Origin of the sequence: Curtobacterium sp. Leaf154, from assembly GCF_001424595.1 — a bacterium.
GTDB lineage: Bacteria > Actinomycetota > Actinomycetes > Actinomycetales > Microbacteriaceae > Curtobacterium > Curtobacterium poinsettiae.
Genome location: NZ_LMOS01000009.1, coordinates 55,159 through 112,090, shown reverse-complemented (window position 1 = coordinate 112,090; position 56,932 = coordinate 55,159). Strand labels below are relative to the sequence as shown.

The window sequence follows — 56,932 nt, the reverse complement described above, 5'->3', positions numbered from 1 at the left end:
CCTCGACGGGTACGCGCTCGTCGTCGTCCCCGAGCTCTACCTGGTGCGCGACGAGCACGCGGCCGTCATCGCCGACCACGTCGCCGCTGGCGGGCACGCCGCCGTCAGCTGCTTCAGCGGCATCGTCGACGAGCGCGACCGGGTCCGCACCGGCGGCTACCCGGGCGCCTTCCGCGACCTGCTTGGCGTGCGGGTGGACGAGTTCCTCCCGCTCGCCGCCGACGCCACGATCGCGCTGTCCGACGGCACGACCGGCAGTGTCTGGTCCGAGCCGGTCGAGCTGCGCGGCGCGACGAGCGTCGTCGACTACGCCGAGGGCTCCCTCGCCGGGCGCCCCGCCGTGACCCGCAACGAGCACGGCGCCGGCACCGCCTGGTACACGTCCACGGTCCTCGACGCCGCAGCGCTGGGCGGGTTCGTCCACCGCGTGCTCGACGAGGCCGGGGTGCACGCCGACCCCGCCGTCCGCCCCGGGCTCGAGGTCGTCCGTCGCCGCGGCGACACCCACGAGTGGGTCTTCCTGCTGAACCACTCCGACCGCACCGTCGAGCACCACGAGGCCGGCCACGAACTCGTCGCCGACCGCCCCGTCACCGGCACCACCGCCATCGCCCCCGGCGGGACCCAGATCATCCGCACCGACAGGAACCGCTCATGACCACCACCGCACAGTCGCCCAGCGCGACCCGACGACGCCGGGGCGGCGGGTTCCGCTACCGCCGCGCGATCGCGATCTTCGTCCTGCCGTTCGCCGTCCTGTTCACGGCGTTCTACCTGGTCCCCATCCTCTACGCCGTGTGGGAGTCGCTGCAGAAGATCGAGCGGCAGGGCACGTTCGGCGCCCCGACGCAGGTCTTCGGCGGCCTGAGCCAGTACGCCCTGGTGTTCCAGGACGGCGAGTTCTGGAGCTCGGTGCTCCGCGTGCTGCTGTTCGGTGTCGTGCAGGTGCCGGTGATGCTCGGGCTCGCGCTCCTGTTCGCCCTGCTGCTCGACTCCCCGCTGCTGCGCGGCAAGCGGTTCTTCCGCCTGGCGTTCTTCGCGCCGTACGCGGTGCCCGGCGTCATCGCCGCGATCATGTGGGGCTACCTCTACGCCCCCGACCTGTCGCCGTTCTCCGCGGTGACCTCGCGGGTCGACCTGCTCGGCGGCAGCACCGTGCTGTGGGCGGTCGCCAACGTCGTGACCTGGGTCTACGTCGGCTACAACATGCTCATCATCTACTCGTCGCTCCTCGCGATCCCCGCCGAGGTGTACGAGGCGGCGAAGCTCGACGGTGCGTCCCAGCTCCGGATCGCCCTGTCGATCAAGATCCCGCTCGTGGTGCCGGCCATCGTGCTCACCGCGGTGTTCTCCGTCATCGGCACCCTGCAGCTGCTGACCGAGCCGACCGTCTTCCGGCAGTTCACCTCGACCATCTCGTCGACGTTCACGCCGAACATGCTCGTCTACTCGACGTCCTCGGTGCCGAACTTCAACCTCGCCGCGGCGTTCTCGGTCGTCCTCGCCGTCGCCACGTTCGTCCTGTCGATCGGGTTCCTCCGACTGACCCAGCGGAAGGCCGCCCAGTGACCGTCAACGCCCCGTCCCCAGGTGACCTCGTCCGCGACGTCGGCCGACCGCTCGAGCCGAACCGGGCCTCCCGTCCGCGCCAGCGCGGAGCGCGCGGTCCCCGTGAGAGCGTCATCTCGCGCAGCGCCGCGATGATCGTGATGGGGGTCTTCACCCTCTACTTCCTGCTGCCGATCTTCTGGCTGCTGGTCTCGTCCACCAAGACCGCCGCGAACTTCAACTCGACGTTCTCGCTGTGGTTCAGCGCCACCTCGGTGCAGGACTTCTTCGGCAACCTCGTCGAGCTGTTCACGCGGCAGGACGGCATCTACCTGCGCTGGCTGCTGAACAGCATCGCCTACGCCGGGGTCGCCGGGCTGCTCGGCACCGTGCTCTCCGCGATGTGCGGGTACGCCCTGGCGAAGTACCGGTTCCGTGGCCGCGAGGTCCTGTTCAACGTGTTCCTCGGCGGCGTGCTCGTGCCGGCGACCGCCCTGGCCCTGCCGCTGTTCCTCATCTTCAGCCAGGTCGACCTGACCGACACGTTCTGGTCGGTGTTCCTGCCGAGCATCGTCAGCCCGTTCGGCGTCTACCTGTCACGGTTGTTCGCGGCGTCGAGCGTGCCCGACGAGATCATCGAGGCCGCCCGCATCGACGGTTCCGGCGAGGTCCGCACGTTCTTCACCGTGGCCGTGCGGCTCATGTCGCCCGCGCTCGTGACGATCTTCCTGTTCCAGTTCGTCGCCGTCTGGAACAACTTCTTCCTGCCGCTCGTGATGCTCCGCGACTCGTCGCTGTTCCCCGTCACCCTCGGTCTCTACACGTGGAACTCGAGCGTGAACCAGTACCCGGACCTGCGCACCCTCGTGCTCATCGGGTCGTTCGTCTCGATCATCCCGCTGCTCGTCGCCTTCCTGAGCCTGCAGCGCTTCTGGCGCTCCGGCCTGGGCTCCGGCGGCCTGAAGTAGCCCCCCCGACCCGCACCCCTTCCCGCACCAGCTCTCCCCACACCACATCCGAACGGAAACAGCATGAAGACAACGAAGTTCCTCAGCGTCGCCGCGATCGCCGTGGCCGCCACCGTGGCCCTCGCCGGCTGCAGCACCGGCGGCAGCAGCAACGGCGGCGGGTCCGGCACCGCGGCCGCCAGCTGCAAGCCCTCGGGCGGCAAGGTCACCCTCGACTTCACGACCTGGGTGCCGAACATGGACAAGGTCGTCGCGATCTGGAACAAGGCCAACCCGGACATCCAGGTCAAGGTCTCGATCGTCGCGAACGGCAACAGCGGCACCTACCAGAACTTCTTCAACCAGCTGAAGGCCAAGCAGGCGCCGGACATCGGGCAGGTCGAGTACGACACCCTGCCGGCGTTCCGCGTGCAGGGCGGCCTGGAGGACATCGGCGCGTGCTCCGGCATCAGCGACGCGAAGAAGGACTTCTCCGACGGCCTGTGGAACCAGGTCACCTTCGGCGAGGGGAAGTCGGTCTACGCCGTGCCGCAGGACTCCGGTCCGATGGCGCTGTACTACCGCAAGGACCTGTTCGAGAAGGCCGGCCTCGACGCCCCGAAGACGTGGGAGGAGTACGCCGAGGACGCCGTGAAGATCAAGAAGCTCGGCGGCAACATCACCAACTTCGCCAAGGGTGACGTCAACCAGTTCGCCGGGCTCGTCTCGCAGGCCGGTGGCCAGTGGTTCGAGAACTCGGGCCAGGACTGGAAGGTCAACCTGGACGACGCCGCGTCGAAGAAGGTCGCCGACTACTGGCAGGACCTGATCGACAAGAAGCTCGTGAACACCCTGCCGAGCTTCACCGACCAGTGGAACAACGCCTACGACAGCGGCAAGGACTGGACCTGGGTCTCCGCGGTCTGGGGTGCGAACACCATCTCGAGCGGTGCCCCGTCGACCTCGGGCAAGTGGGCCGTCGCCCCGATGCCGCAGTGGAAGTCCGGCGAGACCAAGTCGGCCGCCTGGGGCGGTTCGTCGAACGTCGTCTTCGCGGGCAGCAAGCACCCGGCCGAGGCGTCGAAGTTCCTGGTCTGGCTGAACACCTCGACCGAGGCGCTCTCCGCGCTGAACAAGGAGGCCAACCTGTACCCGGCCTCGACCACCGGTGCCGAGCTGCCGGCCCTGACCCAGGGGCTCGACTTCTACGGTGGCCAGAAGATCTACGAGGAGTTCGCCACCGCTGCGAAGGACATCCAGCCCTTCACCTGGGGTCCGACGATGACGCAGACCTACTCGGACGTCTCCGACGGCTTCGGGCAGGCCGCGTCCGGCTCGGGCACGCTGAGCGAGGCGCTCGAGTCCGGGCAGTCCAAGACCATCGCGGCACTCAAGGCGCAGTCGATCCCGGTCAAGGGCTGACGCACGGCGGCTGACGTCGCGCGGTCCACGCGCTGACAGCGGACAGGAGGCCCGTGGCGGGATCGCCACGGGCCTCCTGTTGCGTCTCGGGGTCGTGTTCCGGACCCCGTCGCTTGTTCGCTCGTCCGCTTGTTCGCTCGTCGCTACGCGACCGCGATCTCGTTGGGCACGCCCGGCAGCTCGTCGCTCGAGGCGATCACCTTGCCGGTGGTCAGGTCGACCGCGTGGATCCTCTGCTCGGCGGGTTCGGTGACGTAGGCGACGTCACCGGCGACCTTCAGGGCGGGGTGGGCGTCCTGCCACTCGGCCGGGCCGTCCCACGCGTCGATCACCGGGTACGACTCGAGCGGCTCGCCGGTCGTCTCGTCGAAGGTGTGCAGGGCACCGTCGTCGCCGAGCACGACGGCCTCGTCGCCGGGGCCGCGGGCCAGGTCGCGGAAGGTGAAGCCGACGCCGTCGGGCATGTCCGCGACGGTGTACTTCCCCGAGGCCGCGTCGATCAGGGCGATCTGGTCGAGCAGGTAGCCCTCGCTGTCGGGGTCGTCGTTGTAGTCGCCGACGGCGACGGACGAGTCCTCGGTGGTGAACAGGTTGCCGGTGCGGCCGTACTCGGTCGGGGCGTCGATCTTCTCGAACGTGCCGTCGTCGTAGACCAGGGCGCCGTCGGTGCAGCCGAACACCGCGACCTCACCCTTGACGGCACCCTCACCGTGCACGTCGGGGCACTGCTCGGACCGGGCGATCTCCTCGCCGTCGGCATCCAGGGCGCGCACGCCGGAGCGGCTCTCCTCGGTGCCGATGGTGGTCAGGAGCGTGCCGTCCTCGAGCTCGATCGCGACGCCGTGGTGGGCGGCCTCGGACTTCGTCGTCTCGACCTCGGGCAGGTCGGCGCCGTCGAGCTCGGTGTGGTCGAACGTCGTCACGTCCCCGGTGCCGTCGGCGAACAGGGCGGTGCGGTCGCCGTGGACGACCGCGTGGCCGCCGGTGTCGGCGGGGAACACCGCGTCGGTCAGGGCCGGCTCGGCCTGGGTGTCGAGGACCCGGAAGCCCTCGGGCACGGTGACGAGCACGTGGCGTCCGTCACCGGCCGGGTTGACCCGGGTGAAGCCGTCGATCGGGTCGTCGGCCACCACCTGCAGGTCCTGGTCGAGGACGAGCAGTCCGCCGTCGTAGGTCAGGGTGATGCGGGTCCCGTCGGCCTTCGGGGTGTCCGTGGTGTCGGACCCGGCGTCGGTGTCCGTGGCGCACCCGGTCAGGGCCAGGGCGGCCGCACCGAGCAGGGCGGCGGGCCACACGGCCCGGAGCGTCTTCGTGTTCGTCATGTCGCTCACTGTATTGATTCTCATTCTCATTTACCAGTCGACAGGCCGTCGACGATGGCCTCGGTGTTCGAGCGCATCATGCCGAGGTAGGTGGAGGCGTCGCCGTCCTCGGTGAGGGACTCCGTCGCGAGCGGGCGGATCTCGACGTGCAGGTCGACCTCGTCCGCGAGCACCTCGGCCAGCCGTGCGGGTTGCGAGGCGTCGGCGAAGATCGTCCGGACCCCCGCCTCGTCGATGGCGTCGGCCAGGTCGCGCAGGTCGGCGGCGCTCGGGGAGGCCAGGGTGGTCCCGCTCGGGATCACCGCCCCGACGACCCGGAAGCCGTAGTGGTCGGCCAGGTACCCGAACACGTGGTGGTTCGTGACGAGCGCCCGGCGTTCCTCGGGCACGGTGCGGAACGCGGCCGTCATCGTGTCGTCCAGGTCGCGGAGCTCGTCCAGGTAGGCGTCCGTGCCGGCCGGTTCGATCCCGGCGTCGCGCAGGTCCTGGTCGAGGGCCTCGACGACGTCGACCATCCGGGCCGGGTCGGTCCAGAAGTGCGGGTCGGGGCCGCTGTCGTCCTCGGTGGTCCACTCGAGCGGGTCGAACGCGTCCCCGGCGGTGGAGACCGGCACGCCGTCCTCGGCCGCCGCCCTGACGTGCCGGGCGACCCCCTCTTCGAGCCCGAGCCCGTTCTCGACCACGAGGTCGGCGCTCCGGAGCCGTGCGGCCTGCTGCGCGGAGACCTCGAACGAGTGCGGGTCGGCGCCCGGCGGCATGAGGACCATGACGTCGGCCCGGTCCCCGACCACTTCGCTGACGACGTCGCCGAGGATGTTCGTCGTCACCGCGACGAGGGGGCGGTCGGAGCCGGTGGTGGTGCACCCCGTGGCGACGAGGGCGAGCGCTGCGGCGACGAGGCCCGCGGTCAGGGCCCTGGTGCGCGTCACAGTCCGGCCTCGGCGAAGGCGACTGGGGCGACGGGGAGCTCGATCGTGCGGGCGACCCGGGCCCCGTCTGCGAAGTCGATCTCGTGCACGGTGCCGTCCGCGGGGTCGGCCAGGTAGGCGCGCTGGGCATCGAGCTGCAGCAGCGGGGCGGCGTCGTCGGGGCTGGCGTCGACCAGTGCCTTCGTCGTGGCGACCTTCCCCGTCGAGGCGGTCACGACCACCACCCGGCCGGAGTCGTCGACGCCGACCACGTGCTCGTCCTCGTCGTCCACCGCGACCACGGCGCGCAGGGGCCGATCGGTCGGCACGAGCCGCCAGGAGCCCTCGCGCACGTCGAGCAACCAGAACCCGGTGGTGCCGGCCAGCCCGGCGACGGTGGGCCGGCCGGCGCGTGCGGCGAAGGCCGTCGGACGTTCGGCACCGTCGGGCAGGTCGACGAACGAGGGCTCGCCGGCGTCGTCCACCACGACCGCTCCGTCGGCACAGCCCACGACGGCACCGGCGCGGGTGACGATCCCGCCGGCGGGGTCGGTGCAGGTCTGCGCTGCGCCGGCGGCGTCGGTCGCCTCGCCGTCCGGGTCGAGCACGCGGACCCGGTCGCCGTCGGCCGCCACGAGCTGCTCGCCCATCGGCAGGAGGACGCGCGCGTCGATCCGTGCGGTCTCGTCGACCTCGCCCTGGCCCAGCGCCTCGCGGTCGAGCACGACGGCCTCGGCCCGGTCTGGCCAGGTGATCGTCGTCATGGTCTCGGACGAGTGCACCGCGACCCGGCCGCCGCCGTCGATCGTGCCCACCACCCGAGGCTCGGCGGCGTAGTAGTGCGTGTGGTCGCCGTGGTCGACGGTCCAGGACCCGCCGTCGACGATCGTCGTGCGGTCGGCGTCGCTGGTCACGAGGAACCGGCCGTCGGTCGCCGAGTGCTCCGGTGCGTCCACGTCGTCGAGTTCGGTGGTCTCCTCGGTGAGCAGGTCATGCAGCGCGGTCGCGCCGGTCGCCGACACGGCCAGGAGGCGCACCTGGGGTTCCTGGGACTCACTCGCGCCCGCCACGTAGCCGTGGGGACGGACGGTGCCGGTCGAGCTGTCGGCCGACGGGGTGCCCGTGGAACAGGCGGTGACGGTGAGGGCCATGCCGGTGGCGAGGCCGATGGTGGACAGGATGCGCGCGGGGGCGCGGTTGGTGGTCGAGTGCTTCATGCTCCCTCTCGAGACGGTGCGGCGGATCGTGGTGCTGCCGGCGCGGCCGCGCGCGCCGGTGTCGGGATCGGGGTGCGCCGCAGGACGACGGCGGCCAGGGCGCGCGAGACCACGACGCCGCCGACGGCGACCGCGGCGATGCTCGCGCCGGCGGCGGTGCCGGCGTGCCAGGAGACGAGGAGCCCGACGAGCACGGCGGCCGCACCGATGCCGGCGCCGAGGAGCATCGTCGAGGCCACGTGCCGGGTCCACGCGCGGGCAGCGGCGGCGGGCGCGAGCAGCAGGCCCACGACGAGCAGGGTGCCGACCGCCCGGTACGAGGCGACGACCGCCAGGGTGACGAGCCCGATGAGCACGACCTCGGCCAGGCGCGGGTGCAGGCCGAGCGTCGTGGCCTTGCGGGTGTCGAACGCCAGCGCGGTGAACGGCCGGTGGAACGCCACGGCGACGGCCAGGGCGACGGCCGCGGCGATCGCGAGGCCGCCGACGTCCGCCCGGGTGACGGCGAGGACGTCCCCGAACAGGATCGCGGTGACGTCGGTGGCGAACGACCGCGACGACGACACGATGATCACCCCGAGCGCGAGCATCCCGACGAAGAGCAGGCCGATCGAGGTGTCGTACGACAGTCGGGCGCGACGACGCAGCGCTCCGACACCGAGCACCATGACGCCCGCGCTCACCGCGGCGCCGAGCACCGGCGGGACCCCGGTCAGGGTGGCGATCGCGACGCCGGGCAGCATGCCGTGCGAGAGCGCCTCGCCCAGGAACGCCATGCCGCGCACCAGCACCCACGTGCCGACGACGGCGCACAGGACCGCCGCCAGGGAGCCGCCGACCAGGGCGCGCACCATGAAGTCGACGGAGAACGGATCGGTCAGCCAGGTCACGGTCCGAGACGCTACATGAAAACGAGTATCGATACTGATAGCGTGCTCAGGTGCCTGCGACCGAGCCGACCGACCCCGCCGATCCCCGATCTGCCGTCCACCTGGACCGGGTGACGGCCGTCCTCGGCGACCGGACCGTCCTCGACGGTGTGGACGCGGTCTTCCCCGCCGGGGTCGTCACCGCGCTCACCGGGCCGAACGGATCCGGCAAGTCGACGCTGCTCGACGTGGTCGCGGACGTCGTGCGGCCGACCGCCGGGCGGGTGACGGGCCTCCCGTCCGACGGGGTCGCCTACGTGACCCAGTCCGTCCCGCCGACCACGCTCCCGCTCACCGTCCGCGCGGCCGTCACGATGGGGCGGTGGCGGCACCGCGCGTGGTGGCGGCCGCTCGGACGCGCTGACCGAGCGGTCGTCGACGCGCAGCTCGAGCGGATGGCGATCACGGACCTTGCCGACCGGCCGGTCGAGGAGCTCTCCGGCGGGCAGCGGCAGCGGACGCTCGTCGCGCTCGGGCTGGCGCAGCGGGCGGGGGTGCTGCTGGTCGACGAACCGACCGCCGGGGTCGATGCTGAGTCGGCGGCGCTCGTGGTGGCGGCGCTCGCCGACGAGGCCGCAGCCGGTGTCGTGGTCGTGCACGCGGCCCACGACCCGGCGGCGATCGCCGCAGCCGACCGCATCGTCACGCTGACCTGACCCTGCCCGTGGGGCTTGCCGATTCCGCAAAACACCGGTGTTCACCCGTTGAACCGCTGTCTGCGCGTGTTCAGCGCGCGAACACCGGTGTCTTGCGGACGCCGGAGCAGGTGACGGTGTCGATCTCAGAATACGGGCGCCAGATTTTCTGAGATACGGCCTGATCTCAGAAAATCTGGTGCGTCGATTCTGAGATCAGGGAGCGCTCGTGCTCAGCCGTCGGGACCGGTTCCGCGCCGTCCGGCTCGCAAAACACCGGTGTTCGCCTGTCGAACCGCGGTTCTCGCGTGTTCAGAGCACGAACACCGGTGTTTTGCGGGCCCCGGAACGGCGGTCAGGGGCAGGCGACGGCCACCGGGCCGGTCGGCGTCGGCTCGGCCGCGACCGGCTCGACCACCGGCACGGCGCTCGACTTCCGCAGCCCCATCGCGACGAGCACGACGGCACCGACGACCGCGACCCCACCGGCCAGCCAGAAGTCGGCAGCGAGACCGAACGATGACACTGCGGCCCCACCGAGCACCGAACCGGCGGCGATCGCGAGCTGGATCGTCGTGACGAACAGCGCGAGCCCGGTCTCGGACCCGGCCGGAGACGCCGTCGACATCCACGTCTGCATCCCGAGCGGCAGCGCACCCCATACCAGGCCCCACACGACGAGCAGCACGAAGACCCCCACGACGGAGTGGGCGAGCAGCGGCAGCAGGACGACGGCCGCCGCGAGCACGAACTTCGACGCCCCGATGGTGCCGAGGACACTGCGGTCGAGGGTGAAGCCCGCGGCGAAGTTGCCGACGATGCCCGCGACGCCGAACACCAGCAGCGCGATCGTCACGGTGTCGGGGCCGACACCGACGAGCTGCTGCAGGTACGGAGCGATGTAGGTGTACGCGGCGAACTGGGCCGCGAAGACGAAGGCCGCGGCGATGAGCCCGACCCGGGCGCGGGGCACGAGGAGCAGCGACCCGAGCGTGGCGAACCGCACCCGCTGCTGCGCGGGGATCCGCGGCAGCATCGCCAGCTGCAGGACGAGCGCGACGAGACCGAGCGCCCCACCGATCACGAAGCCGAGGCGCCAGCTGGCGAGCGACGACACGAGGGCGCCGAGCGGCAGGCTCACGACGGTCGCGACGGAGACGCCTGCCGTGATGAGCGATGTCGCACGGATCGTCAGCTCCGGCCGGACGAGTCGCCCGGCGATCCCGGCACCGATCGCCCAGAAGCCGCCGATGCCGACACCGAGCAGCATGCGTGCGATGAGCAGCACCCAGAACGACGGCGCGATCGCGGCCAGGCCGTCGGCGACCACGAGCAGCACGGTCAGGGACACGAGCACCACCCGGCGGTCGAGTCGCGAGGTCAGGACGGTGACGACCGGTGCCGCGACGGCGCCGACGAGTCCGGTGGCGACGACCATCAGGCCGGCGGTGCCGATGCCGACGTCCAGGTCGTCGGCGATGGCGGGGAGCAGCCCGATGGGCAGGAACTCGGACAGGACGAGCACGAATGACCCGAGTGCGACGGACGTGACGCTGAGCCACCCGCGGCGCGCTGCTGACGATGTCATGGGGGCGTCAAGCGGGTTCCGACGGCCGCCATTCCCGTGTGACGGCGAGCGGGTCAGGCGTCCAGCGCGCGCCGTGCGGCGGTGACGACCTCGGCGTCGGTGACGAAGTGCGCGGAACCGTCGTCGCCGGCGCCCATCGGCACCCCGGCGTGCGTGCTGCCGGCGGCTGGGCGCTTGGCCGACAGGTGCACCGCGGCGGCTCCGGTGGCGAGCAGCGCACGGACGTCGGCGGGGGTGACGCCGGCGCCGGCCATCACCTGGACGGGCCCGGCTGCCCCGACCATGCGCGCGATCGTCTCGGCACCGGCGACCGCGGTGGGGGCGGCGCCCGAGGTCAGGACGCGGGTGAACCCGAGCGCGGCGAGCGACCCGGCGGCGGCGACGGGGTCGATCGCGTGGTCGATCGCCCGGTGCAGGGTGATCTCGGCGGTGGTGCTGACCGAGCGGGCGGCGTCCACGAAGCGGCGGAGGGCGTCCTCGTCCAGGGTCCGGTCGGGGCGCAGGGCTCCGACCACGACGCCGGCGGCCCCGGAGCGCAGGACCGTGCGGACCTCGCGCACCATGAGCTCGACCTCGTCGGGGGAGTGCACGAACCCGCCCGGGCGGCAGCGGACCAGCGCGTGCGCCGGGATCCCGGTCTCGTGGGTCGTCTCGACCAGGGCCTGGGACGGGGTGAGCCCGCCGAGCTCGAGACCGACGCAGAGTTCGACGCGGTCGGCGCCGCCGTCCCGCGCGGTGATCGCGCCGGCCGGTGAGGTGACGGCGATCTCGAGTGCGGCGGTGGTGCTCATGCAGGGGCTCCGAGCGGTTCGTTGGAGGCGGGGACGATGCGGGCGCGGAGGTCCGGTGCCGTCGGGAACACTCGATCGTAGGGGAACATCGGGCGCTCGATCCTGTGGTGCCCGAGGCGCAGCAGGTCCTGGTCGACGCCGCCCGGGGTGAGCGCGAGCATCCAGTCGGCGGACATGTCGAACAGCTCCGGCTCGAGGTACCCGATCTTCACGATGACGACGTCCGCCTGCCGCGGCGCCAGGTCGAGGTCGGTGAAGTCGTGCTCGTGGTGGTACGGCTTCCGCAGCTTCGTCAGGATCGCGAAGACGCTGCCGACCTGCAGCACGACCTCGGTCTCGGCGTCCCGGTCGCCGTGCTTGATCGCGTGCACCCGACCGGTCATCGTGATCGGACCCGCGTGCACGTGGTCGACCGTCGCACCGGCGGTCACGGTGATCGTCGCACCGACGCCGGCTTCCACCGCGGCGGCGACGGCGGCCGCGCCGGGCACGCTCGCGTAGATGACGGTGGGGCCCGACGGGTCCTGGAACTCCGGACGGGCGAGCACCTGCGTCAGCCCCCACGTCATGTCCCCGGAGCCGCCCGCCGTGGGGTTGTCGCCCGAGTCCGAGACGAAGTACGGCTTCGCGGCGCCAGGGGCGAGCGCGGCGTCGAGGCACTCCTCGAACGTGCCGGTGGGTGCGACGAAGACGAAGTCCTCGCGGGCATCCCAGAACGCCGACGCGAGCCGCTCGGCGCCGGCCGCGACGGCTGCCTCGTCCCACCCGGTGACGACGGTCACGGCCTGGTCGCGGGGCTGGTCGGCCCAGGCGTACCCGACCCAGATCGCGGCGTCGAGCACCCCCTCGGTCTGCTCGACGAGCGGGACCTGCGCGTACAGGGACTTCGCCGGCTCGAGCCGGGTCGAGGTCTGCTCGCCGGGCAGCAGGACGGGGATCGGGATCCAGGCCTTCACGGGGCGCTGCGCACCGACGGGCCGTTCGGTCAGCACGTCGACGAGGTTCCGGACGGCGCGCTCCTTCGTCTCGAGGGTGTCCTCGTGCGGGGCCATCCGGTAGCAGGTGACGAGGTCGACCTGGTGGGCGAGCTCGCGCGTGACGTTGCCGTGCAGGTCCATCGACGCGGACACGATGACGTCGGGGCCGACGACCGCGCGGATGCGACCGAGCAGGTCCGTCTCGGCGTCGTCGAGCCCCTCGACCACCATCGCGCCGTGGATGTCGTACCAGAGGCCGTCGACCGGCCCCATCGCACCCAGCCGCTCGACGATCTCGTCGGCCAGCGCCTCGTACGACGCCCGGTCGACGATCCCGCCGGGCAGGGCGTGCCCGATGAGCGCACCGCGGAAGTCCGCACGGTCGGCCATGGTCGCCAGGAACGGGTAGCGGGTGACGGCCTCGTCGCCGCGGTCCGGGTGGAACGCGGGGGCGTGGGTCCGGGTCGGGGTGAACGTCGAGGTCTCGATGGCCAGGCCGGCGATGGCGATGACCGGGCGACCGGCGCTGGCGGGGGAGGCGGGGACGGCGGGGGTGACGGGACCGGTCTCAGACACGGACGCTCCTGTTCCTGGTGGTGGACTGGGGGATGGGCGCGGAGAGCTCCTCGAGCGAGGCGGCGAGGCCCCGCTGCAGGGCGAACTGCCCGGCGCCGACGAGGCCGGCGTCGGCGCCGAGCGACACCGGCTCGATCGCCAGGTGCTGGGTCATCAGCGGGTGGCAGCTCTCGTAGAGCTGGCTCCGCACGGCGGCGATGAAGGGGTCGAGGGTCGACAGGATGCCGCCGAGGTAGACGGCGTCCGGGTTGAAGAAGTTCACGTTGGCGGCGAGCACCTCGCCCAGGTACTTGCCCGCCATCCGCACGGCGCGGGTCGCCTCGGGGTGCGCGTCCGAGGCGAGCCGCACGACGTCGGCGGTCGAGGCGACGTCGACCCCGGCGTTCGACAGGATGCGGACCAGGGCGGCGCCGGACGCCACCGTCTCGAGGCACCCGGTGTTGCCGCACGAGCACGGGGTGTCCCCGGCGGCGTCGATCCGCACGTGCGTGATGTCCCCGGCCGCACCGGTCGACCCGCGGTAGAGCCGGCCGTCGATGACGATGCCCGCGCCGATCGCCGAGCCCGCCTTGATCGTGATGGTCTGGCGTCGAGCCGGGTCCTGCACGGTCTGCTCACCCGCCGCCATGCAGTTCGCGTCGTTGTCGACGATCGCCGGCAGCCCGAACCGCTCGCTCAGCCAGGCGGCCACGGGGAACCCGTTCCACCCCGGCATCCGGCTCGGCAGGTCGACGACGCCGGCGACGACGTCGACGGGCCCGGGCAGGCTGAGCCCGACGCCCCGCAGCCCTTCGCGACCACGGTCGTCGGCGAGCCGCTCGAGCAACGCGGCCAGCCGCTGGAGCCCGGCGGTCGGACCGTCGGAGAGCGCGAACGGGACGTTCGCGACCGACTCGAGCGCGCCTCCCGGCAGCACCACGCCGATGCGCGCGTGCCCGCCGCCGACGTCCGCGGCAACCGCGTACTCGTCGACGCCGCCGATGCGGAGCACCTTGCGGGGGCGGCCGCCGGTGGAGACGTCGGTGCCCTCCTCGGCCAGGATCCCGTGTTCCAGGAGCTGGCCGACGACGTGCGAGACGGTCGACGGGGCGGCCCCGAGCACCTTCGCGATCTCGGTCCGGCTGGCGGCCTGCCCCGAAGCGACGAGCTCGAGGACGCGGGCGCTGAGATCGGCCACGACTTTCTCCAATCCGGACGGAACACCGGCGGCTGCCGGCGGAACGGGAACAGGACACGGGTGGATGCCCGGTTCTGCGGCGAGCCTACGGGGCGGATCGAGCGGTCCACCCTTTCCACCGTTCCGCAGTAACGCAGTTTTTACATCGAGATGTTTGTTTTTCCAATGGCTTTGGTCCTTGACTGTCCTCGTGCCGCTCGGCACCTCGTGCTCCACTCCCCGAAGTCCCTCGCACAAGGAGACACCGCATGTCCAAGCCCCGTCGCTGGGCGCTCCTCACCGGAGCTGCGATCGCCGTGAGCGCGCTGCTCGCCGGCTGTTCCGGAGGCGGCAACGCCTCGCCGGGATCGACCGACGAGATCGACTACGCGCTCCCCGCCAACTTCACGCCGAACTGGATCCTGCCGATCGGCACCGCCGCGCACCTCAACACGAACAACGGCTCCATCGCCCAGTCGCTGTACGAACCGCTCGTCGCGTACGACGGCTCCACCGGCAAGATCGCGTGGAACAAGGCCGGCTCCGTCGCCACCGACGCGAAGTTCGCCGACGACGGCAAGAGCGTCACGATGACCCTCGGCGACCGGCACTGGTCCGACGGTGAGGCGATCACGAGCCGCGACGTCGAGTTCTGGTTCAACCTGATCAAGGCCAACAAGGCGCAGTGGGGCGGGTACTCCAAGGGCAAGGCGCCGGACAACTGGACCTCGTTCAAGGCCGTCGACGACACGCACTTCACCATCACGTTCGACAAGGCGTACAACTCGGACTGGATGCTCGCCAACCAGCTGAGCAACATCATCCCGCTGCCGCAGCACGCCTGGGACAAGACCAGCGCGAGCGCGAAGGTCACCGACGCCGACGAGACCCCCGCCGGCGCGAAGCAGGTCTGGAAGTACCTGAACACCGCCGCCGGCAAGATCAGCGACTACGCCAGCGACCCCCTGTGGAAGACGATCTCGGGCCCCTACGGCGTCAAGACCTTCACCACGGCCGGCAACGTCACCCTCGTCGCCAACAAGAAGTACGACGGCGGTCAGAAGCCCGCCATCACCACGGTCAACCTGCTCCCCTTCACCACGGCCGACGCCGAGGTCAACGCGGTCCGCTCGGGCGAGGTCGACTACGGCTACATCAACGCCACCGACATGGACCAGAAGTCGTCCTTCACGGCGAAGGGCTACTCCGTGGAGCCCTGGACCGGCTGGGCCATCACGTACATGCCGTACAACTTCAACAACCCGACGATGGGCGCCGTCTTCAAGCAGCTGTACGCCCGGCAGGCCGTCCAGATGTCGATCGACCAGAAGTCGCTGTCGAAGGTCGTCTTCAACGGCACCGCGACCTCGACCTACGGTCCCGTCCCGCAGGCGCAGGAGTCCGACTACGTCTCCGACGTGCAGAAGTCGAACCCGTACCCGTTCAGCACCTCGAAGGCCAAGGACCTGCTCACCAGCCACGGCTGGGAGGAGCAGGGCGGCACGATGGTCTGCACCGACCCGGGCACCTCGGCCAGCCAGTGCGGCGAGGGTGTCGAGCAGGGCACGAAGTTCTCGATGCAGGTGCTGTCGCAGTCCGGATCGACCGTGACCGACAACATGATGAGCGCGATCCAGTCCTCGCTCGCGAAGACCGGCATCGACTTCACCATCAAGACCGCGCCGGTGTCGAGCGTGCTGTCGCAGACCCCCACCTGCACCTCGGACGAGGCCAGCTGCGACTGGGACCTGTCGTTCTTCGGCACCGCGGGCAGCTGGTACTTCCCGGCCTACCCGACCGGTGAGTCGCTCTTCCAGACCGGCGGTTCGGCGAACTTCGGCAGCTACTCGAACAAGCAGGTCGACGACCTGATCGACGCGACCACCACCTCGACCGACGCCACCGCCGTGCAGGACTACAGCGCCGCGGTCGCGAAGGACCTGCCGGTGATCTGGCTGCCGAGCCCCGACTACCAGATCTCGGTCGTCAAGAAGGGCCTGTCCGGGTTCGACCAGGACTCGCTCGCCAACTTCCACCCGGCCCAGTGGAAGTGGACCAAGTAGGTCGCTGACGCGACCACGGCCTGGAGGCGCGGTGCGGGCACGACCCGCACCGCGCCTCCGCCCCGGCTCAGGCAAGAACCGACCATCGGAACCCGCATGACCACAGCTCTCTACCTCACCAGGCGCGTCCTGCAGGCGCTCGCGGTGATCCTCATCGTCACCGTCGTGGTGTTCTGCCTGTTGCACGCGCTGCCCGGCGGCCCCGCCCGCGGCGTGCTCGGCGTCTCCGCGACGCCCACGCAGATCGCCCAGTTCAACCAGGCGCAGGGGCTCGACCAGCCGCTGCCCGTGCAGTACCTGCGGTTCCTCGGTCGTCTGCTCACCGGAGACCTCGGCACCTCGTACACGCTCAACGAGCCGGTCTCGCAGCTCATCGCCGAGCGCCTGCCGAAGACCCTCGTGCTCACCGGCATCTCCGCGGTGCTCGGACTCGTCGTCGCGATCCCGGTCGGCATGCTCCAGGCGGCCCGCCGCAACGGTGCGGTCGACTACGCCGCCACCGCCCTGGCGTTCGTCTTCTACTCGACGCCGGCGTTCTTCCTCGGCCTCGTCCTGATCATCGTGTTCAGCCAGCAGCTGCCGTGGCTGCCGTCCCAGGCACCGAGCGGCAACACCCTGGCCGAGGTGTTCCAGGACCCGGCCGGACTCGTGCTGCCCGTGGTGACCGGAGCGCTGGCGATGATCGCGGTGTTCAGTCGCTACATGCGCGCCTCGACGCTCGAGAACCTGCAGGAGGACTACGTCCGCACCGCCCGTGCCGGCGGCGCCTCGACCGCGACGATCCTGCGGCGGCACGTCTTCCGCAACTCGCTCACCCCGGTCGTGGCGATGCTCGGGTACTACCTGCCGGTGCTGTTCGGCGGCGCCCTGGTGACCGAGCAGCTGTTCAACTACCCCGGCATGGGGCTGCTGTTCTGGAACGCCGCGCAGTCCTCCGACTACCCGACGCTGCTCGGCTGCGTGCTCGTCATCTCCATCGCGACCGTCATCGGCACCCTGCTCGCCGACGTCGCACAGTCCCTGATCGACCCCCGAGTGAAGGCGAGCCGCGCATGACCGCCGTCCAGATGGCCCCCGAAGCCCCGGGCGCCCCCGTCACCGTCGCGGCCACCGGGTTCCGGCTCGCCGCCCGCCGGTTCCGGAGCAACACCCTCGCCGTGATCGGCCTCGCCCTGATCGTCGTCATCGTGCTGTTCTGCTTCGTCGGCCCGTTCCTGTACCCGACCGACCAGACGCACACGATGCTCGAGCAGGCCAACCAGGGTCCGAGCGCCGCGCACTGGCTCGGCACCGACGCCGTCGGCCACGACGTCCTCGGCCGCCTGATGTACGGCGGCAAGGTCTCCCTGATGGTCGGCATCGCCGCCGGGGTCCTGGCCACCGTCGTCGGCACCCTGTGGGGCTCCGTCGCCGGGTACGTCGGCGGCTGGGTCGACGCCCTGATGATGCGCGTCGTCGACGCCGGCATCGCGATCCCGGCGCTGTTCATCCTGCTCGTCATCTCGGCGATCACGAACCCCGGCGTCGGCGGCCTCATCGTCATCCTCGGTCTGGTGTCGTGGCTCGTGCCGTCCCGCCTGATCCGTGCCGAGACCCTGACGCTCAAGAACCGCGACTACGTCCTGACCCTGCGCGCGATCGGCGGCTCGCACGCCCGCGCGATCGGCAAGCACCTGCTGCCGAACTCGGTGTCGACGATCGTCGTCGCGGCGACGTTCCAGGTCGCCGACGCGATCCTGCTGGTCGCCTACGTCTCGTACCTCGGGCTCGGCGTGCAGCCGCCCGCGACGGACTGGGGCGGCATGCTCTCGGCGGGACTCACCGCCGCGTACTCCGGACACTGGTGGCTCATCGTGCCGCCGGGTCTGGCCGTGATCCTGGTCGTCTGCGCGTTCAACGCGGTGGGCGACGGACTGCGGGACGCCTTCGACGTGCGGGGCCGCTGATGACCAACGAACCGATCCTGCGGACGACCGACCTCGGCGTCTCCTTCAGCACCGAGTCCGGCACCGTCGACGCCGTGCGGGGGGTGTCCCTGTCGGTCGCCCCCGGCGAGACCCTCGCCCTGGTCGGCGAGTCCGGCTCCGGCAAGTCGACGGTCGCCCTCGCGGCGATGGGCTTGCTCTCCGGGAACGCGACGGCATCGGGCAGCGCCGTCGTCGCCGGGCACGAGGTCGTCGGGGCAGCCGAGCCCGAACTCCGGGCACTGCGCGGCTCGACGGTGTCGATGGTCTTCCAGGAGCCCGCGACCGCCCTCGACCCGCTCACCCGCGTCGGCGCCCAGATCGCCGAGGTGATCCGGAACCACCGTGACGTCTCCGCGTCCGCCGCCGCGGCCGAGGCCGTCGACCTGCTCCGCCGCGTCGGCATCCCCGACCCCGAGTCGCGCACCCGGTCGTTCCCGTTCCAGCTGTCCGGTGGGCAGCGCCAGCGCGTGGTCATCGCGATGGCGATCGCGAACGCACCGAAGCTGCTCATCGCGGACGAGCCGACCACCGCGCTCGACGTGACCGTCCAGGCCGAGATCCTCGAGCTCCTGCGCGCGCTCGCCGTCGAGACCGGCACCGGTGTGCTGCTGGTCACGCACAACATGGGCGTCGTGGCGGACTTCGCCGACCGGGTCGCGGTCATGCTCCAGGGCGAGATCGTCGAGACCGGCGGGGTCGAGGACGTCCTGCTCCGCCCGGAGCACGAGTACACCAAGCGGCTCCTCGCCGCGGTGCCGCGGCTCGAGACGCCGGCGTCGGCATCCGACGCCGCCGAGTCGGCGAGACGCCTCCAGATCCGGGGGCGTGACGCGGAGACGCCGGCGTCTTCCGAGCTGGGTGTGGCGGACGGGAGGCCCGGTGCGGCCCCGGTGGTCGACCTGCGGGACGTCTCGGTGACGTTCGGGCGCGGGGCGCGCGCCGTCCACGCGCTCGCCGGCATCGACATCACGGTGCACGCCGGTGAGACCGTCGGTCTGGTCGGCGAGTCCGGTTCGGGCAAGTCGACCGCGGCCCGGGTGGCGCTCGGTCTGATCAAGCCGACGTCCGGCACGGTGTCGCTGTTCGGGCAGGACCTGCGGACGGCCAAGGGGCGCGACCGCCGTGCCCTCCGGTCCGGCATCGGCGTGGTGCTGCAGGACCCGGTGGCGTCCCTCGACGCCCGGATGTCCGTGGCCGAGTGCATCGCGGAGCCCCTGGCCGTGCACCGTCGCGGGATGTCCTCGGCCGACCGGCGTCGCCGCATCGACGAGGTGCTCGACGCCGTCCGGCTGCCGCGGACCCTGGCATCCCGGGCCCCGCGTGAGCTCTCCGGTGGGCAGCGCCAGCGGGTCTCGCTCGCCCGGGCGCTGGTGCTCGAGCCGCGGCTGCTCGTCGCCGACGAACCGACCTCGGCGCTCGACGTCAGCGTGCAGGAGACCGTGCTCGAGGTGCTCGGCGAGCTGCAGGACGACCTCGGGTTCGCGTGCCTGTTCGTCTCGCACGACCTGGCCGTCGTGCAGCACTTCGCCGAGCGTGTCGTGGTGATGCGCCAGGGCGTCGTCGAGGAGCAGGGCACCACCGGCACCACGCTCCTGCACCCCACCACCGACTACACCCGACGCCTGCTCGCCGCGGTGCCGGTGCCCGACCCCGTGCTGCAACGACAGCGCCGGGCCGCGCGCCTCGCCTCGCTCGCGGCGGTGACCGCGTGAGCCGGGTCCTGGCCGGGGTCGACATCGGCGGGACGAACACCAAGGTCGTCCTGACCACGCACGACCTCGAGGTCATCGACCGGGTCGACCTGCCGACGCCCGCCCACGCGGGCGGGGCAGCGATCGTGACGGCCGCCCTCGGGGCGGTGACGGGTCTGCTCGAGACGCACCGGGCCTCCCTTGCGGGTGTCGGGGTGGGCGCGGCCGGTGTCGTCGACCGGGCCACGGGGACCGTGCTGGTCACCGGCAACTCGTTCACCGGCTGGGCCGGGTACGGCGTGACGCGGGCCGTCACCGACGCGCTCGGCGTGCCCGCGACCCTGGACAACGACGTGAACGCGTTCCTGCTCGGCGAGATCGCGACCGGCGCGGTGGTGGGGGAGTCCGACGTGCTCGGCATGACCCTCGGCACCGGGGTCGGCGGCGCCCTCGTGCTCGACGGACGGCTCTTCGCCGGCCCGCGCGGCGCCGCCGGCGAGATCGGCCACGTCCCCGGGTTCGGCGACGCCCGCTGCACCTGCGGGCAGACCGGGCACCTGGAGACCATCGCGGGCGCCCGCGGCATCGCCGACCGCTACGCCGAGCGCTCCGGGCGCACGCTCTCGGCACGGGACGTCGCCGTCGCAGCGCGCGGCGGCGACGCCGACGCGGCCGCCGTCTTCGCCACCGCGGGATGGGGTCTCGCCCGTGCCGCGCTGCTGACCGCGGGGATCCTCGACGTCACCACCGTCCTGATCGGCGGCGGCATCGCACGGTCGTGGGACCTGCTCCACCCCGCCATCTCGGCGGCGATCGACGCGGAACCGCCCGTCAGCGGAGCGACGATCCGGCTCGCACAGTCGACGCTCGGGGCCGATGCCGTGGCCCTCGGGGCAGCGGCGCAGGTGCGGGCCCGGGTGCTGGAGCCGGAGACCGCGTAGCGGGGGAAGGCCGGGTCAGGGCACCCAGACGACGATGCCGCGCAGGTCGTGCAGCACCGCGGCGAGGCCGGCGCGCAGCCCGCGAGCGGCACGGTCCTCGGTGAAGGTGCCGGGGTCGTAGTGGCTCGACGGACCGAGGCCCTCGCCACGGAACCCGCCGCCCGTCCAGTCCGCCGCCGTGACGTTCGACGTCGGCTCCGCGATCTCGGCACCGACGACCAGGAACTGCTGGTGGAGCGCGGTCGGTGAGACGGCCGCGAGCGGGTCGACCATGTGGTTGCCGACGGTGATGACCAGGTCGGGCTCGGCGTCGACGGCGCGCAGGACCGCGGCGATCCGGTCGTCGGCGTCCTTCGCCGAGACCGGGGTGACGGTGACGTCCTCGTCCGACGCCCACGAGTCGACGGCGTCGAGCAGGGTCCGGGTCGGGGCGTCCGCGGCGTCCCCCGCGTCGGAGAGCAGCACGACGTCGTAGCCCGCGGGAGCGTGCACGCCGGACCACGAACCCGGCTCGGGGTGGATGGTGGCCTCGGGTGCCGGCGGCTGGTCGGGATCGGAGAACCCGGTGCCCAGGACGCCGGCGGACGCGTGCGCCGAGGCGTTCGCCGTCGGGCCGGTGCCGCCGGTGGTGCCGTCCGACGCCCGGGAGCAGCCGGCCAGCAGGGTGGCGCCGGCCGCGGCGAGGGCGACGGCGGTCAACAGGGAGGTCGTCCGGGTGGCTGGGCGGATCACGGCACCATGCAAGCACGCCCGACGGCCGCTCCGGGCCGGTCGGGGGACCTGTCCAACACCCGTCCCGTTGCTGGTCACCGGTTGTTCACCTTCCGGTCGTCTGTGAGCCGGATCGTCTGCGCGTGCCCTCCGGAACCACCGCCGCGCTCCTGCGCGCCCGCCCCGTCCACTCGTCTTCCCCGACCGCGCTGACTGCGCTGGCCGCACGGGTCGCCGCCGCGCTCGTGCTGCTCGGGGTGGTCGTGATCAGCGTGCTCGGGGGAGCCGCACCGGCGTCGGCGCACGGCTTCAGCTCGGTCGTGTACGCCGACGTGACGTCCACGAAGCCGACGGTCGTGCGGGCGGAGCTCGGGCTCGAGTACGACCTGATGCTCGTCTCGGTGGCCACGAGCGAGCACGACGACGCGCTGCACGAGCAAGGGCAGCGCGCCTGGGACGACGGGGACTTCCCGGGGATGGTGACGGCCGCCGAGGCGCACACCGACGCGATCGGGGAGTACGTGTTCGACCGGTTCACGGTGACCGGAGCCGGTGGGCAGGCCTGCACGGGCACCCTCGACCCCACGGTCACGGTCGACCTGCGGGACGAGGTGCCGTACGCCCACGTCACCGCCGACTTCACCTGCCCGGAGGCGTCCGAGACGCAGTCGGGACACGTGGTGTCGTCGACGCTGTTCCCCGACGACGAGTCCTTCGTCCGCGACACCAAGACGATCGTCACGTACGACGTCGACGACCGCGCGGGATCGGCCACCCTCGACGCCTCGCAGCGCACGTTCTCCACCGAACAGTCGGCGGGGGAGCGCTTCTGGGAGTTCTTCCGCCTGGGCGCCGAACACCTGCTGACCGGCATCGACCACATCCTGTTCCTCGTCGCGCTCATCGCCGGGTCGCGTCGCCTGCGCGAGGTCGTCTACACGGCGTCCGCGTTCACGATCGCGCACTCGATCACGTTCATCCTCGCCGCGCTCGGTGTGGTCAGCCCACCCGCGATCGTCGTCGAGCCGCTCATCGCCCTGTCGATCGCCGCGGTCGCCGGCTGGTACCTGTGGCGGCTCTGGCGACGCCGGTCGCGGGCCGACGAACTGGTGGTCGGCGAACACGGACACTTCTCGCTCGACCGCGCCGGCTGGACCCGGCTGGCCGTCGTCTTCGCCTTCGGACTCATCCACGGGCTCGGGTTCGCCGGTGCCCTGGGCATCCACGAGGCGTTCTCGTGGCAGCTGCTCGTCTCGCTCCTCGTCTTCAACGTCGGCATCGAGGCCGTGCAGCTCGCGATCATCGTCATCGTGTTCCCGCCGCTCTCGCTGCTGCGGCGGAAGGCGCACCGGGTGTCGCTCTGGGTGACGGGCGCGGTGACCGCCGGGGTCTTCGTGATGGGGATGATCTGGTTCGTCGAACGGCTGGCCGCGGGCTGACCGGGCCCGTCGTCCCGGGGGCGTTCGACGTCCGTTCCTGAACAACGATGAACCGTCACTCAGCGTTTACCAAGACGTTTTGCAGGGCGTGCAGAGTCTTCCGTGCTGCACCATCCCACGTCTGAGAAACGGACCCACATGAGTCTCCTGTCCGGCGCCACTACCCGGCGCAGAACCACCACCCTCCGCGTCTGCGGAGCCGTCCTCGGGGCCGCGCTCATCGCCGGTGCCTCGATGGTCGGCACGAACGCCGCCACCGCGGCGACGAACACCCCCACCACCAACATCTCCACCGGTGGCCCGATCCACATCCTGCTCGGCGTCGGCGCGACCGAGAGCCAGCGCATCGCCTCGTGGTACTTCCCCACGAACGTCGCGCAGTCCGTCGAGATCCAGAAGACCGCGTCCATGACGGACGGGGTCTTCACCGACGCCAAGAAGACGATCGACGCCTCGGAGGCCGTGAACACCGCCGCCGACACGAGCGCGACCGACTCGAACACCAAGGGCATCGCGGGCATCGCCGCCCAGTCGGGCTACATCAACGCCCACGCGGCGATCTCGGACCTCGAGCCGAACACCTCGTACACGTACCACGTCGGTGCGGCGGACGGCTCGGCCTGGTCCGCGTCGTACACCTTCACCACGAAGAGCTCCTCTGGCGACTTCGACTTCCTGTTCTTCGGTGACCCGCAGATCGGTTCGTCCGGCTTCACCGACGACGACGGCGCCGGCTGGGCGGACACGCTCGAGTACGCCACGTCGACCGAGCCGGACGCCGAGCTCCTGGTCTCCGGTGGCGACCAGGTCGAGCACGCCAACAACGAGTACGAGTGGGGCGCGTTCGCGGACAGCAGCGACGTGCTGAAGCGCTACCCGTGGGCCTCGACCATCGGCAACCACGACGTCGGCGGCAAGGCCTACGAGCAGCACAACCAGGTGCCGAACTCCCTCAAGGTGCCGGACTTCTACCCGGGCGGCAACACGACCGCGAACTCGGGTGGCGACTACTGGTACATGTACAAGGGCGTCCTGTTCATCGACATCAACTCGAACGCCTACGCGGCCGGTTCGGACGCTGCCCACGTGAACTACGTGCGCGACGTCATCAACCGCTACGGCGACGACGCGAAGTGGACCACGCTGGTCTACCACCACTCGATCTACTCGCCGGCCGACCACGCGAACGACCGTGACAACCAGCAGCGCCGGTTCGACTTCACGCGTTCGTTCTCGGACATGGGCGTCGACCTCGTCCTGCAGGGCCACGACCACTCCTACTCGCGCAGCTACGCGATCAAGAACGGCAAGAAGGCCAACGTCAACGAGCAGCCCGCTGCTCCCGAGGTCTTCTCCGGCCCCGGCGGTGTCATCTACATGACGGCGAACTCGGCCTCCGGCTCGAAGTACTACGACCTCACCACCCCGGACGCCACCCAGGGCGGCTACGGCGCGGACCCGCTCGACCCCACCGGTCAGCGTCACTTCGCCAACTCGGTCGAGAACCAGGAACACGTCCGCACCTTCGTGAAGGTCTCGGTCACCGACGACAAGCTCGCCGTCGAGAACATCCGCGCCAGCGACTGCACCACCCGCAACTCGGCGGTGCAGCACGGCAAGGTCGACAGCTGCGGCGTGACCCTCCAGCCGACGGCCACCGCCGACCCGGCCGCGATCGGTTCGACGGTCGACAGGTTCGACCTGCACGCCACGCTGCCGACGACGACCACCACGCTCTCCGCGTCGGCCGCCGAGCAGACCTACCGCACCGCGAAGCCGGCCACGGTCACCGCGACCATCGCCGGTGGCATCGGCACCCAGCAGGGCACGGTGACGTTCAAGGACGGCAGCAAGGTCCTCGGCACCGCCCCGGTCAAGGACGGCGCGGCCAGCATGACGCTGCCGAGCACGCTCGCCATCGGGAAGCACTCGGTGACGGCCTCGTTCGTCAACGCGGACCCGGTCTACTCGGGAACGAACTCGAAGACCGCGAAGGCCATGACGGTCTCCGTCGAGAAGGCCCCGTCGCGCACCGCCGTCAAGTACAGCGCTGGCAAGGCGACCGTCCAGGTGAAGGCCACCGGCTTCAGCGTCGACGGCACCGCCCGGATCTACCAGGGCTCGAAGCGCCTCGCCACCGTCACGGTGCAGGACGGCGTGGTCACGTCGAAGCTCCCGCTGAAGAAGGGCGCGCACAACCTGCACGCCGTCTTCGCCGGGACCTCGGAGCTCACCACGAGCACCAGCCCGACCATCACGGTCGTCGTCAAGTAACACCCGGTACCAGCGAGGGCCCCGCGATCTCGATCGCGGGGCCCTTCGCCGTGTGGCACGGGGGGTGGGCGACCTGCCCAACCCGAGGACAGGCGCCGCACCGGCTGACGGGAGACCCGAACTCCCTACCCGGCCGCCGCTGGTGCGAGCGACCGGTCAACCTGTGGTGATCATGCGCTCGCGTCCCCCGATCCGGCTGGGATCCGGGCCGATTGTCAGGCTTCGACCGGATGTGCAGACATTCCTAGGTCCTGGCTGTGGAGAAGCGCATACTTCGAGTCTCCGAGAATGCGCGCTCGTCGCCGACGTCACCCCGCCTCTCCCAGCAGGAAGAGACGGCCATGCACGCTCTCCACCGCCGACGGGGCTCCCTCCTCGTCGTCTCGGCCGCGGCCGTCGCAGCGTTGATCACCCTCGGCACCGGCGGCGGAGCATCAGCCGCCACGGTCATCGACGGTCCCGTCAACCTCGGCACAGCATCGACCTACGGCGTCCTCGGCGCCAGTGCGGTCACGAACACCGGCCCCTCCGTGGTCAACGGCGACCTCGGCTTGTCGCCGGGCACGTCGATCACGGGCTTCGGCGGTGCACCGAACGGCGTCGTCAACGGCACCACGCACCAGACCGACGCCGCAGCCGCACAGGCCCAGCGCGACACCACCACCGCCTACAACGTCGCCGCGTCGCTCTCCCCGACCCAGACCGGTCTGACCGAGCTGAACGGTCTCTCGCTCTCGCCCGGTGTGTACTCCGGTGGCGCGCTCGCCCTGGCGAACAACGGCGCACTGACCCTGGCCGGCAGCGCGGACTCCGTGTGGGTGTTCCAGGCCGCGTCGACCCTGACCATCGGGTCCGCCAGCCGGATCACGATCACCGGTGGCGCCAGCTCGTGCAACGTCTTCTGGCAGGTCGGCAGCTCGGCCACCGTCGGCACCGGCGCGCAGTTCCAGGGCACCGTCCTGGCACAGCGGTCCGTGACCGCCACCACCGGCGCGACCGTGCAGGGCCGACTGCTGGCCCGCACCGGCGCGGTGACCCTCGACACCAACACGATCACCGCCTCGAACGGTTGCCCCGCCCCGGGCACCCCGTCCGAGTCGCCGACCATCACCTCGGGCACCCCGTCCGACGGCACCGTGGACGTGCCCTACTCGTCCACCGTCACCGCGACCGGCACCCCGAACCCGACCTTCACCGCCACGGGCCTGCCCGACGGCCTGACGATCAACAGCACCACGGGCGTCATCTCGGGTACCCCGACCACCCCGGGTACCTCGACCGTGACGATCACCGCGTCCAACGGGACCAGCCCGGACGACACCCAGACGGTCACCATCACGGTCCGTGCCCCGGCACCGGTGCCCACCGCGACACCCAGCCCGACCGCTCCGGCCGTGGTGCCCACCGACACCCCGACCGGCCCCGCGGGCGCCGGCGGTGGCGGCGGAACCGACCAGCCCACCGGTCAGCTCGCCTTCACCGGATCGGACCCGACCATCCCGCTGAGCATCGCCGCGGCCCTGCTCGCCGCTGGAGCCACGCTCATGGTCCTGCTGCGTCGCCGCCGCCGCACCGTCGGCCGCATCTGATCCACCCGCACCACCGACGGCCCCGCGACCCTGGTCGCGGGGCCGTCTGCGTGCCGTCACCGGACTCGCGAACGGTCCACGTGCCCGACCGCGCGGGGGCATGCCGACCGACGGCGTCGTCGACGACGTGCCACGGGCCTCCCGGCTCGTCGAGGACGACCCGGTCATCGCACCCGTGAGGACCCTCAGGTACTGAGCCGTCACGTCATCCTCCAGGACGATCCGGTGCCAACAGCTGTCTCCCTACTGTTGGCGACGGAGCGTGCGGTGGCGCATGCCCGTCGCACCAGGGGAGATCCGACGTGAACCGTTCGCCGAGACGCCGTTCCACCATCGCGCTGCAGATCGCGTGTTCGACACTCATCGCCGGGGCGCTCGCCGTCTCCGGCACGATCGCGGCACTGCCCGCGACCGCAGCACCGGGCGACGGGCCCACCGCCGCGACGGGGACGACCACGATCACGACCCCGGGCACGCCCGTCGCGCAGGGCGAGGACTGGACCGTGACGCCCACCGACGGCGGGTACACCGTCGTCCTGACCCTCGCCGAGCCCCTGCCGATCCGCGCAGCGGCACCGGTCCTGCTGGTCGACGGCACGGACATCGGCGTGGCGCAGACGAGCCTCGACCAGCGGCAGCTGACGGTCACCACGACCGACCCCACGGTCGCCGACGCCCGCAGCGTCGAACTCGGATGGTCGGGTGCGACCGACCTGCAGGGCAACCGCCAGTCGGCGACCGCACCGCAGACGGTGGCGCCGCGCGAGGCCCCGGCACCCCTGACCGACGACCCCGCTGCAGCGGGCCCGTACGCGGTCACCCGGGCCGACTACGACCTGGGCAACGAGGCCGAGACGATCAAGGGCTTCGGCCGCAAGGGCGAGATGCGTGCCGCGGTCTTCGTCCCGGAGGACGCCCCGGGCAAGCGCCCCGTCGTCGTGTTCCTGCACGGCCGCCACGAGGCCTGCGTCGGCGGCACCGAGAACCCCAGGGCGTGGCCGTGCGGGAAGGGCCAGACGGACATCCCGAGCTACCTCGGCTACAACGCCGCGGCGACCGCGCTCGCCAGCCACGGCAACGTCGTCGTGTCGATCTCCGCGAACGCGATCAACGCCCTCGACGGCAGCTACTCGGACGACGGCGGAGCGGTGGCCCGCGGCCAGCTCGTCCTCGACCACCTCAGCCTGCTCCAGCGCGCCGACGCCGGGCAGGAACCCCGCCTGTCACCGCTGCTGACCGGCAAGCTCGACCTGCAGCACGTCGGGCTGATGGGGCACTCGCGCGGCGGTGACGGCGTGGTCCGAGCGGCCCTGCTCAACATGCAGCGCACCAGCCCCTTCGGCATCCGTGCCGTCCTGCCCCTGGCGCCGACCGACTTCGGGCGCATGACCCTGCCGGACACGAACACGGCGGTGGTCCTGCCGTACTGCGACGGTGACGTGTCCGACCTGCAGGGCCAGCACTTCTACGACGACTCCCGCACGGCCTTCGGGGACGACGTGCTGCGCTCCTCGGTCCTGGTGATGGGCGCGAACCACAACTTCTTCAACACGACGTGGACCCCGGGCAAGTACGCGAAGGCGTCGTCGGACGACTGGTACGACGAGTCCGACGCGGTCTGCGGCGCGAAGGCGAAGCACACCACCCGACTGTCTTCCGACCAGCAGTACGCCGTCGGCACGAGCCTGATCAGCGGGTTCTTCCGCCTGACGCTCGACGGTGAGCAGCAGTTCCTGCCGATGTTCGACGGCACCGACCGGCAGCCCGCCGCCCTGGGCGCGGCAGACATCCGGGTGACGGCCTCGCAGCCCGGCGCGAGCCGACGCGACCTGGCCCTGTTCGACACGACGAACCCGGCGATCACCACCACCGGTGCCCTGACGGCGAAGACCTGCGCGAGCACCGACAACCTGCCCGCGAAGCAGACCCTGCCGGCGTGCGTCTCGATCACGTCGAACGCCCCGGACTACACGCCCGCGTTCCTGGCCTCCTCGGTGCCGGCGACCCCGGCCCTGCACGTCACGCCCACCAAGGCGGCGACCGGCGGACAGGTGCACGTCCCGGTGGCCCCGACGGCCGGTGACTTCACCGGGTTCCAGGCGCTGTCGCTCCGGCTCACCCCGGACGACACGGCGACGACGAACGCCGACGTCTCGATCAGCCTCCGCGACGCCACCGGTGCCGTGGCGACCCGACGCGTGTCGGACACCAGCCGTGCCGGTCAGCTGCTCCCCGGCACCCGGACAGCGCCGCGCAAGACGATCCTGCAGCAGGCACGCATCCCGCTCGACACCTTCACCGGCATCGACCTGGCGTCGGTGCGCGAGGTGACGATCGACGTCCCGCAGAAGAACAGCGGGATGCTGCTGAGCGACCTCTCGCTCCTGCCCGCAGCGACCCTCGGTACCCCGGTGGTCACGAACCGTCCCACCGCCCGCATCGCCGACCGCTTCGTCGACGAGGGGCGCACCCGCACGGTCGTCCGGGCAGCGGTCGTGCTCTCGCGGCCGGCCGAACAGGCGACGACGGTCTCCTTCGACCTCGACCAGGCGTCGGACAACCGCATCCGTCCGGCGATGCAGGCCGTCACGTTCCAGCCGGGCGAGGTCTGCCGCGCGGTCGCCGTGTCGGTGAACGGCGACCGCACCCCGTCGTTCTCGCGGACGGCGGACTACCCGATGACGCTCAGCAACACCCAGGGCGGCTCGGTGATCGGCGACTCGATCGGCACCATGCGCATCCGCGAGGACGACGGCGTGCGCGCCGTGAACGGACGCGTGACCGCATCCGCTCCGGCGGTCGGTACCCCGGGCGACGCGTGTGCCGAGGCCCAGGCGACGAGCACCCCGATCGCGGTGACGCCCGCGAGCAGCCGGAAGGGTGCCAAGGTCGCGATTTCGGCGACGGGCTTCCGCGCCGGCGAGTCGGTCACCGTCAGCATCGACGGCGGCCGGGCCACCCGCACGACGGCCAACGCCGCCGGCAAGGTCCGCCTGAAGGTCACGAAGACCGTGGCGGCGCTGGCACCGGGCACGCACGTGGTGCACGCCCGTGGCTACGGCTCGGACCAGCGGGCTCGGGGCACCTTCACGACGACGAAGTAGCCGTGCACGGTCCGGCACCGGTCATCGCGCGCGCCACCACGGCTGACGCGCGCGAGATCGGTGCGTTCCAGGCGCGCTGCTGGGAGCAGACGTACCGCGGGGTGGTGCCGGACGCCTTCCTCGACGGAACGGCTGGTGCCGACCGCGCCGCGCGCTGGGCGGAGCGGATCCGGACACGCACCCGCGGGGTGCTCACCGCGCGGGCCGACGACGGGACCCTGCTCGGCGTCGCGAGCACCGAGCGCCGAGCGGACCCGGCCGGCGGGCTCCCCGAGCTCCAACTCGTCACCCTGTACGTCGACCGGGGTGCGCACGGCACCGGTGTCGCCGCCCTGCTCCTCGACGCGGCCATCGGCGACGAGGACGCACACCTGCTCGTCTTCGCGGCGAACACCCGTGCGCGCCGGTTCTACGCCAAGCACGGCTTCGTGCCAGAGGGTCCGCGACTGACCGACCCCGGGACGGGGCTCGACGAGGAACGGTGGGTCCGGAGGCGGCCCGTGTGAACCCTCAGGGCGCTCAGGACGCTCCGGCGGCCACGAGGTCGGCGAGCGGGACGTCGTCGCGTGCCACGTCGTCGGCGACCTGGCTCAGGGACCGCTGGGTGGCACGTGCGTAGCGACGGATCATGCCGAACGCCTGCTCGACGTCGACCCCGGCCGCACGTGCGAGGTACCCCTTGGCCTGCTCGATGGCGACCCGGCTGTCGAGGGCACGCTGGAGCTGCTCCGCGGTGAGGGTCGCGTGCTCGAGGGTCCGTTGCTGCAACAGGCTGATCGTCGCGACGTCGGCGAGGGCCTGGGCGGCTCGGGCATCGGCTCCGTTCAGCGCCCCTTCCGTCTCGCGGAACAGGTTCAGCGACCCGACGGTGGTGTCCCGCAGCCGGAGCGGGATGGCGTGGACGCCCGCGTAGCCACGCGCCCGCGACGCCTCGGCGAACCGTGGCCAGTGCTGCCGCAGGTCGTCGGCGTTCTCCGACGTCACCAACCGGCCGGTGGTCACGGCGGTGATGCAGGGCCCCTCGCCGGCGTTGAGCTGGAGCAGGCCGATGAAGCTGCTGCGCTCGCTCGTCGAGGCGACGACCCGCAGCTCGTCGTGCTTGTCGAGCAGGTGGATGGCGCCCGCGGCGGCGTCGAACAGCTCGACGGCCCGGTCGACCAGCGTCTGCAGCACGTCGACCACGTCGTAGTCCGCCACCAGAGAGTCCGTGAGGGTCACGAACGTCTCGACCAGTCGTGCTTCGCGTACCTCGGTCATGTGGGGAACGGTCCTTCCGTCGAGCAGGCGGGACAACCGTAGTCGAGCGGCGGACACGCGGACCTGTGGCTTGCACCCGGGAGCGTGACGGCTCTAGCGTTGGACCAGCAGCCCCAGACCCCGGCCGCCGGAACGTTCTTCCATTCCGATGACGACCAGGGAACCCATGACCACGCAGCACGCCGGTACCAGCCCGCAGCGGGAGACCAGCTCGAAACCCCTCTCCAGCGGCTTCCGGAAGACCGGTTCCCCGGCCGGACCACGGACCGGTGGCACCTCGTCGTACTCCGCGCTGCTGGCGCAGGTGAAGGAAGCCGGGCTGCTCCGTCGCCGTCGGGGCTTCTACTGGGCGCTGTTCACCGCACTCGTCGTCGCCACGGCCGCGTGCTGGGTCGTCTTCGCGTTCCTGGGTGACTCGTGGTTCCAGCTGATCGTGGCCGGTGCGCTGGGGGTGCTGTTCACGCAGTTCGCGTTCCTGTCGCACGAGGCTGCGCACCGTCAGNTTCGCGTTCCTGGGTGACTCGTGGTTCCAGCTGATCGTGGCCGGTGCGCTGGGGGTGCTGTTCACGCAGTTCGCGTTCCTGTCGCACGAGGCTGCGCACCGTCAGGTGTTCGAGTCCCAGAAGTGGAACGACCGCGCGGGCCGCTGGCTCGGCACGTTCCTGGTGGGGCTGAGCTACTCGTGGTGGATGAACAAGCACACCCGGCACCACGGCAACCCGAACACCGTCGGCAAGGACCCGGACATCGCCCCCGACGNCCTGGTGGGGCTGAGCTACTCGTGGTGGATGAACAAGCACACCCGGCACCACGGCAACCCGAACACCGTCGGCAAGGACCCGGACATCGCCCCCGACGCGATCCGCTTCCTGCCCGAGGACGCAGCGGCTGTCAAGAACGGGCCGCTCCGGGTGTTCGTGCAGAACCAGGGCTGGTTGTTCTTCCCGCTGCTCACGCTCGAGGGCATCAACCTGCACCGGGCCGCCGTCATGTCGGTGCTCCGCGGGACGGGCGGGCGCAGCGACGTCCGGGGGCGCGTCCTCGAGGGCATCCTGCTGGTGGCGCGGTTCGCGATCTACCTGACGGTGGTGTTCTGGTTCCTGCCGTTCGGGATGGCGTGTGCGTTCCTCGGGGTGCAGCTGGCCGTGTTCGGCGTNCTGCTGGTGGCGCGGTTCGCGATCTACCTGACGGTGGTGTTCTGGTTCCTGCCGTTCGGGATGGCGTGTGCGTTCCTCGGGGTGCAGCTGGCCGTGTTCGGCGTGATGATGGGTGCTTCGTTCGCTCCGAACCACAAGGGSATGCCGACCATCGCCCACGACGCGAAGGTCGACTTCTTCTCCCGCCAGGTGCGGACTTCGCGCAACATCCGTGGYGGYTGGTGGGTGTCGTTCCTGATGGGTGGGCTGAACTACCAGGTCGAGCACCACCTGTTCCCGTCGATGCCGCGTCCGGCGTTGAAGCAGGCCCGCCTGCTGGTGCGGGACCACTGCGACACCCTCGACGTGCCCTACACGGAGACCACGNGCACCACCTGTTCCCGTCGATGCCGCGTCCGGCGTTGAAGCAGGCCCGCCTGCTGGTGCGGGACCACTGCGACACCCTCGACGTGCCCTACACGGAGACCACGYTGCTGCGTTCGTACGGCATCGTCGTCCGGTACCTCAACCGTGTCGGCCTCGCCGCCCGCGACCCCTTCGTCTGCCCCATGGTGACCGAGCTCCGGATCCACTGACACGGGCACCCCACCCCGCCCGACGCCCACCCCGCCGGGACCCCACCTCGCACGCACCACACCCCACCGAAGGAACCACCACCGTGAAGACCGTCATCGTCCTCGTCGTCATCTGGGCCGTCCTGTCCATCGTCGGCTTCGCCTTGAAGGGCCTGCTCTGGCTCGGCATCATCGGCATCGTCCTGCTGCTCGGCACGATCGTCTTCGGCGCCGTCCGCCGCAGCGGCAACAAGGCTCGCAACGCCGGCCGGACCAACTAGTCCGCCACTGGCGAAGCGCACCACCAGCAGGAACCCCCGCACCGACCGCATGCCGACGCCCCCGAACGAACCCGGCCCGCTGCGCGCCGCCGTGGTCGTGAACCCGACCAAGATCGACGCGGCCCGGCTCCGGGCCGTGCTCCGCACCGAGGAGCGCGCGCACGGATGGGACGAGTCGCTCTGGCTCACCACCAGCGCCGACGACGACGGACGCGCGGCCGCCAGGGCGGCGTGCGCGGCACACCCGAGCGTCGTCCTGGTCGCCGGCGGCGACGGCACGCTCCGGATCGTCGCCGAGGAGCTCCGCGGCACCGGGATCCCGGTGGCGCTCCTCCCGAGCGGCACCGGCAACCTGTTCGCGCGCAACCTCGGCCTGCCCCTCGGCGACCTCCAGCGGTCCGTTCGTGCGGGCCTCACCGGGGTCGACCGCCCGATCGACGTCGGACTGGCCGACCTGACCGACCCGGCCGGCGTCACCACGTCCCACGCGTTCCTGGTGATGACCGGCATCGGCCTCGACGCGAGCATGGCGGCGGACACGAACGCCTGGGTCAAGAAGCGCCTGGGGTGGGTGGCCTACTCGGACCCCATCGCCCGGTCCGTCATCGGCAACCGGCAGATCCCGGTGCACTACGGGATCGACGACGCCCCGCTCCGCAGCATGAGCGCGCACACGATCATCGTCGGGAACTGCGGCACGCTGACCGCCGGCATCCTGCTGCTGCCCGCGGCGCGACCGGACGACGGGGTCCTCGACGCCGTGGCGTTCCGGCCCGCCGGGTGGTTCGGGTGGACGAAGGTCGGGTACGCCCTGACGCTCAACCGGTTCTTCTCGCGCACCCGGTTCGGGCGGCTCCTGGCCCGGGTCCTGCCGACGTCACGTGCGCTCCGGTACACCCGGGCGCGGACGCTCCGGCTGACCGTCGACACCCCCGAGCGCGTGCAGCTCGACGGCGATGCGTTCGGCGAGGTGGTCGCGGTGACGCTCACCACCGACCACCACGGCCTGGTGCTGCGGACGGAGCCGGACGGGCCGCGGACCCGACGGGCCTAGCCGGTGCTGCCGAGGTCGGCGCCCCGGTGCACGACGTCCTCGGCCAGCGCGCGGAGGCTGCGGCCGGCGTCGGCCGCAGCACGTCGCAGCAGCTGGAACGCCTCGTCCATCCGGATGCCCCGCCGGTAGGCGAGCGCACCCTTCGCCTGCTCGACGAGCACCCGCGCCCCGAGGGCGTCCTCGACCCGGTCCTCGATCGTGACGGGGCCACCACGGTCCCGCTGGCGCACGAGGGCAGCCGAAGCGGCGTCGGCGAGCAGCTGGATCAGCACGACGTCCTCGTCGCTGTGGCCGCGGGTGTGGTCGGCGAAGACGCACAGCGAGCCGATCGTCCGGTCCCGCAACCGGATCGGCTCGGCGAACGTGCCCTGCAGCCCGCGGTCACGCATCGTCGTCACGAATGCCGGCCACTCCGACTCGTGCGTCGACACGTCGGCCACGTCGACGGTCGTGCCGGTCCGGTAGCAGTCGAGGCACGAGCCCTCGTCCGTCCCGAGCTGGGCTTCTTCGGCCTCGCTGCTGCGCTCACTCGTCGAGGCCAGGACCTGCAGTGTGCCGAACCGGTCCGCGATGACGATGCCTGCCTCGATCGCCGAGGTCGCCTCGACGCACGCCGCGATGACGCGGTCCACGGCGTCGAGCACGTCGAGACCCGGCTCCAAGACCCGCGCGACCCGGTCCGGGAAAGCGGTCTCGTCACTCGTCGTCATGCACCCGACGCTACGACGAGACCGTTGGCGCACCGCCCAGCCAGTTCGCGTACCGGACGACCGGTACCGGCCTGCGAGGACACGATCGACGCCCGCGTCCGTCGAAGTGCGGACTGGTGCGAACCCTGAGCAAGGGGCAAGGATGGCGCATCAGTTGCACAACGCAACTGGTAGGTGCTTCACCGACAGAGGAGTCGTCATGAAGAAGTCCATCGCAGCCGCGTTCGCCGCGGTCGCCGTCATCACCGCCGGCGTGTTCGCCGCTTCGCCCGCGTCCGCGCTGCCCGTCAGCACGAAGGTCGTCGGCGGCGAGAAGGCCCCCACCACCTCGTGGGCCGTGCAGCTCGAAGCATCCGGCGGCTCCATCCCCTCGGGGTACGTCAGCAACTGCACCGGCGAGCAGCTCAACGCCTCGTGGGTCCTCACCGCCCGGCACTGCATCGACGGGATCGGCGCGATGCGGGTCTACCACTCCAACTCCACCGTCAACCGCGGCACGGCCGTCTCGGTCGACCGCATCAGCACCTCGCCCGCCGGAGACATCGCGCTCGTGCACCTGCGGACCGCCTACCCGCTGTCCACCTACGCACCCCTCGACCTCACCGCGACCGCCAAGTCGAGCGGCACCGGCACCATCCAGGGCTACGGCCTGCGGGCCAACGCCACCCAGTCCGACGGCCTGTACCAGGCCACCGTCTCGCTCACCGGCGCGAGCACCGACGCCTTCAGCGGTCGGGCCCAGCACCTCACCGGCGTGACCGGTGCCTCGAACCACGGCGACTCGGGCGGCCCGCTGCTCGTCAACGGCAAGGTCGTCGCCGTCTGCTCCACCGGCGACAGCGCCGACCCCGGCGCCAACACCAAGGCCGGCTCCAACTACGCCCTGCTGTCGCAGGCCTCGTCCTGGATCAAGACCACGGCCGGCGTCTGAACCAGCTGACCCCACTGGAGGCGCGGTGCCAGCTGGCACCGCGCCTCCAGTGGCGTCCACACCCGTCTTCAGGGCGCGGGGTCGCCTGCGCCCGCCAGCTGCCAGCTGAGCGCCCGTCCGGGGCACGACGACGACAGTGGGGCCATGAGCCAGTACGAGAAGCGCGATCCGAACACCCTCTACCCGGCACCGCCGTACCCGAAGCAGGAACAGTCGCTGCCGGGCGCCGCGTGGAAGATGGAACCGAAGCCCGACCACGGCGAGGACAGCTACGTCGGGCTCGGCCGCCTGAAGGGGTACCGCGGCATCGTCACCGGTGCCGACTCCGGCATCGGCCGTGCCGCCGCCATCGCCCTGTCACGCGAAGGCGCGGACCTGGTGCTCTCCTACCTGCCGGATGAGCAGGAGGACGCGGAACAGGTCCGCGACCTGCTCGAGTCCGAGGGCCGTCGGGCCGTGCTGTTCCCCGGGGACATCTCCGACGAGCAGTACTGCACGGACCTGGTGCAGAAGGGCGTCGACGAGTTCGGCGGCCTCGACACCCTGGTGATGGTCGCGGGCCGCATGGAGAGCAACGACGACATCCTCACGCTCGACACCTCGATGTTCGACTCCACCTTCAAGACCAACATCTACTCGCTGTTCTGGCTGACCAAGGCCGCCGTGCCGCACCTCGAGCCCGGGTCGACCATCGTGACGACCGGTTCGATCCAGGCGTCCACGCCGTCCCCGGACAAGATCGACTACGCGGTGTCGAAGGGTGCGATCAAGCTCTTCACCGAGGCCGTCGCGCAGCAGCTCGCGCCGAAGGGCATCCGGGTCAACTCCGTCGCGCCCGGCCCGGTGTGGACGCCGCTGCAGCCGGGTTCCGACGACGCCGAGACGGTGTCGCACTTCGGCGAGAGCTCGCCGTTCGGCCGTCCCGGTCAGCCCGCCGAGCTCGGTGCCGCCTACGTGCACCTGGTCAGCCCGGAGTCGAGCTACCAGTCCGGGTCGACGATCACGATCGCCGGTGGGACGCCGGCGTTCTGAACTGGCGTTCTTGCGTTCGAGGAAGGGGACCACGTGTCCGGAGTGACGCACACCGTGCTGGTCGAGTGGGACGGGGCGGACCGTTCCGCCGAGGCCTCGGCCCTGTCGCGTGCGCACCTGCCACGGGTCGAGGGGGTCGAGTCGGTGCAGTCCGGCACCAGCGTGAGCACCGAGGGACTGGAGGGCGGGTTCCACTGGATGCTCGTCGTCCGCTTCCGTGATCGTGCCGCGCTCGCCGGGTACCTGCCGCACCCGGAGCACCGGCCGGTGGCGGACTTCATCGGGGCGGCGAACGCGCGGGTCGTCGTGTTCGACGTCGAGGACGCCGACTGATCACCGCGCCGGAAGCTGTGTAACGCTCTGGTTGCGATGGCGACCGAGGGGTTCCGTTCCCCGTGGAGGCTCGAAGTACGGTGGATCGGCCATCGCAACGGCGCGGGGGTCACCGGTCGGCGCCGCTTCGTCGCGCCCACGCCGGTCGGGTCCCCGCCTGCGGGCGGGGACCCGTTCGACGTCCACCCACGGAAGGACCAGACGATGATCGGCGACCAGACCCTGTGAACAGCACCATCCGGACCGCCGGCGTGACCCTCGGACTCCTCGCGGCGGCGACGCTGACCGCGTGTTCCGGGCCGTCCGCTCCGACGCCGACCCGGACCGTGACCGCGACGGTGACGCCGACCCCGACGGCCGACCCCGGCACCCCGACGCCCACGCCGTCCCCGACTGTGACGGGAACGGCGTTCGACCTGTCGGACCCGGCAACGTGGACCATCTCCACGAAGGAGGTCGGGCCGATCGCGCTGGGCGGCGAGGTGGAGGGGGAGATCGACGACCTGGCAGCCGCCTACACCCGGAGCACGGATGCGTGTCCGGCCAGCCCGGAGACGACGTTCTGGAACCGAGATGACGCTCCCGGCCTCATCGTCATCCCCCGCGACGGCAAGGTCGTGGGCGTGACCATCGGTGGGCTGGGGCCGGATCCGGTGACGACGAACTCGCCCGAGACCGACGCCGGGATCGGCATCGGCACGCCCCTGACCGAGGTGCGCTCCGCGTACCCGGACCTGCAGTACACCGGCACCTACGGTGAGGACCAGGGGCCGTACTCGATGTGGAGCGTGCAGGCCGACGGACGCTACATGACGTTCCAGCTCGGGACGGACGGCGCCACCGTGGGAGCGATCTGGGTGGGGTCGACCGCGATGTTGCCGTACGAGTACTGCGCCTGAGGTACCCGGGGCCCGGAGCATCGCGGCTGGCAGGATGACGTGCATGGCCAGCGCAGTCCGTCTCATCCGGTCCGACGTCCTGAGCGATGTGGCGCAGTACGCGTACGCGTCGACCGTGCCGAGCGGGACGCGGCTCGTGTTCCTCGCCGGGGCCTGCCCGCTCGCCCCTGATGGGTCGACCGTCGCGGTCGGGGACTACGCGGGCCAGGCCGCCAGGTGCATCGAGACGATGCAGCGGGCGTTGCGTGCCGCTGGTGCGTCCATCCAGGACGTCGTGAGCACCCGCGTGCTCGTGGCGTCCTCGCGACAGGCCGACCTCGTCACCGCGTGGGATGTTGTCCGCGACGCCTTCGGCGCGCACGACGTGCCGAGCACCCTGCTCGGGGTCACGGCGCTCGGCTACGACGACCAGCTGGTCGAGATCGAGGCGGTCGCGGCGGTCCCCGACGATCTGCCCGTGTGACGGTGCAGAGCGCTCCGGGGACCACCTGGACCGCCCGATCCGGTCTGTCGGTGTCCGGCCTGGTGCTCCGGCCGGCCTCAGAAGCCGGGACCGGCTTTGACCAGGGCGATGCCGACTCCGACGAGTGCGAGGACGAGGCCGGCGGCGAACGTGCGCGGGGACGGCTTCTCCCCGCGGAGCCGGGCCACGACGGGGCCGAGGAGGGCGAGCCGGACCACGAGGTACGCGATCGCGAGGATCTCGGCCACCAGCCCGGACGCGCCGGTCAGCCAGGCGTAGGCGAGGACGGCCGCCGGGACGAGACCGGAGGTGAGGACGGGCAGCGAGTCGCGCAGCTCGGCTCCGATGGTCTCCCCGGCGAGCCGTTGGTCACTCCGCACACGGCGGCCGACCAACTCGGCGAAGGTGTGCGCCAGGAAGGTCGAGAACGCGGTGGCGAGGACGTACCAGAGCCCCCGACCACTCGCGGCGGTGTCCGGGACCATCGGTGCGATCGTGCCCAGGATCACGATGTTCCCGTACACGAACGCCGTGATGCGGCTCGAGGCGTCCTCACGCGACAGACGCTTCCGTCCCGCTGATCTCGCCGCACGCCCGGTGCCCGGCGTCGTGTCCGCGTCTCCTGCCGAGACGGCGGTGCCGAGACGTCCGTGCGGGCTCAGTAGTACTCACCCTGTCGGTAGTCCCAGCTGGTGAACGTGTCGGCGAGCAGCCCCATGATCCGGTCGACGTCGAGCCCCTTGCGGATGAGCGTGGGTGCGGGAGTGATCGAGCGCTGTCCGTCCTGCACCGGGATCAGGGTTCCCGAGCTGTCGACCATCGACACCATGACGCCCTGCTCGTAGCGGGTCTCGGTGCTCTTCTCCGGCTGGATGGACGCGACGTAGTCGTCCGCCTCGACGATCACGTCGGCACGTTCGGCGATGCGCTCCCCGATGCCGTCGACGACACCGCGGTTGCCGGTGCCCGACGGGTTGGCGGAGCTCGCGAAGGCGAACTTGCCGTGCTCCGTCCAGAGCTCGCGGGCGGCGAGCTCGCCAGGGACGCCGAACTTGATGACGAAGCAGGACGTGCCGCGGGTGTCCATCATCAGGTCGTCCGAGCCGTCGGTCGGCAGCGCTGCCCGGCCCTGGTCGCTCCAGGGCAGGATGCAGCCGAGCAGGATGTCCTCGTCCCAGCACCGCTGGTACAGGGCGTCGATCTCGGGGGTGAGCTGTGCGATGCTGCGCAGCATCTCGAGCGAGCTCACGAGGACGACGCCGGGCTTGTTCCGGTTGCGCTCCTTGGCGTCGAACTTCCGCTCCAGGCCCGCGCGGTCCGAGGTCATCAGGATGTAGCCGACCTTGGTGGGGACCACCGCCAGTCCGCCGTCGTGGAGCAGCGCGTCCACTGCGCTCCGGGGCACGCCGCCGGTCCAGTGCACTCGGTTCATGCTGACCCGCGTGTCGTCGTTCATGCCCGTCCTCGTTCCGCTCTCGATACCAGACGATCGTCTGACAGCGGGAGCCTATGGACGCCGGTCGAGCCGGACAAGGGCGGTGGACGCGACCTGTGGGCCTTCTCCGAAGGGTTCAGGCGGTCTCGCAGCGAAGGGCCGAGGCCGCGCTGCCGCTCCTGCGTCGTTCCGCGAACCCGATCGTGGTGAACCTGTCGAGCGCGCTCGGCTCCTTCACCGCCACCCACGACCCGTCGAAGCCGGCGTCCACCGTGCCTGCCGTGGTCTACGGGGCGTCCAAGGCCGCCGTCTCGATGCTGACGGTGCAGTACGCGCGCGTCGTGCCCGAGGTGCACTTCGTCGCGGTCGAGCCCGGCTACACGGCCACCGAGTTCGGTGGCATGCCGAACCCGCACGGTCGCCCCGTCGAGGTCAGCGCCGCGACGATCGCGACCGCCGCGAGCGCGGGCCCGGAGGGCCCCACCGGCGTGTTCCTGGAGGACGGCCAGACGCTCGGGTGGTGACGAAGAGACGGACTGGAGGCTCGTGGCGGCGCCGCCACGAGCCTCCAGTCCGTCATCCGGTCACGTCTACAGCAGCTGGCGCGCGTTGGTGGACGCGAGGTCCAGCAGCTCGTCGCCGCGACCCGACAGCACCGTGCGGATGGCGTAGAGCGTGAAGCCCTTCGCCTGCTCGAGCGTGACCGCCGGGGGCATGGAGAGCTCCTGGCGGTTCGCGCGGACCGACACGAGCGCGGGGCCGTCGTGCGCGAGCGCGGCGGCCATCGCGTCCTCGAAGTCGTCGGACACGTCGACCTGGAAGCCCTTGATGCCGATCGCCTCGGCGACCGCGGCGAAGTCCGGGTTCTGCAGCTCGGTACCGTAGTTCACGAAGCCGGCGGCCTTCATCTCGAGCTCGACGAAGTTGAGCGACGAGTTGTCGAAGACCACGATCTTCACGGGCAGCTTGTTCTGCACGATCGTGATGAGCTCGCCGAGGAGCATCGTCAGCCCGCCGTCGCCGGCCAGCGCGATCACCTGCCGGTCCGGGAAGGCGGTCTGCGCACCGATCGCCTGCGGGACGGCGTTCGCCATCGTGCCGTGCACGAACGAGCCGATCAGCCGGCGCTTGCCGTTCATCGTGAGGTAGCGCGACGCCCACACGACGGGGGAGCCGACGTCGGGGATGAAGACGGCGTCCTCGGCGGCGAGCCGGTCGAGCACCCGGGCGACGTACTGCGGGTGCAGGGGCTTCTTCTTCCCGGCGGGGACCGCCAGGTCGTCGAGCTTCTCGCGGGTCTTCCGGTAGTGCTTCAGGGAGTCCTCGAGGTGCTTCGTCGGGTGTGAGCCGGTCAGCAGCGGGATGAGTGCGAGGGCGGTGTCCTTGACGGTGCCGACCAGGCCGATGTCGACCGGGTGCCGACGGCCGAGCTGCGAGCCGCGGATGTCGACCTGCACGTGCTTCCCCTTGGCCGGGAAGAACTGCTGGTACGGGAAGTCGGTGCCGAGCATGAGCACGACGTCGGCGTCCTCCATCGCGCGGTACCCGGAGGCGAAGCCGAGGAGCCCGGTCATCCCGACGTCGTACGGGTTGTCGTGCTCGATGTACTCCTTGCCGCGCAGTGCGTGCACGATCGGGGCCTGCAGGCGCTCGGCCAGGGCGACGACCTCGTCGTGGGCGTCCGCGACGCCGGCTCCGGCCAGGATCGTGATCCGGTCGGCACCGTTCAGCAGGTCGGCGGTGCGCTGCAGCTCGGCCTCGCTCGGCACGATCCGCGGGGTGGTCCGCTCGATGCGGGTGACGCGGTCGTCCTTCGCCTCGGCGAGCAGGACGTCGCCGGGGATCACGAGCACCGCGACGCCGCGCTTCTCGATCGCCTCGCGCATCGCGATCTCGAGCAGGCGGGGCATCTGCACCGGGTCGGCGACGTACTCGACGTAGACCGAGCACTCGCGGAAGAGCTCCTGCGGGTGGGTCTCCTGGAAGTAGCCGGAGCCGATCTCCGCGGTGGGGATGTGCGCGGCGATCGCCAGCACCGGCACCCGCGAACGGTTCGCGTCGTACAGGCCGTTGATCAGGTGCAGGTTGCCGGGCCCGCAGCTGCCGGCGCAGACGGTCAGGTCACCGGTCAGGGCGGCTTCGGCCGAGGCGGCGAACGCAGCAGCCTCCTCGTGACGGACGTGCTCCCACCGCATCGTGCCGTCCTTGCGCAGGGCGTCGGTGAAGCCGTTCAGGGAGTCCCCGGGCAGGCCGTAGACCCGGTGGATGTCGTTGGCGCGGAGGGTGGCGACGATGTTCTCGGCAACGGTTGGCATGCGTCCTGTCTACTCCCGACCGCTGCGCTGAACGCTTTCGGATGATCGTGAGGCTCGCTCGACCCCAGATGCCGAGGTCGGGCTGTCACGATGGTCTGATGACCGACGACGCGCCGCTCCTCCGTCCCCGCCGACGGGAGCCCGCCGCGTACGGGATCCTCGAGCGTTCGCCGTACCCGCTCGTCTCGGTGGCGATCGCCGTCATCGCGGTCGTCGTCATCACCATCGTCGGGTTCACCCTGGGCACGGTGGACCTCGGGCTGTCCAAGGCCCTCAACGCGTTGCACACCGGGTTCACCGGGGTGTTCACCACGGCGGTCTACCACGTGATCAGTCCGGCCCCGGCGATCGGGATCACGGTCGTCGTCGTCGCCGTGATCTGGTGGCGCACGCGCGACCTGCGCCCGGCGCTGGCGTTCGGCGGCACCATCGCGATCACGTGGGTGCCGTCCGCCGTCGTGAAGGAGATCGTGCACCGTGCCCGGCCCGACGTCGCCGTGCTGCCGCACCCGTTCCCGGTGCAGCCCGACCCCGGGTACCCGAGCGGGCACACGGTCTACATCACGGCGTTCGTCATCGCCCTGATCTGGCTGCTCCGCGAGACCCGGTGGCACCGACTGGCGTTGACGCTGGGAGTCGTGGCCATCGTGATCGTGTTCTTCGCGGTGTCGATCGACGCGGTGCACTACCCGACCGACGCCGCTGCCTCGATCCTGTGGGCGCTCGCCGTGGCGCCGGGGGTGCGGGTGGTGTGGGTCGACTGGCTCATGCCGCGGGTGCCGTTCCTGCGGCCGCGGCGGGGCTGACGCCGGGCTGGGTCAGCGGGCCGTGCTGGTCCGGCCCCGCGCCGCGAGCAGCGCCACGACGGCCACCACCGCGGCGGCGAGCATCACGATCGCCAACGGTGCCGCGGTGTCCGAGCCGCCGATGCTGACGAGCGGGGACACGAGCGCTGCGAGCCCGAACTGCAGCGCACCGAGCACGGCCGAGGCGCTGCCGGCGGCCGACGGAACCGCACCGAGGGCGAGCGCCGTGGCGTTGCCGAGCACCAGGCCGAGCGAGCCCACCGCGGTGAACAGCGGCACGGCGAGCCAGATGACCGGCGCCCCGGAGACGACGAGCAGCGCGAACGCGACGGTCGACGCGAGCACGAGCACGATGCCGAGCGACAGCACCCCCGTGACCGAACGGGTCGCGGTGAGCTTGGCGGACAGGATGCTGACGCCCATCAGCGCCAGGGCGTTCAGCCCGAAGGCCAGGCCGTAGCCGACCGTGCCGAAGCCGATCATGTCCTGGTACAGGAACGGTGATGCGGAGATGTAGGCCATCATCACGGCGAACGCGAAGCCGAACACGGCCGTGTAGCCGAGGAACGTGCGGGAGCGCAGGGCTCGGAGTGCGGAGCCCGAGCCGCGGCGTTCCGCGCGCAGGGTGTCGCGGTGTTCCTTCAGGTGGGTCTCGCGGATCACGGCGAGGACCGCGACGAGCATGACGACGGACAGGCCGAGAACGATCGAGAGCAGGCCGCGCCAGCCGATCGGGCCGGTGAGCAGGCCGCCGAGCAGCGGTGCGACGACCGGGGCGACCCCGCCGACGATCATCATGAGCGAGAACGCCCGGGCGGCGGACTTGCCCGTCGCCAGGTCGGAGATGACCGCACGGCTGATCACCATGCCGGCCGCACCGCCGAGGCCCTGCAGCAGGCGGGCGGCGATGAGCACGCCGATGTTCGGCGCGAGCACCGCGGCGATGCTGGCGAGCACGCACACGGCGGCGCCGGCGATGAGCGGCGGCACACGGCCGAACCGGTCGGACAGCGGGCCGAACACGAGCTGGCCCGCGGTCACGCCCACCAGGAACGCGGTCAGGGTGAGCTGCACGGCGGTGGCGCTCGCCCCGAGCTCGGTGGTCATCTGCGGGAACGCCGGCAGGTACAGGTCGGTGGCGAAGGGGGCGACGGCACTGAGCAGGCCGAGCACCAGGAGCAGCGCGGTCGTGATGCCCTGCTGCTTGGTCGTGGGTGTCGCGATCGTCGCGCGGATGGTTCCGGTGTCCGTGGTCATTGTTATGAAAGCATAACTCATCGCCGGAGATCGGTACAGTACGGACATGCACTCCGCCGTGTCCGACCACGTCCTCGCCGAGTTCGCGGACGTCCTGCTCCGGATCGCGCGTGACATCGATCCACACGGCTCCGAGACGCTCGACATCGTGCCGCTGACCGGCACCGAGGCGCTCGTGATGCGCTGGATCAACCGCAACCCGGGCACCTCGCCCAGCGCCACCGCCGAGGCCACCGCTCTGCAGCGCAGCAACCTCAGCGTCGCGCTCCGGTCGCTCGTGGCCAAGGGGATGGTCGACCGGCGCCAGGACCCTGCCGACGCCCGTACCGTGCAGCTGCACTCGACCGCGCTGGCGCAGGAGAGCGTCGACCGGCTCTACCGGCACTGGTCCGGCAAGCTCCGGACGGCACTCGGCGGCGACGAGCGGGGCACGGCCGAGGCCCTCGCGCTGCTGCAGCGGATCGACGACGGACTGCGCGCGAGCTAGGCGACAGCGTCCTCGGCGGCGCCGGCTGCGTCGTCCTCGATCGGCAGCAGTCGGCGTGCGCCGTGCCCCTCGTCGCCCAGGGCGTCGCCCGGGTTCACGACCGAGCAGGCACCGAGCGAGACGCAGCCGCAGCCGATGCACTGCGTCATCTCCTGCTGCAGGCGCTCGAGCTCCAGCTGGCGGGCCCGCAGTCGTGCGCGCCACCGCTCGTTCAGCCGGTTCCAGTCGCGCAGCGAGGGCATGCGGTCGGCGGGCAGCGCCTCGAACTGCTCGGCGACCTCGCTGAGCGGGATGCCGAGGCGCTTGGCCACCTGGATGATCGCGATCCGCCGTTCGACGTGCCGCGGGTACATCCGCGTGCCACCGTCGGTGCGCTCCGGGTGGATCAGCCCCTTGCGCTCGTAGAAGTGCAGGGCCGAGGCGGCCACGCCCGTGCGGCGCACGATCTCGCCGATGGGCAGCAGGTCGGTGGGACGTGGCGGCTGGATCTCGACCATGGTCGAGATCTTACGGCGGCTCGGACTGGAGGCGCGTGGCGGGCCCGCCACGGGCCTCCAGTCCGTCCGTGGGTCGCGTCTACCGCTGCTGGAACGACTCCCAGAGCAGGAACCCGGTGAACAGCACGAACGGCGTGCAGGCGACGACGTTGAGCCAGCGGTGCTCGACGATCACGGCCGCGAACTCCCGCAGGAACGCGCTCGGGACGTAGTACGCGGCCGTGCGCGCGCCGACGACCTGGGCCGGCAGGTCGAGGCGACGGGCCAGGGTCGCGGCCCGCAGCACGTGGTAGTTGTTCGTGACCACGACCATCTGGCCGTCCCGTCCGGCGGCCGTCTGCACGTCCCGCGAGAACCGCAGGTTCTCGCGGGTGTTCCGGGACGCGGTCTCCGGCACCACGTCGTCCGGGTCGGCGCCGTTCGCCACCAGGTACTCGGCCATCGCGGTGCCCTCGGGGCGGGGTTCGTCGTCGCCCTGCCCGCCGGACGGCACGAGGAGCGGCCGGCGTCCGGCGCTCCGTTCGGCCCGGTAGACGCCGAGCGCCCGGTCGAGCCGGCTCTGCAGCAGCGGTGGGACCTCGCCGTGCACAAGCCCGGAGCCGAGGACGACGATCGTGTCGGGGACGATGCCGTGCCGCGTCCGCCCGTAGACCACCGAGTACAGGGCGAAGGCGACCAGGGACAGGGCGAAGTACCCGCAGACGAACACCATCAGGACGGCGACCGCGATCTTCGTGCCGTCCCAGAGCGTGAAGCCGTCACCGCTTCCCGAGACGAGCAGGGCGATGGCGACCGCCGGCAGCACGAACACGGCCACCCCGGCGGCGAGCGACAGCAGGTTGCCGACGCTGCGGCCCTCGGCCCGGAGCATCTGCAGGCCGTTCGCGACCAGGGCGACCCCGAGCACCACCACGGCGAGCGGCACGAGCAACAGCACCACGGCGACGAGCAGGCTGAACCCGGGGACCACCGCGGTCAGCACGGACACGACCGTCGCGAGCCCGAACAGCACGGCCGCGGTCAGGAACACCCCGTTGCGGAGCATCCGCGGGTCCCGGCGTCGTCCGAGCAGGTACAGCACCAGGAACAGCAGGGCGAAGACGGGAGCGGCCCCCAGCCCGAGCACCGTCACCCGACCGCGCGGCGGATCAGCTCGGCCACCCGTGCCTCGTCGGCCTCGGAGAACTCCGGGCTGATCGCCCACGACGTCGGCCAGAACGTGCCGTCGTCGAGCGCGGCCGAGTCCTGGAACCCGAGCGTCGCGTAGCGGGCCTTGAACTTCGCGGCGTCCTGGAAGAAGAACACGGCCTTGCCGTCGCGCGCGTAGGCGGGCATGCCGTACCAGAGCTTCGGCGCGAGTTCGGGTGCGACCTCGAGCGCGAGGCGGTGGATGCGCTCCGCCAGTCCCCGGTCCGGCTGGGGCATCTCGGCGATCTTCGCCTCGACCGCAGCGGCGTCGGCTGCGGCCTTCTCGGCCTTGGTGCCCTTCGTGCTGCGGGTGCGCTTGACCTCGGCGGCGTGCTCCTGCATCGCCGCGCGCTCCTCGTCGGTGAAGGTGGTCTCGGTCTTCGTCGTCCGTGCCATCGTCGTCTCCTCGTGGTCTGGTGCACCCATCATGGGTCCGCGAAGCGAAGCACGCGAGGCCGTGGCCGTCTTCGAGTGCCAGGCTCGTTGCATGACCTACATCGCCAGTGACGACCGCTACGACTCGATGACGTACCGCCGGACCGGCCGCTCGGGCCTCGACCTGCCGTTGCTCTCCCTGGGCTACTGGCACAACTTCGGGGACGACATGCCCTTCGAGAACCAGCGCGCCATCAGCCGCCGGGCCTTCGACCTCGGGATCACCCACCACGACCTCGCGAACAACTACGGCCCGCCGTACGGCGCCGCCGAGGTGAACTTCGGCCGCCTGATGCGTGAGGACTTCCGGCCGTACCGTGACGAGATGGTCGTCTCGACGAAGGCGGGCTGGGACATGTGGCCCGGACCGTACGGGCAGGGCGGCGGCTCGCGCAAGTACGTGCTCGCCTCGCTCGACCAGTCCCTGCAGCGCACGGGCCTGGACTACGTCGACGTCTTCTACTCGCACCGCCTCGACGCGTCGACCCCGCTCGAGGAGACGATGGGCGCCCTGCACACCGCGGTCCAGCAGGGCAAGGCGCTGTACGTCGGGATCTCGTCGTACGACGCCGAGCGCAGTCGGCAGGCAGCCGAGATCCTCCGCGACCTCGGCACCCCGCTCCTCATCCACCAGCCCTCGTACTCGATGCTCAACCGTTGGATCGAGACCGAGGGGCTGCTCGACACGGCCGGCGAACTCGGCTTCGGCGTGATCGGCTTCACCGCCCTCGCGCAGGGGCTGCTGACCGGCAAGTACCTGAATGGTGTGCCCGAGGACTCCCGAGCGGCGGCGGGCAAGTCCCTCGACGCGTCGAGCATCACGCCCGAGGTCGTCGAGCACCTCCGCGCCCTGAACGACGTCGCCGCCGCCCGCGGACAGTCCCTCGCGCAGCTCGCGCTCGCCTGGGCACTCCGCGACGAGCGGGTGACCTCGCTCGTGATCGGTGCGTCGCGGGTTTCGCAGCTCGAGGACAACGTCGCCGCGCTGTCGAACACGTCGTTCACCGACGAGGAGCTCCGCGTCATCGACGAGCACTCCGTCGGCATCACCGACGTCGACCTGTGGGCGGGAGCCCGCGCGGGCGAGGTCTCCTGACCCGAGCGACCCGCCGCAGCAGTTCCTCGGCGGGTCGCATCTCGTTGCCCGGTCAGCTCAGCTGACTGGTCGCGACACGTCGCGGGTCGCCTTCCGACTGGTCGCGAACTGTCGGCTGGCGGCGCCGCAGGCGACGGTCTGCGACCGCGCCGCGGCCGGCCGACGGGGTGTCGTGACCGCTGCGGGGCCCTGGGCGCGCGGCACGCCGGACGGGAGGCGCGGGGCACGCCGCCACGCGCCTCCCGTCCGCCGTCCGGTCGCGTTCCGTCGCGTTCCGTCGCGGGTCGCCTGCCGACTGGTCACGAACTGCCGGCTGGCGGCGCCGCAGGCGACGGTCTGCGACCGCGCCGCGGCCGGCCGACGGGGTGTCGTGACCGGCGGGACCAAGCCCGGCCCGAACTCCTCCGGGCCCCGGCGCCCGCTTGGTACGATGGGCGCTGTTCAGAACACGCAGTGTGTATCTACCGGCCGCCGGCTCCCCGGCGGACAACGGCGGCACCCGATGGGTCCGCCCCCGCCGAACCGGGTCGGGCCGAGAAGGCACAACCCCGATGCTCCAGACCCGTTCCACCAGCGACACCGGCACCACTCCGGCCGCAGCCGACGCCTCACTCGTCTCCCTCGCCGGCCGTTGGTACTTCCCCGTCGCGTTCATCGCCCGGCTCCCGTTCGCCATGATGGTCGTCGGCGTCCTGACACTGGTCGTCGCCACCCGTGACTCCGTCGCCCTCGGTGGCGTCAACTCCGCCGCCGTCGGCATCGGCTCCGCGATCTTCGGCCCGTTGGTCGGCGCCGCGGCCGACCGCTTCGGCCAGCGGGCGGTGCTCGTCCCCGTCGGCCTGGTGAACGCGGCGCTGCTCGGGTTCTTCCCGTTCGTCGTCAGCGGCACCGCGCCCGACCTCGCGGTCCTCGCGGTCGCGTTCTGCATCGGTGCGTCGGCCCCGCAGGTCGCCCCGATGTCCCGCACGCGGCTCGTCGCGATCATCGGCCAGCGGATGGCCCCGGCACGGCGCGAGAAGACCCTCAGCGGCACGATGGCCTACGAGTCCGCCGCCGACGAGACCGTCTTCATCATCGGGCCCTTCCTGGTCGGCATCCTCGCCAGCGCGATCGCCCCGTGGGTGGCCGTCGCCGGCGCCTCGGTCCTGACGTTCGTGTTCGTCACCGCATTCGCGCTGCACCCGACCGGCAAGCTCGTGGTCGGCCAGCACGCGGAGCTGACGCAGGCGCCCGCGCGGCAGCTCCTGCGCCCGCGACTCGTCGTGGTGGTGGTCGGCATCCTCGGCATCGGCCTGTTCTTCGGCTCGACGCTCACCTCGCTCACCGCGTTCATGGAGACCCACGGCGAGGCCTCGCAGGCCGGTCTGCTCTACGGCCTGATGGGCATCGGGTCCGCCGGGTTGGCGCTCGGGTCGGCGGCGTTCCCCCGGGCGTTCGGCCTCGGCTGGCGCTGGCTCGTCTTCGGTGTCGTGCTCCTCGGCGGTGCGATCGCGTTCGCCAGTGCCGACTCCGTCGTCGCCGCGGGCGTCATCCTCGCGATCATGGGCATCGGGATCGGGCCGACCCTGGTCGCCCAGTACAGCCTCGGCTCGGACCGGTCACCCGTCGGCCGCTCCGCCACCACCATGACGATCCTCGGGTCCGCGGTCATCGTCGGCCAGTCGATCGCCTCCGCGATCGCGGGTGACGTCGCCGAGCAGCACGGCACCGCAGCGGCGATGCTGCTGCCGGCGGTCTCCGCCGCCATCGTCGTGGTCGCCGCGGTCGGCAACCTGCTGCTGCCCCGCCGGGTCGCGACCGCCTGACGGCGAACGTGACCACCTGACGGACGGGAGGCCCGTGGCGACGCCGCCACGGGCCTCCCGTCCGTCAAGTGCCTGCGTCAGGACTCCGTGTCGTCGACGAGCAGGTCCTCGTGCCGGTAGTCGTCGGCTCGCAGGCCGGCGCGGGCGATCATGTGCGTCGAGACCGGCACCAGGAACAGCTGGAACACCATGATCGGCAGGACGACCCAGAACGCCGTCCACGTCCACACCGCGACGACGATCGCGGCCAGCGCGAGGGCGAGCCCGAGCACCTGCGGCTTCGCCATCGCGTGCAGGCGGACGAGCGGGTCCGGGAACCGGACGATGCCGACCCCTGCCCCGAGCGACAGCAGGGACCCGACGAGCAACAGCCCGACGGCGATCCAGGCCCGGATGCCGGCGTCGTCGACGAACGACTCGATCATCTCGATCACGACTGGTCCTCCTCGGCGCGCTCGGGTGTGGTGGCGGTCAGGCCCTCGTCGGACGGGTCCGCCGAGGGGGTGACGGCCCGGGCGACGGCGACGGTGGCGAACACACTCGTCGCCGAGATCACCACGAGCACGGGGATGCCGGTCAGGTCCTGCCGGATGACCATCGCGGCGGCGATCACCACGAGCACGGTGGTCAGCACCATGTCGGAGCCGATCATGCGGTCGAGGATGGTCGGACCGCGCACGATGCGGAACACCGCGAGGGCGAACGTCGCCCCCAGGAGCGCGAGCACCAGCGCGACGGCGACGGCCATCACCACGACGGCGGGGCTCACCGGGTCACCTCCGGCAGCGGCTCGGACAGCTCGGAGACGTCCTGCTTCGACCCGAGTGCACGGATCACCATGGCCTCGATCCGGAGTGCCATCCGGCGTTCGTCGTCGACCTGTTCCAGGCGCTCGGTGTCGAGCACGTGGAGCAGCAGCCGGCGGCGCCGCAGGTCGACGTCGGCGACGTACGAACCGGGCACGAGCGAGACCGCGAGGGTGGCGAGCGTGAAGGTCATCTCGGACGTGGAGTGCAGCTGCACGAGCGTGATCGAGCTGCGCCGCACACCGCGCGGGCGGAACGCGACCCAGGCGACCCGGAACGACGCCACGATGACCAGCCCGGACCACACCACCAGGAACCGCAGCACGTGCACGATCGAGAACCGTGCGGACAACGGGACCGGCGGGAGCGGCAGCGCCTGGGTGACGATGAGCGCCACGACGATGCCGCAGAGCAGCGTCAGCGGGGTCCACGACCCCCAGAGCAGCGCCCACAGCACGGTGAGCCCCGCGACCAGGGGCACGTCGTAGCGCCACGCCAGTGCGATCCGCCTGGCGTTCGAGATGCGGCGGACGTCGGTCATCGCTCACCTCCGAGCACGGCCTGCACGTAGCGGTCGGGTGACTCCAGCGACTCCGCTGCGCGGGTCGCGTAGCCGTAGAGCGGGCCGGCGACGACGGTCAGGGCGACGGACCCGAGCACCGCGACGGTCGTCACGCCGACGAGCATGCGCGGCAGGCGCACCTTCTCGGGGGCCTCGCCGACCGCCTCGGTCGCGCCGGTGGTCGGACTGGAGGCGGTGGCCGCGTGCGGTGCGTCGGTGACCGTCACCGAGCCTCCCGGGTGGTACGCCTCGCCCGTCTCCTCGGAGACGGTGAGCGGCGCCGGTTCCGGCGACCGCAGGTGGGCGTGCGGTTCAGCACTCGTCGCGTGCGGGGCGGCGGCCTCGGCCGCCGGCTTCGGCCGCCAGAAGGCGGCGTCCCAGACCCGCATCAGCGCGTACAGGGTGAGCAGCGAGGTGACGACGCCGGCGCCGATGGTGACGTAGGCCATCGGGGAGCCGTCCTCGGCGGCGGCGCGGAACAGGCCGAGCTTGCCGATGAAGCCGGAGAACGGCGGGATGCCACCCAGGTTGAACGCGGGGATCAGGTACAGGGCGGCCAGCAGTGGTGCGGCCTTCAGCAGTCCGCCGAGCGACCGGGTCGAGGTCGTCCCGCCGACGCGTTCCATCAGGCCGGACACCAGGAACAGCGTGGTCTGCACGACGATGTGGTGCACCGTGTAGAACACCGCGGCCGCCGTGCCCGCGACGGTGCCGAGGCCGACGCCCATCACCATGAAGCCGATGTGGCTGATCAGCGTGAAGGACAGCAGTCGTTTCACGTCCGTCTGCGACACCGCGCCGAGCACCCCGACCACCATCGTCAGCGCCGCGACCACCAGCAGCACCTCGTTGAGCTGTGGTCGCGGGAAGATCACCGTCTCGAGCCGGATGATCGCGTAGATGCCGACCTTGGTCAGCAGGCCCGCGAAGACCGCCGTGACCGGTGCCGGGGCCGTCGGGTACGAGTCCGGCAGCCAGAACGCCAGCGGGAACACCGCCGCCTTGATGCCGAACCCGATCAGCAGCATCGTGTGCAGGAGCAGCTGCACGTGCTCCGGAAGGTCGGCGACGCGTTCGCTGATCTGGGCGATGTTCACCGTGCCGGTGGCGCCGTAGACCAGGCCGATGGCGGCGAGGAAGATCGCCGACGCGATCAGGCTCGTGACGATGTACGTCGTGCCCGCCCGGACACGCTGTTCACTGCCGCCCAGCGTGATGAGCACGTAGCTCGCCACCAGCAGCATCTCGAACGCGACGTACAGGTTGAACAGGTCGCCGGCGATGAACGAGTCGAGCACACCCGCCGCGAGCACCAGGTAGGTCGGGTAGAAGATCGTGACCGGGGCGTCCTCGTCGTCGGCGGCCAGGCCCTGCCCGATCGAGAACAGCAGGACGAGCAGCAGGACGCTCGCACTGACGGTGAGGAGCAGGGCGCTCAGCCGGTCGACGACGAGCGAGATGCCGTACGGGGCGTCCCAGCCGCCGACCTGCACCACGATCGTGCCGTGCCGGTCGACCAGGACCATGAGCGTGGCGGCGACGGCCAGGGCCACGACGAGCACCACGACGGTGATCGCGCGCTGGAGCTTCTGGTGCCGGAGGAGTCCGAGCGCGACCGCGGCACCGAGCAGCGGGACGAGGACGAGGAGCGGGACGAGCCAGGTCATCGGATCGCCTCCTGTTCTGCGTCGGTGGTGGTCTCCGGGTCCTCGTCGGCCGGCTCGTCGCGGTCGCGGCCGATGGCGGCGTCGGCCTCGTCGACCTCGACCTCGTCGGCACGGGACAGCTGCCACGACCGGTGGATCAGGGCGAGCAGGAACGCGCTGACGGCGAAGGTGATGACGATCGCGGTCAGGGCGAACGCCTGGGGGAGCGGGTCGGCGATGCCCTCGGCGCTCTTGCCGATCGGCGGGTCGCCCGCGGCACCGGACATCACCAGCAGCAGCAGGTTGAGCGAGTTGCCGAGCAGCAGGAAGCCGAGGAGCATCCGCGTCAGGGAGCGTTCGAGCAGCAGGTAGACGCCGCACGAGAACAGCACCGCCATGGCGATCACGAGGACGAGGGTGACGGTCACGTGGCGCTCCCTTCCGGGGTGGGGGCATCGAGGGTGTCGCCGACCGACTCCTCGGTGGTGTCGCGTGTCGGGGTCGAGGCGTCCTCGAGGCGCTGCCGGTCGACCTCGGCCCCGAGACTGCGGAGGACGTCGAGCACCAGGCCGACGACGACCAGGTACACGCCGATGTCGAAGAACGTGGCGGTGACGAACTCGACGTGGCCGAGGACCGGGACGGTGGCCTCGAAGAACTCGGAGTACAGGGCTTCGCGGCCGAAGAACAGCGGCACGATCGCGGTGATCGCGGCCGTCGCGACCCCCAGGCCGAGCAGGCGACCGGCGCGCACCGGGGCCGCGGCGCCGAGTTCGGCCGGTCCGCCGGCCAGGTAGCGGGCCGCGAGCGCGATGCCGGCGACCAGGCCACCGGCGAACCCGCCACCGGCGGCGTTGTGCCCGGCGAACAGCAGGTAGACCGACAGGACGATCAGGCCGTGGAACAGCAACCGGACGACCACGTCGAGCAGGGCCGAACGCCCGGTCGGGATCGCGGCGCTCGTCGGCAGCCAGGCGCGGGGCTCACCGTCGGTGCGCTCGCCGTTCGCGGTCAGGGTCTCCGGCAGGTCGCGCAGCCGGGGCAGTGTGTCCTCGCGCGAGTTCACGAAGATCAGGCTCGCGACACCGGTGGCCGCGGCGACCACGACGGTGAGTTCACCGAGGGTGTCCCAGCCGCGCAGGTCGACGAGGGCGACGTTCACCACGTTGAGACCGTGCCCGAACGAGCTCGTCAGCGCGGGCAGGTCCGGCCAGAGGGGACGCGCGGTGCGGGCCGAGGCAGCGACGACGACGACGATCGCGAGCGTCAGCCCCGCCAGCCCGGCGAACAGGGCCCGCACGATGCGGAACCGCGACGGGTTCGTCGTCGCGATGCGCGGGGGCAGTCGGCGCAGGACCAGGACGAAGGCGATCAGGGTGACGGTCTCGACCACGAGCTGCGTCAGGGCGAGGTCGACGGCGCCGTGCAGGACGAACAGCACCGAGAGGCCGTAGCCGGTGACGCCGACCAGGACGGCGGCGGCGAACCGGGTCTTCGCCGTGAGCACCGCGACGCCGGCGATCGACATCACGATCATCACCGGGATCTGGCCCCACGAGTCGGCGAAGCGGACGTGGAACTCCCACGGACCACCGAGCACCAGGTTGGCGAGCGCCCCGGCGACGAACACCGACAGGATCACCGTCAGGTAGTAGGGGAGCGAGCCGCGCTGCAGGCTCGCGGTGAGCCCGGTCGCTCCGCGGTCGAGCAGCCGCATCCCGTGCCGGTACGTGCCCGCGGCGCTCGGGAACCCGGCGAGCCGGTGCTGGATCGCCTCGACCGGTCGGCGCAGGGCGAACAGTGCGAGGCCGCCGACCAGGGTGATCGCGGACAGGCCGAGCGCGGGCTCCAGGCCGTGCCAGAGCGCGAGGTGCGGGACCGCTTCGCCGCCGAGCGCCGCGGTCGTCGCAGCGGGCTCGATGCCGTGCGCGACCACCGGGGTGAGCAGGCCGAGGGCGAGGCCGGTGAGCGCGAGGACCGAGGGGACGACGGCGAGGCCGTGCAGGGCGTGCGGCTCGGTGGTCGCGACGCCGGGCTTCCGGGCGAAGGCGCCCCACAGGAAGCGCAGCGAGTACGCCACGGTGAGCACCGAGCCGACGGTCACGCCGACCAGGGCGAACCACGCCCAGCCGGCGTCGGGGCCGTGCAGCGACTCGGTGAAGCCGGTCAGCACGGCTTCCTTCGCGACGAACCCGATCGTGGGCGGGATCCCGGCCATCGACACCAGCGCGAGCACCGCGACGACCGCCAGCCACGGGCGGGCACGGCCGAGCCCGCTGAGCCGACCGAGGTCGCGCGTGCCGGCGACGTGGTCGATCGCACCGACGACCAGGAAGAGCGTGGACTTGAAGGCGGCGTGCGCCACGAGCAGTGCGACCCCGCCGAGGGCGACCGCGGGGGCGCCCCATCCGGCGGCGAGCACCAGGAACCCGAGCTGGGCCACGGTGCCGTAGGCGAGCAGGAGCTTCAGGTCGGTCTGGCGCAGCGCCCGGTACCCACCGACGAGCATCCCGGCGACACCGAGCAGCGTGATGGTCTCGCGCCAGCCGTCGAGCAGCGCGAACGCGGGGGCGAGCCGGGCCACCAGGTAGATGCCGGCCTTCACCATCGCCGCGGCGTGCAGGTACGCGCTGACCGGGGTGGGCGCGGCCATCGCGGCGGGCAGCCAGAAGTGGAACGGCACGATCGCCGACTTCGTCAGTGCTCCGAGCAGCACCAGGACCACCGACACCGAGACGACCGTGCCGCTCGGGGGGTCGGCGACGATCCCGGACAGCGACGTCGTACCCGCTGCGACCGAGAGCATCACGAGACCCGCGAGCATCGCCAGGCCGCCGGCGGTGGTCACCACGAGCGCCTGCATGGCGGCGGCACGGCTGGCGCGCTTCGCGGCGTCGTGCCCGATGAGCAGGTAGGAGAAGACCGTCGTGGCCTCCCACAGGACGAACAGCACGATGACGTCGTCGGCGATCACGAGCCCGTACATCGAGCCGGCGAAGGCGGTCAGGACCCCGGCGAACCGACCGAGCCCGGGTTCGTCCCGCTCGAAGTACGAGGCGCAGTAGACCAGCACCAACGCGCCGACGATCGACACCACGAGGGCGAGGACCCACGACAGGGCGTCCATCCGCAGCGTGACGTCGAGGTCGAGCTGGGGGACCCACTGGTGCCGTTCGACGACGCTGCCGTGCAGGGCGGCGTCGGTCTGGGCGATCGTCAGCACCGCGGCGGCGGCAGGGGCGAGGGCTGCGACGAAGAAGACGCGGCGCCCGAGGACGGGGGTCAGTGCGGGGACGATCAGGGCGACGATCGCGAACGCGACGAGGACGAAGACCATCGGGCACCTCCTCGGGGTCGGGCGGCAGTCCGGCTCACTGGGCTCTCACAGCTTACGAAGCGAGCCATGTGGAGAACCTGTGCGGCCGGACAGCAGTCCGCTCAGGTCCGACCGTGCGCGCGGGCGGGGATCTGGGTCGCGAGCTTGCCGCCGGAGACGTCGAGCAGGGTGCCCGTGATGTACCCCGAGGCGTCGCTCGCCAGGAAGACGAGCAGGTCGGCGACGTCGTCCGGAGTCTCCCACCGGCGGAGTGACAGCGTGTCCAGCAGACGGTCCTGTGCCTCGGTCGGCATCGTCGCGAAGCCGTTCATCGCCGTCGGCACCATGCCGGGTGCGTACGCGTTCACGGTGATCCCCCACGGGCCGAGCTCGGACGCCAGGACCCGGGTGAACGAGACGACCGCGGCCTTCGACGCCGCGTAGGCCGCGCTCCCGACGCTCGGCACGATCGCCGCGAACGACGCGGCGTTGACGATCCGACCGCGCCCGGCCGCCTGCATCACCGGTGCGACGGCCTGGCTCATCAGGAACGTGCCACCGAGGTTGACGTCCATGCAGCGGCGCCAGGCGTCCCACTGCAGTTCGGCGACCGTGCCCGTGACGTTGATGCCGGCGTTGTTCACCAGGACGTCGATCGTGCCGTGCCGCCCGACGACCTCGTCCACGGCGTCGCGCACGGACGCCGGGTCGGCGACGTTGCACACGACGTGCTCGAGCGGGAAGTCCGGTTCGAAGGCCAGGTCGAGTGCGACGACGCGGCACCCTTCGTCGACGAAACGGTCGGCGAGCGTGCG

52 protein-coding genes and 4 pseudogenes (2 of these 56 running past the window's edge) are annotated in these 56,932 nt (G+C 71.5%); 31 read left to right on the top strand and 25 right to left on the bottom strand.

Annotation, left to right across the window (positions count from 1 at the left end; translation table 11 throughout):
* From ASF75_RS16905 to ASF75_RS16890, 4 genes are all read left to right on the top strand, one after another.
* Positions 1-658: the 3' portion of a beta-galactosidase gene (locus ASF75_RS16905; protein WP_082509811.1), read on the top strand. Its footprint begins 1,376 nt before the window's first position; only the last 658 of its 2,034 coding nucleotides appear in the window; the start codon falls outside the window, past its left edge; the stop codon is at positions 656-658.
* Positions 655-1,569: a carbohydrate ABC transporter permease gene (locus tag ASF75_RS16900; RefSeq protein WP_017887606.1), complete on the top strand. Its 915-nt coding sequence runs from the start codon at positions 655-657 to the stop codon at positions 1,567-1,569. The genes ASF75_RS16905 and ASF75_RS16900 overlap by 4 nt, the downstream gene beginning before the upstream one ends.
* The gene (locus ASF75_RS16895; protein WP_235517738.1) at positions 1,566-2,516 is read left to right on the top strand and encodes a carbohydrate ABC transporter permease; all 951 of its coding nucleotides are present in this window, start codon (positions 1,566-1,568) and stop codon (positions 2,514-2,516) included. The genes ASF75_RS16900 and ASF75_RS16895 overlap by 4 nt, the downstream gene beginning before the upstream one ends.
* Positions 2,517-2,579: 63 nt before the next feature.
* Positions 2,580-3,917 (top strand): ABC transporter substrate-binding protein, encoded by a 1,338-nt coding sequence (locus ASF75_RS16890; RefSeq protein ID WP_017887604.1) that lies wholly within the window; start codon positions 2,580-2,582, stop codon positions 3,915-3,917.
* Positions 3,918-4,060: 143 nt separating this feature from the next.
* Here ASF75_RS16890 and ASF75_RS16885 read toward each other — a convergent pair whose 3' ends face one another.
* From ASF75_RS16885 to aztB, 4 genes are read right to left on the bottom strand one after another with little or no spacing between them, the layout of a single operon-like run.
* Positions 4,061-5,239: a hypothetical protein gene (locus tag ASF75_RS16885; protein ID WP_056073305.1), complete on the bottom strand. Its 1,179-nt coding sequence runs from the start codon at positions 5,237-5,239 to the stop codon at positions 4,061-4,063.
* Positions 5,240-5,265: 26 nt separating this feature from the next.
* Positions 5,266-6,168 (bottom strand): metal ABC transporter substrate-binding protein, encoded by a 903-nt coding sequence (locus tag ASF75_RS16880; protein WP_231564130.1) that lies wholly within the window; start codon positions 6,166-6,168, stop codon positions 5,266-5,268.
* Positions 6,165-7,364, bottom strand: coding sequence for a hypothetical protein (locus tag ASF75_RS16875; protein ID WP_056073302.1), 1,200 nt, complete (start codon positions 7,362-7,364; stop codon positions 6,165-6,167). Before ASF75_RS16875 ends, ASF75_RS16880 begins: the two co-directional genes overlap by 4 nt.
* On the bottom strand, positions 7,361-8,254 hold the full coding sequence (gene aztB / locus ASF75_RS16870; RefSeq protein ID WP_056073299.1) for a zinc ABC transporter permease AztB: 894 nt from the start codon (positions 8,252-8,254) through the stop codon (positions 7,361-7,363). Before aztB ends, ASF75_RS16875 begins: the two co-directional genes overlap by 4 nt.
* Before the next feature lie 50 nt (positions 8,255-8,304).
* Here aztB and aztA point away from each other — a divergent pair, with 50 nt between their 5' ends.
* Positions 8,305-8,949: a zinc ABC transporter ATP-binding protein AztA gene (aztA, locus tag ASF75_RS16865; RefSeq protein WP_235517737.1), complete on the top strand. Its 645-nt coding sequence runs from the start codon at positions 8,305-8,307 to the stop codon at positions 8,947-8,949.
* Positions 8,950-9,283: 334 nt separating this feature from the next.
* On the opposite strand, the gene ASF75_RS16860 is transcribed toward aztA, so the two are convergent.
* From ASF75_RS16860 to ASF75_RS16845, 4 genes are read right to left on the bottom strand one after another with little or no spacing between them, the layout of a single operon-like run.
* Positions 9,284-10,516, bottom strand: coding sequence for an MFS transporter (locus ASF75_RS16860; RefSeq protein ID WP_042540984.1), 1,233 nt, complete (start codon positions 10,514-10,516; stop codon positions 9,284-9,286).
* A 53-nt stretch (positions 10,517-10,569) separates the two neighbouring features.
* The gene (locus ASF75_RS16855) at positions 10,570-11,307 is read right to left on the bottom strand and encodes a copper homeostasis protein CutC (protein ID WP_017887596.1); all 738 of its coding nucleotides are present in this window, start codon (positions 11,305-11,307) and stop codon (positions 10,570-10,572) included.
* The gene (locus tag ASF75_RS16850; protein ID WP_056073296.1) at positions 11,304-12,860 is read right to left on the bottom strand and encodes a M81 family metallopeptidase; all 1,557 of its coding nucleotides are present in this window, start codon (positions 12,858-12,860) and stop codon (positions 11,304-11,306) included. The genes ASF75_RS16855 and ASF75_RS16850 overlap by 4 nt, the downstream gene beginning before the upstream one ends.
* Complete coding sequence (locus ASF75_RS16845) at positions 12,853-14,037, bottom strand: ROK family protein (RefSeq protein WP_017887594.1); 1,185 nt, start codon at positions 14,035-14,037, stop codon at positions 12,853-12,855. Before ASF75_RS16845 ends, ASF75_RS16850 begins: the two co-directional genes overlap by 8 nt.
* 248 nt (positions 14,038-14,285) lie before the next feature.
* Here ASF75_RS16845 and ASF75_RS16840 point away from each other — a divergent pair, with 248 nt between their 5' ends.
* From ASF75_RS16840 to ASF75_RS16820, 5 genes are all read left to right on the top strand, one after another.
* Positions 14,286-16,079, top strand: a complete 1,794-nt coding sequence (locus ASF75_RS16840) for a peptide ABC transporter substrate-binding protein (protein WP_056073293.1) — start codon at positions 14,286-14,288, stop codon at positions 16,077-16,079.
* Positions 16,080-16,175: 96 nt separating this feature from the next.
* Positions 16,176-17,135, top strand: a complete 960-nt coding sequence (locus ASF75_RS16835; RefSeq protein ID WP_017887592.1) for an ABC transporter permease — start codon at positions 16,176-16,178, stop codon at positions 17,133-17,135.
* Positions 17,132-18,025, top strand: coding sequence for an ABC transporter permease (locus tag ASF75_RS16830; protein ID WP_017887591.1), 894 nt, complete (start codon positions 17,132-17,134; stop codon positions 18,023-18,025). Before ASF75_RS16835 ends, ASF75_RS16830 begins: the two co-directional genes overlap by 4 nt.
* A complete protein-coding gene (locus ASF75_RS16825; RefSeq protein WP_056073290.1) occupies positions 18,025-19,758 on the top strand; it encodes a dipeptide ABC transporter ATP-binding protein in 1,734 nt (577 codons plus the stop codon). Before ASF75_RS16830 ends, ASF75_RS16825 begins: the two co-directional genes overlap by 1 nt.
* Positions 19,755-20,678: an ROK family protein gene (locus ASF75_RS16820; RefSeq protein WP_017887589.1), complete on the top strand. Its 924-nt coding sequence runs from the start codon at positions 19,755-19,757 to the stop codon at positions 20,676-20,678. Before ASF75_RS16825 ends, ASF75_RS16820 begins: the two co-directional genes overlap by 4 nt.
* Positions 20,679-20,693: 15 nt before the next feature.
* On the opposite strand, the gene ASF75_RS16815 is transcribed toward ASF75_RS16820, so the two are convergent.
* Positions 20,694-21,410 (bottom strand): hypothetical protein, encoded by a 717-nt coding sequence (locus tag ASF75_RS16815; protein WP_082509810.1) that lies wholly within the window; start codon positions 21,408-21,410, stop codon positions 20,694-20,696.
* Positions 21,411-21,532: 122 nt separating this feature from the next.
* On the opposite strand from ASF75_RS16815, the gene ASF75_RS16810 reads away from it, so the two are divergent.
* The 5 genes from ASF75_RS16810 (at position 21,533) to ASF75_RS17810 (ending at position 30,301) form a co-directional block, all read left to right on the top strand.
* Complete coding sequence (locus ASF75_RS16810; RefSeq protein WP_200942706.1) at positions 21,533-22,828, top strand: HupE/UreJ family protein; 1,296 nt, start codon at positions 21,533-21,535, stop codon at positions 22,826-22,828.
* 138 nt (positions 22,829-22,966) lie between these two features.
* Positions 22,967-25,102 (top strand): Ig-like domain repeat protein, encoded by a 2,136-nt coding sequence (locus tag ASF75_RS16805; RefSeq protein ID WP_056073287.1) that lies wholly within the window; start codon positions 22,967-22,969, stop codon positions 25,100-25,102.
* A 341-nt stretch (positions 25,103-25,443) separates the two neighbouring features.
* A complete protein-coding gene (locus ASF75_RS16800; RefSeq protein ID WP_056073284.1) occupies positions 25,444-26,691 on the top strand; it encodes an ice-binding family protein in 1,248 nt (415 codons plus the stop codon).
* Positions 26,692-26,993: 302 nt separating this feature from the next.
* Entirely contained in the window at positions 26,994-29,795 is a 2,802-nt protein-coding gene (locus ASF75_RS17815) for a hypothetical protein (protein ID WP_056073281.1), read from the top strand.
* Positions 29,796-29,797: 2 nt separating this feature from the next.
* On the top strand, positions 29,798-30,301 hold the full coding sequence (locus tag ASF75_RS17810; RefSeq protein ID WP_017887583.1) for a GNAT family N-acetyltransferase: 504 nt from the start codon (positions 29,798-29,800) through the stop codon (positions 30,299-30,301).
* 13 nt (positions 30,302-30,314) lie between these two features.
* On the opposite strand, the gene ASF75_RS16785 is transcribed toward ASF75_RS17810, so the two are convergent.
* Positions 30,315-31,052: a GAF and ANTAR domain-containing protein gene (locus tag ASF75_RS16785; RefSeq protein WP_056073278.1), complete on the bottom strand. Its 738-nt coding sequence runs from the start codon at positions 31,050-31,052 to the stop codon at positions 30,315-30,317.
* Between the two features lie 539 nt (positions 31,053-31,591).
* Here ASF75_RS16785 and ASF75_RS18200 point away from each other — a divergent pair.
* From ASF75_RS18200 to ASF75_RS16765, 6 genes and pseudogenes are all read left to right on the top strand, one after another.
* A pseudogene (locus tag ASF75_RS18200) lies at positions 31,592-31,811 on the top strand (fatty acid desaturase); the annotation flags it as partial.
* A 1-nt stretch (position 31,812) separates the two neighbouring features.
* Positions 31,813-32,208: pseudogene (locus ASF75_RS18195) on the top strand (fatty acid desaturase); the annotation flags it as partial.
* 1 nt (position 32,209) lies between these two features.
* A pseudogene (locus ASF75_RS18270) lies at positions 32,210-32,575 on the top strand (fatty acid desaturase); the annotation flags it as partial.
* A 1-nt stretch (position 32,576) separates the two neighbouring features.
* Positions 32,577-32,784, top strand: a pseudogene (locus ASF75_RS16770) (acyl-CoA desaturase); the annotation flags it as partial.
* 83 nt (positions 32,785-32,867) lie between these two features.
* Positions 32,868-33,044: a hypothetical protein gene (locus ASF75_RS18025; RefSeq protein ID WP_017887580.1), complete on the top strand. Its 177-nt coding sequence runs from the start codon at positions 32,868-32,870 to the stop codon at positions 33,042-33,044.
* 49 nt (positions 33,045-33,093) lie between these two features.
* Positions 33,094-34,098 (top strand): diacylglycerol/lipid kinase family protein, encoded by a 1,005-nt coding sequence (locus ASF75_RS16765; protein WP_056073268.1) that lies wholly within the window; start codon positions 33,094-33,096, stop codon positions 34,096-34,098.
* Here ASF75_RS16765 and ASF75_RS16760 read toward each other — a convergent pair.
* On the bottom strand, positions 34,095-34,808 hold the full coding sequence (locus tag ASF75_RS16760; protein WP_056073265.1) for a GAF and ANTAR domain-containing protein: 714 nt from the start codon (positions 34,806-34,808) through the stop codon (positions 34,095-34,097). The two genes, ASF75_RS16765 and ASF75_RS16760, sit on opposite strands and share 4 nt — an antisense overlap.
* 199 nt (positions 34,809-35,007) lie before the next feature.
* Here ASF75_RS16760 and ASF75_RS16755 point away from each other — a divergent pair, with 199 nt between their 5' ends.
* The 5 genes from ASF75_RS16755 (at position 35,008) to ASF75_RS16730 (ending at position 38,466) form a co-directional block, all read left to right on the top strand.
* A complete protein-coding gene (locus tag ASF75_RS16755; RefSeq protein WP_017887577.1) occupies positions 35,008-35,739 on the top strand; it encodes a S1 family peptidase in 732 nt (243 codons plus the stop codon).
* Positions 35,740-35,883: 144 nt separating this feature from the next.
* Entirely contained in the window at positions 35,884-36,771 is an 888-nt protein-coding gene (locus ASF75_RS16750) for an SDR family oxidoreductase (protein ID WP_017887576.1), read from the top strand.
* Between the two features lie 33 nt (positions 36,772-36,804).
* Entirely contained in the window at positions 36,805-37,104 is a 300-nt protein-coding gene (locus ASF75_RS16745; RefSeq protein WP_082509808.1) for a Dabb family protein, read from the top strand.
* Positions 37,105-37,328: 224 nt separating this feature from the next.
* Entirely contained in the window at positions 37,329-38,003 is a 675-nt protein-coding gene (locus ASF75_RS16735) for a hypothetical protein (protein WP_056073258.1), read from the top strand.
* Between the two features lie 43 nt (positions 38,004-38,046).
* Positions 38,047-38,466, top strand: a complete 420-nt coding sequence (locus ASF75_RS16730) for a RidA family protein (protein WP_056073254.1) — start codon at positions 38,047-38,049, stop codon at positions 38,464-38,466.
* A gap of 77 nt (positions 38,467-38,543) precedes the next feature.
* Here ASF75_RS16730 and ASF75_RS16725 read toward each other — a convergent pair whose 3' ends face one another.
* Positions 38,544-38,951, bottom strand: coding sequence for a hypothetical protein (locus ASF75_RS16725; protein WP_235517736.1), 408 nt, complete (start codon positions 38,949-38,951; stop codon positions 38,544-38,546).
* A 173-nt stretch (positions 38,952-39,124) separates the two neighbouring features.
* Positions 39,125-39,922 (bottom strand): L-threonylcarbamoyladenylate synthase, encoded by a 798-nt coding sequence (locus tag ASF75_RS16720; RefSeq protein ID WP_056073248.1) that lies wholly within the window; start codon positions 39,920-39,922, stop codon positions 39,125-39,127.
* Positions 39,923-40,017: 95 nt separating this feature from the next.
* Here ASF75_RS16720 and ASF75_RS16715 point away from each other — a divergent pair, with 95 nt between their 5' ends.
* Positions 40,018-40,425, top strand: a complete 408-nt coding sequence (locus ASF75_RS16715; protein WP_200942704.1) for a hypothetical protein — start codon at positions 40,018-40,020, stop codon at positions 40,423-40,425.
* A gap of 66 nt (positions 40,426-40,491) precedes the next feature.
* Here the strand turns inward: ASF75_RS16715 and poxB are convergent, their stop codons facing one another.
* On the bottom strand, positions 40,492-42,216 hold the full coding sequence (gene poxB / locus ASF75_RS16710; protein WP_056073245.1) for a ubiquinone-dependent pyruvate dehydrogenase: 1,725 nt from the start codon (positions 42,214-42,216) through the stop codon (positions 40,492-40,494).
* A 98-nt stretch (positions 42,217-42,314) separates the two neighbouring features.
* On the opposite strand from poxB, the gene ASF75_RS16705 reads away from it, so the two are divergent.
* The gene (locus ASF75_RS16705; RefSeq protein ID WP_017887565.1) at positions 42,315-43,022 is read left to right on the top strand and encodes a phosphatase PAP2 family protein; all 708 of its coding nucleotides are present in this window, start codon (positions 42,315-42,317) and stop codon (positions 43,020-43,022) included.
* 12 nt (positions 43,023-43,034) lie between these two features.
* Here the strand turns inward: ASF75_RS16705 and ASF75_RS16700 are convergent, their stop codons facing one another.
* Complete coding sequence (locus ASF75_RS16700; RefSeq protein WP_042539876.1) at positions 43,035-44,279, bottom strand: multidrug effflux MFS transporter; 1,245 nt, start codon at positions 44,277-44,279, stop codon at positions 43,035-43,037.
* Positions 44,280-44,325: 46 nt separating this feature from the next.
* On the opposite strand from ASF75_RS16700, the gene ASF75_RS16695 reads away from it, so the two are divergent.
* On the top strand, positions 44,326-44,766 hold the full coding sequence (locus tag ASF75_RS16695; protein WP_235517735.1) for a MarR family winged helix-turn-helix transcriptional regulator: 441 nt from the start codon (positions 44,326-44,328) through the stop codon (positions 44,764-44,766).
* Here the strand turns inward: ASF75_RS16695 and soxR are convergent.
* From soxR to ASF75_RS16680, 3 genes are all read right to left on the bottom strand, one after another.
* Entirely contained in the window at positions 44,763-45,263 is a 501-nt protein-coding gene (gene soxR / locus ASF75_RS16690) for a redox-sensitive transcriptional activator SoxR (RefSeq protein WP_017887562.1), read from the bottom strand. The genes ASF75_RS16695 and soxR overlap by 4 nt on opposite strands.
* Positions 45,264-45,342: 79 nt before the next feature.
* Positions 45,343-46,395, bottom strand: coding sequence for a YdcF family protein (locus ASF75_RS16685; protein WP_056073242.1), 1,053 nt, complete (start codon positions 46,393-46,395; stop codon positions 45,343-45,345).
* The gene (locus ASF75_RS16680; protein ID WP_031259984.1) at positions 46,392-46,847 is read right to left on the bottom strand and encodes an iron chaperone; all 456 of its coding nucleotides are present in this window, start codon (positions 46,845-46,847) and stop codon (positions 46,392-46,394) included. Before ASF75_RS16680 ends, ASF75_RS16685 begins: the two co-directional genes overlap by 4 nt.
* A gap of 91 nt (positions 46,848-46,938) precedes the next feature.
* Here ASF75_RS16680 and mgrA point away from each other — a divergent pair, with 91 nt between their 5' ends.
* Both mgrA and ASF75_RS16670 read left to right on the top strand, forming a co-directional pair.
* Entirely contained in the window at positions 46,939-47,982 is a 1,044-nt protein-coding gene (gene mgrA / locus ASF75_RS16675) for an L-glyceraldehyde 3-phosphate reductase (RefSeq protein ID WP_017887559.1), read from the top strand.
* Positions 47,983-48,533: 551 nt separating this feature from the next.
* Complete coding sequence (locus ASF75_RS16670; RefSeq protein ID WP_056073239.1) at positions 48,534-49,787, top strand: MFS transporter; 1,254 nt, start codon at positions 48,534-48,536, stop codon at positions 49,785-49,787.
* Positions 49,788-49,864: 77 nt separating this feature from the next.
* Here the strand turns inward: ASF75_RS16670 and mnhG are convergent, their stop codons facing one another.
* From mnhG to ASF75_RS16635, 7 genes are all read right to left on the bottom strand, one after another.
* Positions 49,865-50,212: a monovalent cation/H(+) antiporter subunit G gene (mnhG, locus tag ASF75_RS16665; protein WP_042539882.1), complete on the bottom strand. Its 348-nt coding sequence runs from the start codon at positions 50,210-50,212 to the stop codon at positions 49,865-49,867.
* Positions 50,213-50,217: 5 nt separating this feature from the next.
* Complete coding sequence (locus ASF75_RS16660) at positions 50,218-50,556, bottom strand: hypothetical protein (RefSeq protein ID WP_056073236.1); 339 nt, start codon at positions 50,554-50,556, stop codon at positions 50,218-50,220.
* Complete coding sequence (locus tag ASF75_RS16655) at positions 50,553-51,134, bottom strand: Na+/H+ antiporter subunit E (RefSeq protein ID WP_017887555.1); 582 nt, start codon at positions 51,132-51,134, stop codon at positions 50,553-50,555. The genes ASF75_RS16660 and ASF75_RS16655 overlap by 4 nt, the downstream gene beginning before the upstream one ends.
* Positions 51,131-52,822, bottom strand: a complete 1,692-nt coding sequence (locus ASF75_RS16650) for a Na+/H+ antiporter subunit D (RefSeq protein WP_017887554.1) — start codon at positions 52,820-52,822, stop codon at positions 51,131-51,133. Before ASF75_RS16650 ends, ASF75_RS16655 begins: the two co-directional genes overlap by 4 nt.
* Complete coding sequence (locus ASF75_RS16645) at positions 52,819-53,229, bottom strand: Na(+)/H(+) antiporter subunit C (protein WP_056073233.1); 411 nt, start codon at positions 53,227-53,229, stop codon at positions 52,819-52,821. Before ASF75_RS16645 ends, ASF75_RS16650 begins: the two co-directional genes overlap by 4 nt.
* Positions 53,226-56,138 (bottom strand): Na+/H+ antiporter subunit A, encoded by a 2,913-nt coding sequence (locus ASF75_RS16640; protein WP_056073230.1) that lies wholly within the window; start codon positions 56,136-56,138, stop codon positions 53,226-53,228. Before ASF75_RS16640 ends, ASF75_RS16645 begins: the two co-directional genes overlap by 4 nt.
* Positions 56,139-56,239: 101 nt before the next feature.
* Positions 56,240-56,932 carry the 3' portion of an SDR family NAD(P)-dependent oxidoreductase gene (locus ASF75_RS16635; protein ID WP_042539867.1) on the bottom strand. 60 nt of this gene lie beyond the right edge of the window, so 693 of the gene's 753 nt are visible here — the last part of the coding sequence; the start codon falls outside the window, past its right edge; its stop codon occupies positions 56,240-56,242.

What these genes read in the sequence shown, in the direction of transcription:
- ASF75_RS16640 (WP_056073230.1), bottom strand. Translation starts at nt 56,138, where the DNA reads ATGGTCTTCGTCCTCGTCGCGTTCGCGATCGTCGCCCTGATCGTCCCC.
- ASF75_RS16755 (WP_017887577.1), top strand. Translation starts at nt 35,008, where the DNA reads ATGAAGAAGTCCATCGCAGCCGCGTTCGCCGCGGTCGCCGTCATCACC.
- ASF75_RS16670 (WP_056073239.1), top strand. Translation starts at nt 48,534, where the DNA reads ATGCTCCAGACCCGTTCCACCAGCGACACCGGCACCACTCCGGCCGCA.
- ASF75_RS16695 (WP_235517735.1), top strand. Translation starts at nt 44,326, where the DNA reads ATGCACTCCGCCGTGTCCGACCACGTCCTCGCCGAGTTCGCGGACGTC.
- ASF75_RS16750 (WP_017887576.1), top strand. Translation starts at nt 35,884, where the DNA reads ATGAGCCAGTACGAGAAGCGCGATCCGAACACCCTCTACCCGGCACCG.
- ASF75_RS16705 (WP_017887565.1), top strand. Translation starts at nt 42,315, where the DNA reads ATGACCGACGACGCGCCGCTCCTCCGTCCCCGCCGACGGGAGCCCGCC.
- poxB (WP_056073245.1), bottom strand. Translation starts at nt 42,216, where the DNA reads ATGCCAACCGTTGCCGAGAACATCGTCGCCACCCTCCGCGCCAACGAC.
- ASF75_RS16730 (WP_056073254.1), top strand. Translation starts at nt 38,047, where the DNA reads ATGGCCAGCGCAGTCCGTCTCATCCGGTCCGACGTCCTGAGCGATGTG.
- ASF75_RS16885 (WP_056073305.1), bottom strand. Translation starts at nt 5,239, where the DNA reads ATGACGAACACGAAGACGCTCCGGGCCGTGTGGCCCGCCGCCCTGCTC.
- ASF75_RS16875 (WP_056073302.1), bottom strand. Translation starts at nt 7,364, where the DNA reads ATGAAGCACTCGACCACCAACCGCGCCCCCGCGCGCATCCTGTCCACC.
- ASF75_RS16825 (WP_056073290.1), top strand. Translation starts at nt 18,025, where the DNA reads ATGACCAACGAACCGATCCTGCGGACGACCGACCTCGGCGTCTCCTTC.
- ASF75_RS16805 (WP_056073287.1), top strand. Translation starts at nt 22,967, where the DNA reads ATGAGTCTCCTGTCCGGCGCCACTACCCGGCGCAGAACCACCACCCTC.
- ASF75_RS16725 (WP_235517736.1), bottom strand. Translation starts at nt 38,951, where the DNA reads ATGGTCCCGGACACCGCCGCGAGTGGTCGGGGGCTCTGGTACGTCCTC.
- ASF75_RS16860 (WP_042540984.1), bottom strand. Translation starts at nt 10,516, where the DNA reads ATGACATCGTCAGCAGCGCGCCGCGGGTGGCTCAGCGTCACGTCCGTC.
- ASF75_RS16830 (WP_017887591.1), top strand. Translation starts at nt 17,132, where the DNA reads ATGACCGCCGTCCAGATGGCCCCCGAAGCCCCGGGCGCCCCCGTCACC.
- ASF75_RS16760 (WP_056073265.1), bottom strand. Translation starts at nt 34,808, where the DNA reads ATGACGACGAGTGACGAGACCGCTTTCCCGGACCGGGTCGCGCGGGTC.
- ASF75_RS16785 (WP_056073278.1), bottom strand. Translation starts at nt 31,052, where the DNA reads ATGACCGAGGTACGCGAAGCACGACTGGTCGAGACGTTCGTGACCCTC.
- ASF75_RS16800 (WP_056073284.1), top strand. Translation starts at nt 25,444, where the DNA reads ATGCACGCTCTCCACCGCCGACGGGGCTCCCTCCTCGTCGTCTCGGCC.
- ASF75_RS16855 (WP_017887596.1), bottom strand. Translation starts at nt 11,307, where the DNA reads ATGAGCACCACCGCCGCACTCGAGATCGCCGTCACCTCACCGGCCGGC.
- ASF75_RS16720 (WP_056073248.1), bottom strand. Translation starts at nt 39,922, where the DNA reads ATGAACGACGACACGCGGGTCAGCATGAACCGAGTGCACTGGACCGGC.
- ASF75_RS16655 (WP_017887555.1), bottom strand. Translation starts at nt 51,134, where the DNA reads ATGACCGACGTCCGCCGCATCTCGAACGCCAGGCGGATCGCACTGGCG.
- ASF75_RS16765 (WP_056073268.1), top strand. Translation starts at nt 33,094, where the DNA reads ATGCCGACGCCCCCGAACGAACCCGGCCCGCTGCGCGCCGCCGTGGTC.
- mgrA (WP_017887559.1), top strand. Translation starts at nt 46,939, where the DNA reads ATGACCTACATCGCCAGTGACGACCGCTACGACTCGATGACGTACCGC.
- ASF75_RS16900 (WP_017887606.1), top strand. Translation starts at nt 655, where the DNA reads ATGACCACCACCGCACAGTCGCCCAGCGCGACCCGACGACGCCGGGGC.
- ASF75_RS16650 (WP_017887554.1), bottom strand. Translation starts at nt 52,822, where the DNA reads ATGACCTGGCTCGTCCCGCTCCTCGTCCTCGTCCCGCTGCTCGGTGCC.
- ASF75_RS16835 (WP_017887592.1), top strand. Translation starts at nt 16,176, where the DNA reads ATGACCACAGCTCTCTACCTCACCAGGCGCGTCCTGCAGGCGCTCGCG.
- mnhG (WP_042539882.1), bottom strand. Translation starts at nt 50,212, where the DNA reads ATGATCGAGTCGTTCGTCGACGACGCCGGCATCCGGGCCTGGATCGCC.
- ASF75_RS16840 (WP_056073293.1), top strand. Translation starts at nt 14,286, where the DNA reads ATGTCCAAGCCCCGTCGCTGGGCGCTCCTCACCGGAGCTGCGATCGCC.
- ASF75_RS16890 (WP_017887604.1), top strand. Translation starts at nt 2,580, where the DNA reads ATGAAGACAACGAAGTTCCTCAGCGTCGCCGCGATCGCCGTGGCCGCC.
- soxR (WP_017887562.1), bottom strand. Translation starts at nt 45,263, where the DNA reads ATGGTCGAGATCCAGCCGCCACGTCCCACCGACCTGCTGCCCATCGGC.
- ASF75_RS16700 (WP_042539876.1), bottom strand. Translation starts at nt 44,279, where the DNA reads ATGACCACGGACACCGGAACCATCCGCGCGACGATCGCGACACCCACG.
- ASF75_RS16680 (WP_031259984.1), bottom strand. Translation starts at nt 46,847, where the DNA reads ATGGCACGGACGACGAAGACCGAGACCACCTTCACCGACGAGGAGCGC.